The organism is Accumulibacter sp. (assembly GCF_023806565.1).
GTDB lineage: Bacteria > Pseudomonadota > Gammaproteobacteria > Burkholderiales > Rhodocyclaceae > Accumulibacter.
Genome location: NZ_JAMTDV010000017.1, coordinates 1 through 42,825 on the forward strand (window position 1 = coordinate 1; position 42,825 = coordinate 42,825).

A 42,825-nucleotide genomic window follows, 5' to 3' on the forward strand; every position below is an offset into this window, starting at 1 on the left:
GCATACCCTGCGGCCTTCGGGATAGGCAAGAACGCCGCGGAGTTACCGGTTACCATGCAGGCGAGTTACAGAAGATGGCACATCACATTTCGCTGCAGCGGGCGCGCTGACTGTTGGTGGTCTGCTCATCAGCGATGGCTGCGGCGTCCATCGCGCTTGGGAAAACCGCCTGCGCTGCTGGCCGCACCTGCTGCACCAACTGAGGAGGCTGGCCGCCATCTTCCGGCATCGCGGCGATCGGCCCGGTCTCGACGAAGACGCGTCCTGGGTGGACGAAGCGGGCGCCGCCGGGGATGGCCTGCGGCGTGACGGCGGATCAGCCGGGCGAGCTGGCGTTGCGCAGGGAGATCTGCTCGTTCATCGTCCAGAAGTCGTACAGGACGCCGACCAGGAAAAGCCCGCCGGTAAGCAGGTAGAGGATGCCGGTCGGCCATTTGCCTTGATACATCCGGTGTACGCCGAAGATGCCGAGGAAGGCCAGCAGCAGCCAGGCGATGTTGTAGTCGATGGCGCCGGAACGGAAGCGCAGGTCAGCGTCGCGGTCCATGCCCGGAATCAGGAAGAGGTCGATCAGCCAGCCAATGCCCAGCAGGCCAAGCGTGAAGAACCAGATTGTCCCGGTCACCGGCTTGCCGTAGTAGAAGCGGTGCGCGCCGAGAAAGCCGAAAAGCCAGAGCAGGTAGCCGATGACCTTGCTGTGATTGTCCTGTGGCTGCATGTGCGTTACTCCGTATCGTCAGTTTGCCTTGCCGGGTGGATCGCCCTCGGTCCGTCTGAATTCATCCGCTCATCGCGGGTGCCGGTGATCCGGCGGCGAGCAAGTATGGAAGGGATTGGCGATTTCTGCAAAGCCATGACTTGCCTTCCTGTCGTCTGTACAAGAATACAGTCTATCGTCCTCGCGGAAGACGCGATGAAACTCGCCCCAGGTCAGCAGGAAGTTCTCGACTTCATGTGGAACACCGTCGAGATGCTCGGCGCGCCGCCGACGCGGAGGCAGATCGCCGGCGCCTTCGGTCTTGCCTCGCCGAAGGCGGCGGAAGACCACCTCAAGGCGCTCGCCGGGAAGGTGCGCCATGGCGTCTCCGGGCTTGAGCAGGGCCAGATCGGGCTGCGGCAAGGCACCCGCTGCCTGATGATTCTCGGGCTTGCCGTGGCCTTCCGGGTCGCGGCCTAAGCCAGCCTTAAGGAAGGCGCTCTAGAGTTGCTTCCGTCGCCGCTTTCCTGCCGGGCACTTTCAGGCGGCAGCCAGGTGCGACTCTTTTTCCCACTCGTTTCGAAGGATCGATCGAATGAACAAATCTGCCCTCCTGACCGCGACTTTTCTCCTCGTTGCCAGTAGCCTGGCCAACCCCACTTTCGCTGCCACCGCAGGCACTGCTCCCGCGCAGGGGATCAGCAAGGAGCGAGCGGTCGAGATGGCCTTGCAGGCACACCCGGGAAAGGTGACCAAGGCCTACCAGGACACCAGGAAGGGCAAGAAGACCTGGGAAGTCCAGATCAACGGCAGCGATGGCAAGAAGTGGGAAGTGCATTACGAGATCAGCAGTGGCGCGCTGGTATCCGATGAAGCCCGCTAAACCGGCGCGCGTCGCCCCTTCCTTCCGCTCGATACCCAAGCCATGAAAACTACCGATTCGCAGGAAGTTCCCGTCTGGGATCCGCTGCTCCGCATGTTCCACTGGATGCTGCTGTTGGGCTTCTCGACCGCGTATCTTTCGCAGGGAGAGCTGTTCGAGGGTCTGCAGGAGCGGCTCGATGGCGAGTTGCTGCAACTCGTGCATGTCTGGGCAGGTTACATAATTGCCGGCCTGCTGCTGTTTCGACTGCTGTGGGGCTTCGTCGGGCCGATCCATGCCCGCTTCAGCGACTTCGTGCGTCGGCCCGGTGAAGTCCTGGTGTATTTGCGCGACGTGCTGACGCTGCGTGCTCGGCGTTACCTTGGGCACAATCCGGCCGGCGGCGCGATGATCGTCACCCTGCTGCTGAGTCTGACGGTGGCGATCGTCAGCGGCCTGGCGCTGTACGCCGCCGATCAGGGCCTCGGCCCCCTGGCCGCATTGCTTGCCGAGAGCAGCGATACGACCGTCCACAGGATCAAGGAAGCGCACGAACTGGCGGCCGACGGCACGCTGCTGCTCGTTTTCGGGCATCTGATCGGGGTCGTCTGGGAGAGCCTGCTGCACCGCGAAAATCTCGTCCGCGCCATGATCACCGGGCGCAAGCGCGCCTGAGGCGCGGATGCCGGGTGGCGCCGATTCTGTGCGCCGGCCCGGAGCGCGATCTGCGGGCTGGCTTCGGCCCCGGCGTGCGCTCCAGGCTTGGCGATCCCGGTGGCGGCGCGCAGGCGGCGTCTGCTGCCACCTTCTTGCCTCGCCCGGCGCAAGCTCGGTGGCAAGACTCTGCGGCCGACGATTGACTTCGCCGGCCGCTTGCGCGGATACTCCCCGAGGCATCGACGACCGCCGGGCGGTGGCCGCGGGTCGTCGGCGGAAGACTGGCTTTCTACTCACCCACGGAACGAAATCGGGATTCGAAGATGACGATACTCAAGGATTTTCAGGAACTGGTCGTGTCGCCGCGGCCCGGACAGGCGGCCACGGTGCACGCGATGCGTGTCGGCACCGTGCAGTGCCTCGGCGCGCACGGTCTGCACCGGATGGCGTACAGCGAATGGGGCGACCCGGCGAATCCGCGCGTCCTGATCTGCGTCCATGGCCTGACGCGCAACGGGCGCGACTTCGACGTACTGGCCAATGCGCTGGCCAGCGATTACCGCGTCGTCTGTCCCGATGTCGTCGGGCGGGGCTGCAGCGATCGCCTGCCGTTCCCCGACGACTATGCGCTGCCCACCTACGCCAACGACGTCATGACACTGATCGCCCGGCTGGGAGTCGAATCGGTGCATTGGCTGGGGACCTCGATGGGCGGTCTGATCGGCATGTTCCTCGCGAGCCTGCCGGGCTCGCCGATCAGTCGCCTGGTGCTCAACGACGTCGGCCCGACGATCGCCGTCGATGCCCTGCAGCGGATCGGCGAATACCTCGGCAAGGCGCCCGATTTCAGCGATCTCGCCGAGGCCGAAGCCTACGTCCGGGTGGTCTGCGCGCCGTTCGGTGCGCTCACCGACGCGCAGTGGCGCTACATGACCGTCGTCGGCACGCGCGCCAAGCCCGAGGGCGGCTACGAAATGAACTACGACCGCGCGATCGCCCAGCCCTACCAGAAAGCCTATCTCGACGCCAAGGAGATCATTCTCTGGCCGATGTACGACGCGATCCGCTGCCCGACGATGGTGTTGCGCGGCGCTCAGTCGGATGTCCTGGCACACGAAACCGCGCTCGAAATGAGCGCTCGCGGGCCCGGTGCAAAGCTCGTCGAAGTGCCGGGGGTAGGGCATGCCCCGATGCTCCTCGAAGAGTCGCAGGTGCGCATCGTCCAGGACTTCCTGCTCGCCGGCTGAGAGGGCGCCCGCAGCGTCGCCGCGCCTGTGCGATGAATCTTGCCCATCTGCTCGCGCGCACGGCCAGGGTCTTCCCGGAGCGGGCGGCCTTGGCGTCCGGCGATCGTGAACTGTGCTCGTACCGCGAACTGGCCGAACGTGCAGCAGCGATCGCGGGAGGTCTGCGGCAATTGCTGCAACTGCAGACCGGCGACCGGGTTGCGCTGTGGCTGGGCAATTGCCCGCAATACCTCGAACTGCTTTACGGCATCTGGCACGCCGGTCTGGTTGCGGTGCCGATCAACCACAAGCTGCATCCGCGCGAAGTCGCTTTCATCGTCGAGGACTCGGCGGCATCGGTCTTGTTCGTCGACGGCGATCGCACGGCCGGGCTCGCCGAGTCGGTCGAAGGCGCGCGAAGTGTGCGCGTCGTGCCGCTGGCGGGGGCCGACTATCCCCGGATCGTCGATCATTCCGCGCTCGATCTGGTGCCGCGGGCGCCGGACGATCTTGCCTGGCTGTTCTACACCTCGGGAACTACCGGGCGGCCGAAGGGGGTGATGCTGTCGCAGCGCAACCTGCTGGCGATGACGCTAGCGTACTTCCCCGACGTGGACCAGGCGGACGCCGCCGACAGCATTCTCTACGCGGCGCCGATGTCGCACGGTGCCGGCATGTACAATTTCGCGCATGTCCTGGTCGGCGCACGCCATGTCGTTCCCGCTTCGGGAGGCTTCGACGCACAGGAAATCCTTGTTCTGGCACAATGTTTCGGACGTATCTCGCTGTTCGCGGCACCGACGATGGTGCGCCGGCTGGTCGAATACGTCGCCGACAACGGCGCGGACTGCAGCGGAATCAGGACGATCGTCTACGGCGGTGGGCCGATGTATCGCGAAGACATCCGGCGCGCGCGGGAAGTGCTCGGCGATCGGCTGGTGCAGATCTACGGTCAGGGGGAGAGTCCGATGACGATCACTGCGCTGTCCCGCGGGCACCACGCGGATCGCAGCCATCCGCGCCATCGCGAGCGCCTCGCGTCGGTTGGTGTGGCGCACAGCGTGGTCGAAGTGATCGTTGCCGATGCCGACGGCCGGCCGCTGCCGGCGGGTGTCCCCGGCGAGGTGCTGGTACGCGGCGAGACAGTCATGCAGGGTTACTGGCGCAACCCGGAAGCGACGGCGGAGACCCTGCGCGACGGCTGGCTGCATACCGGCGACATCGGCAGCCTCGACGCCGATGGTTTTCTGACGCTGCGGGACCGCTCGAAGGACGTGATCATCAGCGGCGGCGCCAACATTTATCCACGCGAGGTCGAGGAGGTGCTGCTGCAGCATTCGGCGGTGGCCGAAGTGTCGGTGGTGGGGCGGCCGAATGCGGAGTGGGGCGAGGAGGTCGTCGCTTTCGTCGTCTGCCGCCCGGGGGAGCAACTGTCTCGCGAACACCTGGCAGCGCAACTCGACGCCCTGTGCCGTGCATCGATTGCGCGCTTCAAGCGACCCCGGGATTACCTGTTTCTCACCGCGTTGCCGAAGAACAACTACGGCAAGGTCCTGAAAACGGAGTTGCGGCGGCGGTGGCAATAGTCGGAAAGGAGGTGGCAATGGGTCGACGGGGCGGACGCCTGCAGGACAAGGTGGCGATCGTCACCGGCAGCGGTTCGGTCGGGCCGGGCTGGGGCAACGGCAAGGCGATGTCGGTGCTGTTCGCGCGCGAGGGGGCGCGGATCGTCGGTGTGGATATCGACGCCGATGCCGCCACGGCGACGCAGCAGATCATCGCCGACGAAGGCGGCAACGCCATCGTCGTGGTCGCCGACGTCACCCGCTCGGCCGACGTCGAGCGGCTGGTGGCGGCGGCACTCGAAGCCTACGGACGCATCGACATCCTGGTCAATAACGTCGGCATCGCGGTGGTCGGCGGTCCGGCCGAACTCGACGAGGCAGACTGGGATCGGGTGATGGCGACCAACATCCGCAGTGCCTACCTGACCTGCCATCACGTCCTGCCGGTGATGGTCCGCCAGCGATGCGGCGCGATCGTGAACAATGCATCGGTCGCGGTACTCGGCTGGGCCGGAGTGAACTACGGCGCCTACGCCGCCAGCAAGGGCGCGATGGTGGCGATGACGCGCACCATGGCCATCCGCCACGCCGCCGACGGTATTCGTGCCAACTGCGTCCTGCCTGGACTGATGAACACGCCGCTGGTGCACGCGGCGCTGACCCGCGTCTATGGCGAAGAGGGCGACATCGCGAATCTGATCCGCACCCGCGACGCGCAGTGTCCGCTGGGTCACATGGGCGACGCCTGGGATACCGCCTACGCGGCGCTCTACCTCGCTTCCGACGAAGCGAAGTACGTCACGGCCACGGAACTGTTGGTCGACGGCGGTCTTTCGGCCCGCTTTGCCTGACGGGTTCAGCCGTCAAGTACTCAAGTCCCGGGTGGCGACCGGCCTTGTGTGCAGCCACCGCGTGCACGTCGCGAAAAAGTCCCGCAGGGACATCGAGCAGGCACGGCAGCGTCGTTCCGTTCCGGACGCTGCCGTGGGTATTCCCGGTGGCGAAGGGGCAAGAAAGGCCGGGGAGCGCGAGGCTCCCCGGCCTTTCCCGAACCCGATCCCGACTGCGCTGGGTGGTGCTCGCCGACCGGCGCATTCCCTCGGCGCGAACTCCCGGTAGTTAGGCGGCGAAATTCTGTTCGGCGAAACGCCAGTTGACGAGGCTGTTGAGGAAGGTTTCGACGAACTTGGGCCGCAGGTTGCGGTAGTCGATGTAATAGGCGTGCTCCCAGACGTCGATGCACAGTAGCGCACGGTCACCGGTGGTCAGCGGGGTGCCGGCGGCGCCCATGTTGACGATGTCCACCGAAGCGTCGGCCTTCTTCACCAGCCAGGTCCAGCCCGAGCCAAAGTTGCCGACGGCGGAGGCCTGGAACGCCTTGGTGAATTCGGCGAAGGAACCCCACTTGGCATCGATCGCTGCCGCCAGGGCGCCGGCCGGTGCGCCGCCGCCGCTGGGGCTCAGGCAGTTCCAGAAGAAGGTGTGATTCCAGACCTGCGCAGAGTTGTTGTAGATGCCGCCGGCAGGGGCTTTCCTGACGATCGCCTCGAGGTCGAGAGCTTCGTATTCGGTTCCCTTGATCAGGTTGTTGAGATTGGTGACGTAGGCCTGATGATGCTTGCCATGGTGGTATTCGAGCGTTTCCTGCGACATGTGCGGCGCCAGTGCGTCGATGGCGAAGGGCAGTTGCGGCAACTTGTGTTCCATTAGTGTTCTCCGTAGGACTCGTGATGAGGCGAAATTGGGAGGAAGCGCGACGCTGCGTACGTATCGCGTGGCTGCGGGATTCTATTCGCGGCCTGTCGTGCTGGCAATGGCGTTGCCGGCAAGTGCGATGCCATGGTCGTCGGAAGCGGTGAGCACGTTCGCGTCGGCGCGCCCTCGCTCGAAGAAGACAGCGATTCTCTGCCCGGGTTCCAGCACCCTGCTGTCGCGAATGACCCGACTTCGCTGGTCGACGGCGATACTGTAGCCGCGCGACAGCACCGCCTGCGGGTTGAGGTGGGCAAGCGCCGCGGCCAAGCGGGCGAGTTCGGCGGTCCTCGCCTGCGCGGCGCCGCGCCAGGCACCGCGCAGCCGTGGCGCCAGCGCCTCGAGCTGGCGGGCGTGACGCGCCGGGTCCGGGCGGACCAGCAACAGGCGATAAGTGACGCTGTCCAGTTTCGCTCGTGCGTGGGCGCTGGCCCGCAGCAGACCGGCGGCGAGACGGCGTCGCAGTTGCTGCAGATTGTCCTGGTGGCGTGCGAAGTATTGCGCCGGCTGCTGCAGGCGGTGCGCCAGCCAGTCGAGTTGCTGGCCCCGCTGGTTCAGGTCGCGCTCGATCTGGCGGCGCAGGCTTTGCCCGGCGGCGCCAAGACGGGCAAGCAGAACGGCGCTTTCGGGTGCAGCCAGTTCGGCGGCTGCGGTCGGTGTCGGGGCCCGTCGATCCGCCGCGAAATCGGCAATCGTGAAGTCGGTCTCGTGACCAATGCCGCTGATGACCGGCAGTGGACAGGCGCGGATTGCACGCGCCACGGCTTCTTCGTTGAACGCCCAGAGGTCCTCGATGCTGCCGCCACCGCGACAGACGATCAGCAGCTCGCATTCGCCTCGTTCGCCAGCGCAGCGAATCGCTTCGGCGATGCGTGCGGCGGCGCCCTCCCCCTGCACGGGGGTCGGGTAGAGCACGATGGCGACGTGCGGCGCGCGGCGTCTCAGAGTGCTCAGCACGTCGCGCAGCGCGGCCGCCTGCAACGAGGTGACGATCCCGACGCAGCGCGGAAAGGCGGGCAGTGGGCGCTTGCCGGCCGCGTCGAACAATCCCTCGCTTTCCAGCCTTTCCTTGCGCCGCAGGAATTGCTCGTAGAGGTTGCCGACACCGGCCTGTCGCGCCGCTTCCACGTTCAACTGGAAATCGCCGCGTGCCTCGTAGAGCGTCACCAGCACGCGTGCTTCGATGTGCTGACCGTTTTCCAGTTTCCAGGCGAGCAACTGCGCACGGTTGCGGAACATCACGCAGCGTACCTGCGCGGAGCTGTCCTTGAGCGAGAAATAGACGTGTCCCGACGCGGCACGGCTCAGGTTGGACACTTCGCCGGCCACCCAGCACAGCGGAAACGCGGATTCGAGACAGTCGCGCGCCAGGCGATTGAGCAGGGAGACGGGGATTACGGGTACCGCCACGGGCAGGTCGGCGCTTTTCGGGGGAAGGTCTGACATGGCTGCATTCTACAAGGCTGCCTGGTGCTTGCGTCGCTGGTCGAGGCGGCGGCTGTCGGTGCTTCCTGGGCGACCATCGCCGGCTCCCCGCCCACTTTCCGGGCAGTGAAAAAATCTCTTGCGGAACCGCTAGTTGGTGATTTCGCCAACAGTTTGCCAGTTTGCTTATCCACAACTTCTGTGGAAACAGCGCCGTTTTCCCGTGCGGCCGATCCGGATGCCGGCACTTGCCGCAAACGCTGCTGCAGGCTAAAGTGCCCGTCTGTGCAAATCTCACGGAGGAAGGCGTGTTTTCCATCGTTCAGGCCGCTGGTTGGCCGATCTGGCCCTTGCTTCTGGCGTCGATCATCGCCGTTGCACTCATCATCGAACGCCTCGTCGCGCTGCGGCGCAGCAAGGTCGTTCCGCCCGGCCTGTTGCAGAGGGTGGTCAACGAGTACCGGCAAAACGGCGTGACGGTCGCCATGCTCGGCGATCTCGAAAGCCATTCGCCGCTCGGTCGGGTTCTCGGGGCCGGCTTGCGCAACGTCGGCAGTTCGCGCGAGATCATGAAGGAGGCGATCGAGGAAGCCGGCAGCGTGGTGTCGCACAATCTCGAACGCTACCTGACGACGCTCGGCACCATCGCTGCAATCAGTCCGCTGATGGGTCTGTTCGGCACGGTGGTGGGGATGATCGAGATTTTCGGGTCGCAGGCGCCGAGCGGCAGCAACCCGATCCAGCTTGCCCACGGTATTTCGGTGGCGCTGTACAACACCGGTTTCGGGCTGCTGATCGCCATACCGAGCATGATTTTCTGGCGACATTTCCGCGCCCTGGTCGATAGCTTCGTCATCGAAATGCAGCAGCAGGCGGTGCGTCTGGTCGAGGTCCTGCACGGTCAGCGCAAGTCCTGAGGGATGGGTGACTCATGAATTTTCGACGTGGGCGTTCCGGTGACGTGCCCGAGATCAACCTGATCCCGCTGATCGACGTCCTGCTGGTAATCATCATCTTCCTGATGCTGACCACCACCTATGCCAAATTCTCCGGCCTGGAGATCAATCTGCCGACCGCCGATGCCAACAAGCAGTCCGAGCCGCCGAACGAGATCAGCGTCGCGCTGACGGCGGCAGGTCAGGTACTGGTCAACAAGGTACCGCTCACGGTGGTCAATGTGCCGGCGATCGCCGAAGCCCTGCGGCGCGCGGCTGGCGACGGCAAGGAGCCGGTGATCGTGATCAACGCCGATGCCAAGGCGAACTACCAGAGTGTCGTCGACATCATGCAGGCGGCGCAGACGGCCGGATATCCGCGTATTTCCTTCGCCACCCAGTCGCCCCCCTGATGGCCCTTGCCGGCCTGGCGCAGCGGCTTGCCAGCCTTTGCTACGAGCGCCATCTGGCAGTTCCGCTGTGGCCGCTGTTGCCGCTGTCGTGGGCCTTCGGTGCGCTTGTCGCGCTGCGCCGCTGGCTGTATCGCCGCGGCGCGCTTCGCTCCTGTCAGCTGTCGGTGCCGGTGGTGGTGGTCGGCAACCTCACCGTCGGCGGCAGTGGCAAAACGCCGCTCGTGTTGTGGCTGGTGCGCTGCCTGCGCGAGCACGGCTGGCATCCGGGAATCATCAGTCGCGGCTACGGTGGCAGCGGACAGGTGTGTTCGGTCGAGGCGAACTCGCCGTCCTCGCTGGTCGGCGACGAGCCGCTGTTGCTGGCCAGGCGAGGTGGAGTTCCGGTGTTCGTCGGCCGCGACCGCCCTGCCGCAGGACGGGCTCTGCTCGCCGCTCACCCGGAATGCGATGTGATCGTCGCCGACGACGGTCTGCAGCACTATCGCCTGCAGCGCGCCTGCGAGCTGGTGGTTTTCGACGCGCGCGGCGCCGGCAACGGCCGGCTGCTGCCCGCCGGCCCCTTGCGCGAGTCGTTGCGGCGCCTGTCGCAGGCCGACGCGGTGGTGTGGAACGGGCTCCCGGAGCACGCGGTCGTGGCCGCGGCAGGGAAGCTGCCGCAAGGGGAAATGCGCCTCGTCGGCGAACGATTCGTCGCCGCCAGCGGCGCGCCCCGGAGCTGTGCGGCGAGTGATCTGCGGGGGCGCAATCTGCATGCGATTGCCGGGATCGGCGACCCGCAGCGTTTTTTTCGACAGTTGCGGGCGCTTGGTCTCGATTTCGCGGCGCATCCGTTTCCCGATCATCATCGCTACCAGGCTGCCGACCTCGCCTTTGCCCGCGATGGCGTGCTGCTGATGACCGAGAAGGATGCGGTAAAATGTGGGCCGCTGGTCGCCGGGGAAGCCTGGGTTCTGCCGGTCGATGCAGTGATCGGCTCGCCGCCCTGTCAGCCCGCACTGTTCGAGACCATTCTGGAGAAGCTCCATGGACGCACGCCTGCTTGACATCCTCGTCTGTCCGATCTGCAAGGCCGCGCTCGAGTACCGGAAGGCGCAGGCGGAACTGGTGTGCAAACCGTGTCGGCTGGCCTATCCGATCCGCGACGGGATTCCGATCATGCTCGAGGACGAGGCTCGTCCACTGCCTGCCGAAGATCGTTGATGACCGGCGAGGCCGATTCGCGAGAAGCGGGGGGGCGGCAGTTCAAGGTGGTCGTCCCCGCCCGCTACGCGTCGACCCGCCTGCCGGCCAAGCCGCTGCTCGACCTCGGCGGCAAGCCGATGGTCGTGCGTGTGGCCGAACGGGCGCTCCTCTCGGGAGCCGATGAGGTGGTGGTGGCGACCGACCACCGGGAAGTGCTGGCGGCGGCACAGGGGCATGGCCTGCGCGCCGTCCTGACCAGCGTCGAACACGCGAGCGGGACCGACCGTCTGGCCGAGGTGGTCGTCGCGCTGGGCTGGAGAGACGAGACGATCGTCGTCAATGTACAGGGCGACGAGCCGCTGATCGACCCCGCCCTGATCGGCCGCACGGCGGCGACCCTGGCCGCGAGCGGCGCAGAGATCGCGACGCTGGCGCATCCCTTGTCCGAGGCCGCCGACTTCTTCAACCCGAACATCGTCAAGGTGGTCATCGCGGCGAGCGGCGACGCGCTGTATTTTTCGCGCGCGCCGATTCCTTACGCGCGCGACCACTTCGCGCGCGAGGCCGGCGGCGAGACGTTGCCGGCGCAAATGGTCGCTTATCGGCACGTCGGCCTCTACGCCTATCGCGCGCATTTCCTGCGCACTTACTCCCGCCTGCAGCCTTCGCCGCTGGAAAATCTCGAAGCGCTGGAACAGTTGCGCGCTCTGTGGCACGGCTTTCGCATCAGTGTGGCGATCAGCGATCACCTGCCATCGTCCGGCGTGGACACCCCGGAGGATGCTCACCGTATGCAGGAATGGTTCAAAAACGTTTGACCGTTCGCGTATTTGCGGGTAAGTTTCGGCCTGTCGATCACGACAGCGTTCTGCCGCGATCCCGAAGCTATATCGCAAGTATTTGAAGTCGTGGATAAACTGTTTGAAGTGAATCTATCCGAAGGCGGGCGATGAGACTCATACTGTTAGGCGCACCGGGAGCTGGCAAAGGTACTCAAGCCCAGTTCATTCGCGAAAAGTTCGGTATTCCGCAAATCTCGACCGGCGACATGTTGCGCGCTGCAGTGAAAGCCGGCACGGCGCTCGGAATCGAAGCCAAGAAGGTCATGGACGCAGGCGGGCTGGTCTCGGACGAGATCATCGTCGGCCTCGTCAGCGAGCGGCTGCAGCAGCCCGACTGCGCGGCCGGCTATCTTTTCGATGGATTCCCGCGCACCTTGCCCCAGGCCGAAGCAATGAAGACCGCCGGGGTGGCGCTTGACTATGTCCTCGAGATTGACGTCGCCGACACGGAGATCATCGAACGCATGAGCGGGCGCCGCGTGCATCCCGGTTCCGGCCGTACTTACCACATCCGTTTCAATCCGCCGAAGCAGGACGGGAAGGACGATGTCACCGGCGACGACCTGATCCAGCGTGACGACGATCAGGAGGCGACAGTCCGCAAGCGTCTGGAGATCTATCACTCGCAGACCCGCCCGCTACTGGATTATTACCGCGCGTGGGCGGCCACTGGTGATCCCCGTGCACCGAAGTGCCGCACGATCGCCGGCGTCGGCAGCGTCGACGACATCAAGGTGGCAGCTTTCGCAGCATTGCAGTAGGAAGGCCGCCACAGCCAATGACCGCCACGGTTGCCCAGGGGGGTTTCGGCGCGCGCTGCAGCAGTGGCAACAAGGGGTTCCGCCCGTCCCGTTGGAGAAAGCCCCAGCAAGGGTGGCCGGCGCGGGCTTCTCCACGGTGGCGAACGTTCGAATCGTTGCGCGCTCGGCTGCATGGCATCGGGCCAGTGGCGCAACAACGGCTCTGGAAGGTTGTATGTTTCGTCGTCTAGCAGTCGGTAAATCCGCTTCCCCGGGGTGCTTGCCGGGGCGTGGGTCAATTTAGAGAGGGAGGTTGTATATGTCTTCAGGTCTGATGTTCGCGCTGGTTTGCGCGGTCATGGCGGTGCTCTACGGCGCCGCCATGACGAAGTGGATTCTCTCGTTGCCGGCCGGCAACCCGCGCATGCAGGAAATTGCCAAGGCCGTTCAGGAAGGCGCTTCTGCGTACCTGGCGAAGCAGTACACGACCATTGCCCTGGTCGGGGCGGTGCTTTTCGTGCTGATCTGGTTTGCCTTGGGCAAGCTGATGGCGATCGGCTTCCTGATCGGTGCGGTGCTTTCGGGTGCCACCGGTTTCATCGGGATGAACGTCTCGGTCCGCGCCAATGTGCGTACTGCCGAAGCCGCGCGCAGCGGCATTTCTGCGGCGCTCGGCGTGGCCTTCAAGGGCGGTGCGATCACCGGCATGCTGGTCGTCGGCCTCGGTCTTCTGGGCGTCGCCGGCTACTACGCCGTTCTCCGGGGATCCGGCGGCGATCTGCAGCACGCTGTGGAACCGCTGGTAGCACTGGCCTTTGGCGGATCGCTGATTTCCATCTTCGCCCGTCTTGGCGGCGGTATCTTCACCAAGGGTGCCGACGTGGGTGCCGACCTGGTGGGCAAGGTCGAGGCCGGCATTCCCGAGGATGATCCTCGCAACCCGGCAGTCATCGCCGACAACGTCGGCGACAACGTCGGCGACTGTGCGGGCATGGCAGCCGACCTCTTCGAGACCTACGCGGTGACAGTGGTCGCGACGATGGTGCTCAGCGCGATGATGCTGAAGGGGGTTGCCGGTGCCAACGATAGTCTGGTCATCTACCCGCTGGTCCTGGGCGGAATTTCGATCATTGCCTCGATCATCGGGTGCTTCTTCGTCAAAGCCAGCGATGGCGGCAAGATCATGAACGCGCTCTACCGTGGTCTGGCGGTGGCTGGCGTCCTGGCGCTGGTTGCTTTCTACCCGGTTACCACGATGCTGCTCGGTGCCGGCATCACGCTCGCCGACGGCAGCATGATCAGTTCGATGAACATCTTCGTGGCGGCGGCAGTCGGCCTCGTGCTTACCGGATTGCTGGTGTGGATCACCGAGTACTACACCGGAACCGATTTTTCGCCCGTCAAGCGGGTCGCCGAAGCCTCCACCACCGGTCACGGTACCAACATCATCGCCGGCCTTGCCGTATCGATGAAGGCATGCGCACTGCCGGTGATTTCCGTTTGCGCGGCGATCTTCATCACCTACGCACTCGCCGGCCTCTACGGAATCGCCATTGCCGCCACTTCGATGCTGTCGATGACCGGCATCATCGTCGCCCTCGACGCCTACGGCCCGATCACCGACAACGCCGGCGGCATTGCCGAGATGTCCGGCCTGCCGAAGTCGGTGCGTGACGTGACCGACCCGCTCGATGCGGTCGGCAATACCACCAAGGCGGTCACCAAGGGCTACGCCATCGGCTCGGCCGGTCTGGCAGCACTGGTGCTGTTCGCCGACTACACGCATGCGCTGGAAACCAATTTCGGCGGCAGCCTGCGCTTCGATCTCTCCGACCACATGGTGATCATCGGCCTCTTCCTTGGTGGCCTGATCCCCTACCTGTTCGCGGCGATGGCGATGGAAGCAGTCGGTCGCGCAGCCGGTGCGGTGGTCATCGAGGTACGCCGGCAGTTCAAGGAAATCAAGGGCATCATGGAAGGCAAGGCGAAGCCGGACTACTCCCGCGCTGTCGGCATGCTGACCGTGGCCGCGATCCGCGAAATGATCGTTCCCTCGCTCCTGCCGGTTCTGGTGCCGGTGCTGGTGGGTCTGCTGCTGGGTCCGAAGGCGCTGGGCGGCCTGCTGATGGGAACGATCATCACCGGTCTGTTCGTCGCCATCTCGATGACCACGGGTGGTGGCGCCTGGGACAACGCCAAGAAATACATCGAGGACGGCCACTTCGGCGGCAAGGGTTCGGATGCTCACAAGTCGGCGGTGACCGGCGATACCGTCGGCGACCCCTACAAGGATACCGCCGGTCCGGCCGTCAACCCGCTGATCAAGATCATCAACATCGTTGCGCTGATGATCGTACCCCTGATGGTCCCGGCCGCGGTGAGCAAGCCGGTCGCTGCCGCTCCTGCACCTGCAGCCGCAGTCGTCGTCGCAGTGCCTGTTGCCAAGATCTACTTCGCGGTCGGTGCGACGGAACTGCCGGCCGATGCCGGCAAGACGCTGGAGATGGTCGTTGCCTACGCCAAGAGCAATCCCGGCGCGAAGCTGGCGATCTCCGGCTTCCACGATCCAAGTGGAAGCCAGGCGGCCAACGAGGACATCGCCAAGAATCGGGCGGTCGCCGTGCGCGAAGCGCTGAAGAACGTCGGCATTGCCGAAGAGCGCGTCGAACTCAAGAAGCCGATGGTTACCACTGGCAGCGGTGGTCCCGAGGAAGCACGCCGAGTCGAGGTCAGCGTGCAGTAAGCATTGGATGCTGGACAGACTTACCACTGCTCACAACAAGAAAGGGGCCGTTCTACGGCCCTTTTTTTGTAATCTACCGGGAGAGGCCCGTCCGCCGCTATATTGCAATCACTGCCTGTTTGAAACTGGCGGTCAGGGGAAGGTGTTTCATGGCCATTCCCGGTGCTCCCAGGACAGATGCCATGGGGAGGTCTGCTAATGCTACCCCACGCGGACGATCAGCTTTCTCCAAACCGGCCAGTCGGCCAAGTCGGGGAGCTGCGAACTGGAATTCTTGGAAGAGGCCATTGGCAACCTCACCCAGCCGGCCAGGATGAGACACCGGTGCCATCCGAACGGCTGATAACTAGTCTAGAGCCGGCCTCTTGGGTCGCCCCTCCAGCTTGCAGTCCCTCTGCGAGCAGTCGTCCGAGCATCATCCCCAATCTCAGGTCATCCATGCGCTCGAATTCGTGCAGGCGCAGCTTGCCGGCGCGGTCGATGAGGACCAGCGTGGGCGTGCCCCGCATCCCGCAGCGATTCATCGTTTCTGGAACCGGGGTTCCCGCTACCGCGACATCCGCGCCCACCGGATGGGTCACACGGTATTCATGCAAGAACGCTTCGAGTGCTACCGGCGTCATCGCTGCGTGGTGCTCGAAAACAGTGTGCAAGCCAACGACCGACACACCGAGTTCAGCATATTCCCGATGCACCCGTTCCGCCTGCGGCACAGCGTGGCTTACGTAGCCCGGGCACAGCATCTGGAAGGCGTGCAGCAGAACCACCCGTCCCCGAAACTGGGACAGTTCCAGCGGCGCCGGGGTATTCAACCAGACATCAACCTGCCACTCGGGGGCCGTTGGCGCTTCCATCGACACCATGCCTCAATCCCGCACCCGACTGAACACGCAGTCGCGGCCCTTCTGCGGCTCGTGGCAAGCAAAACAGGCGCTGGCCGCATTGTCATGCACGACACGGTTGGTTTTGTCGCCGCCGCCGAAGCCCTCGAAGCCCCAGCAGCCTGTCGCGGCGAACTTCTTCGCATCCTTGTGCATATCGCCGACGACCTTGCGCGCGCCCTCGGTAACGGCATTGTCCACCGATTTCGCTTCCAAAAGGTCGAACACGATGATCGCGCCATCCGGGAACTTGCCAGACTTGTAACCCGCCACGGCTTTCGGGTTGGCGTACAGGTGATGTACTCCACCGAACGCCTCGTACAGTGGATGGCCTTTTCCGATGACCATGCTCTTGACGTGATACCAGTTGCGATAGTCCGCCGGGTATGGCACCTGGACGTCGGCCGCGATGGCCGGCAGGACAACGGCCATCGAAGCGAGCACAGGCAGGAAGAGTTTCAGCATCGAAATCTCCTATTTCAGATCGGCCGGCGCAGCGCCGAAGTCGATGTGGAACGGCTTGCCCTCGATGACCAGCGCGGGCACCGACTTCACGCCGTAGCGCTCGGCCTGGGCGATACGGTCCTTTGGCTCGCCCAGATGGACGACTTCTACCGCGTACCTCATCGGATCGAGCGCCTGGACGAATTGCTGCTCGACGGCTACGCACACGGGGCATCCGGCATGGAAAAACAAGGCTTCGCTCATGAGTGACTCCTCAAGATTGACGTTAGAATGCATCGACTCGATGCATTCAGGAGTTTGGGGTCGCTACATCATGCTTGTCAAGAGGTGCGTCGAGGCGATACATTCGAATCATGAGCCAAACTTCTCTCCTGCTCGAACGACTGGGGGCACTCATTCAACAGTCCGTTCGCGACGCTGCCGCGCGGCATGGGTTGCTGCCCATCCACATTCAGGTCCTGCATTACCTCATGCGGGCCAATCGATACAGCGACCTGCCCATCGCCATTGCGGAGTATTTCGGCATCACCCGCGGGACGGTCTCGCAGACGCTCGCTGTGCTGGAACGTAAGGGATTGTTGACCAAGGAACCGGATGCCCATCATGGCAAGCGCGTGCACCTGACACTTACCCCCGCAGGCGAGTCTGTGTTGAGCGATAGCTGGGCCGAGCACGTTGAGCAGGCACTCTGCGAGCGACCAGTTGACGCGGCTACACTCGAAAGTACGCTGCGCAACCTGCTCTCGGCCATGCAGCGCGTGAACGGGCAGCGTGCCTTCGGCATATGTCGGCAGTGCGCTCACTTTCTGACCGAGGAAAGCGGCGCACGCTGCGGACTAACTCACGAGCCGCTCGCCACCGAGCAAACGGTTCGCATCTGTCGTGAATGGTCAGCAGCAACAGCGTGGTGCGCTTGATTCATTCCGATCACAGATTGACCGCCACCTCGGAATCTCGAACGGCTGGGTTCTGATCACTTGGACGCCAATGGTGCTAAGAGTGTCATCTGTCGCTTTTTGGTCGCTACGCAACCGTCCTCTCGACTAATTCGTCGCCGGAAAGCGGTCGGTGTTTCGCTTCCCGTAAGTGGCCAATGATCAACGCGTGCTGACGACCCTCAGCGGTCTCATGACATATGGTAATCATGCGGCTGCTTCATGCTCCATTGCCGCCGTCCGGTCCAGACTTCTTTAGGCCATAAATGGATCTGTGCTCTACGGCGGTGTTTCGAGTGCCCGGCAGGACAGGGACGGAGGTACTGATCTCATCAAGTTGATTCGACCCACGCCCCTTCAATCCCTTGATCACCTTCGATCATGTCGGATTCAGGGTGATTTTCTCGAGCAGGTCCGCCAGCCCTTCCGCGTTGCCCGAGAAAAGGTCGTACCACTGGAACCGGGCGAGTTTGTCCGGTAGATCGAGCTCGTCTATGCGAACCGGCACGATGAAGCGGGATCGCGCGCCGCGTTTTTCTTGGATCTGGATCGCCGTGTCTACTTCGCGTCTAAACACGCCTTCCCAGGACAACTCGGCGATCGCGGCTGCCGACAGGAACACCAGGAAGCAGTCGGACTCCTGCAGCGCAGATTCGATCGAGGCTTTCCACAATTCACCCGGGGTGAGGCTGCGTTGGTCGATCCATGGCGCAAACTCGTGCCTTTCGAGGGCACGATAGATCTCAGTGACGCGCGCCGAATCCTCGCGCACGTAGCTCAGAAAAATCCGCCGGCTGGTCAGCAGGTTGACGACGACTCCGACAACATCGGCGTCCGGCCTCTGCGGCTGGATCATCGACACGTGATCGCCCGGCACTACGCGCTGGACCGATTCGGGAAACTGGTGAAATACGGAATCCCGGGTCACGGTCACGTCGTCGATCGCCGCGACCACTCGCAGCGCGAAGGGCGGCTCTTCCCACGCCGAGGCCAGTTCGTCCTGCAAGGCGTTCAGGAAAGAGCTACCGGTCGCCAGATCGCGATATTGTGGGCTCAGCATCCCAAATAGCCGGGCCGCCGGTACGCCACCGGTCGGCGTTCCGAGCAGCACGACGTGGCTCGTGCGTTTGCGTAGCCATTCGCTGTCCAGCAGGGCGCGCATCGCGACCAGCCCGCCTGCGCTGTGCGCCAGGATCGCGAAGCTGCTGTAGCGGTTGAGCGTGGATCTGCAATGAGTCACGAAAGCATCGGCGACTCTCCCCAAATCCGGACTTCGGGCCAGCCTGAAGCGCAGCCAGCGCGGCTTCCACTTCGCGACGTACTCGAAAGAGTGGATGTCCCATTCCTGCAGTTCGCGACGTACGGTCAGTTGCCGAGCAAGCGGCTGCCAAGCGGTCTCGCCGGCGATGCCGTGCACGAGAACCAGCGTGCGTTCGTGCCCCTCGTTCCGATATTCCATATCGTTCAGTGCCGGACCGGCGTGCGGAACGGACGAATGCTCCCGATCAGTTTTGATCCATCATACCAATTCCGAGAATCAAGACGGATGGGATCGAACCAGGAGGTCGGTAACTTTACCGTTCCGGCACATCAGCCTCAACGAGGTACTACGTTACCAGGGGGGCCCGCCAGGGTCTGGAGCGACTGTTACGCTCCTGCGCTCGACCCGCCTTTGAGCTGGAACGTCTGCGTGAAATCGACGCCGAACGCTTAGCCTATCAGCGTCAAGCGAGGCCCGGGCGGCAGCGTCGGCCTGACGCTCCCGTCGATCGAACTGCTCGATCGCCTGGCAGCGCGGATTCCGTCGCCTGACCGACATCGGCACCGTCACTGCGGACTACTGACGCTCGTGACACCCAGCGCGCCACTGCGGGGGCAGGTCCGGTTTCAGCGGAACAGCCGTCGGCAAGACTACGGAATTCTCGGTCACTTCACTGGCCGCTTCTGGCCGGCTGCAGACCGCCCTCTACCAGGATGCCACACCAGGTTCCAATCTGGATCCAGAGACACTCCTCCACCGCAGATGAATTCCAACAGTCGGTCGCCACTGCTCGTTCTTCCCCTCCCGTTGGCGCGCACCAGCCGCCATTTCTCGCCGCGCTTTGCCGCAGGAGGGCATTCCCGGACACTTCCCTGTTGCCTTGGCTTGCCGTCGGTCTGCCCGAACCCGCGTGTTTCACCGAGGCGGTTGGACTACGCTCCGAGTGTCGGATTGAGCGTGTAGATCCCGGTCAGGCTTGCCTCGGCAAGAACGTGTCCCTGGATCGCGGCACGCACTTGCTGGCCGGTCGGTCGACCCTCTACGTTCAGGACGGGAACGTCGAGTGCGAACAGCGTGAACACGTAGCGGTGCATGATTTCGTCGTTCCATGGCGGACACGGACCATCGTAACCGTAGTAGTCGCCGCGCATGTCGTTGTCGCCGGCGAACCAGCTGGTATAGTCGTTGATCCCCTGCCGCGCGCCGTGCGCGGCATGCGGGCCGGGTTTGCCGCGTGGCGTGACGTCGTCGCAAAACTCTCCCTCGCGAATCTCGCTGAGACTGGCGGGAAGATCGAACAGCAGCCAGTGAAAGAAATCGACGCGCGCCAACGATGCCGGTACCGTGCGCCCTTCCTGATTGACGTCGTCCCCGCGGCTGGGAACATCCGGGTCGTGGCAGATCAGGGCAAACGACCGCGTTTCGGCCGGAGCGCCGCTCCACGCGAGGTGCGGGTTGCGATTGCTGCCAAGACAGACATGGTGCGCGGGGTCGGGGATGCAGAACGCGAAGTCGCCGGGAATCCGCTGGCCATCCAGGAAACTGCTGCTGATCAATTTCATCGTGAATCCTCCTGATTGATTACTCGGCTGCGCTGCGCTTGAAGTCGCGCAGGCGAAAGCCTGCGATCCATAGTGTAGCGAAATAGGCGCCGACACCGAAGCAGACGAGGAAAGAAAGGCGCAGCAGCCGCTCACCGAGGTGCCAGCCGAGCCAGTCGGCCGCGTCGCCGCGCAGATACCAGAGGACGGCGCCCATGCTCAGCAGGGCAAATGCCAGCCTGAGGCAAAACCGCCACCAGCCGGGCTGCGGCGTGTAAATGCCGCGTGCGCGCAGACCATGGTAGAGGAGGCCAGCGTTGAGACTGGCCGCCAGCCCGATCGACAGCGCCAGACCGGCATGCTGCAGCCAGCCGATCAGCGCGAGGTTCAGTATCTGCGTGACGAACAGAGTCAGCAAGGCGATCTTGACCGGCGTGCGGATGTTCTGCCGAGCATAGAATCCCGGTGCCAGTACCTTGACCAGGATCAGGCCGAGCAGCCCGACACCGTAGGCAACCAGTGCGTCGCGTGTCTTGAACACGTCGATGGCAGAGAACGCGCCATGGTGGAAGAGCGTGGTGATCAGCGGTACGGCAAGGATGCAAAGTGCCAGCGCTGCCGGCGCGGCAAGCAGAAAAGTCAGGCGCAAGCCCCAGTCCAGTAGCCGCGAATATTCTTCGGGTCGGTCGCTGGCGTGGCATTTGGCCAGCGACGGAAGGAGAACGGTGCCGAGGGCGGCGCCGAGCATGCCTGCGGGAAACTCCATCAGGCGATCAGCATAATAGAGCCAGGACACGCTGCCGGTGTCGAGGAACGAGGCGAAGACGGTATTGAGCAGCAGGCTGAGCTGCGCCACGGAAACTCCCAGCACGGCCGGCGCCATCAGTCGGAAGATGCGGCGAACGCCCGGGTCACGCAGGTTGACGGAGAATCGAGGCAGCATGCCGATTCGTTTCAGGCTGGGAATCTGGAAGGCGAGCTGCAGCGCGCCGCCGAGAAAGACTGCCCAAGCGAGCGCCATGATCGGCGGGTCGAACCGCGGTGCGGCGAAAAGCGCCATGAAGATCAACGATACGTTGAGCAGGACGGGAGTGAACGCGGGTACGGCGAAGCGGCTCCAGGTGTTGAGAACGCCACCCGCCAGTGCGACCAGCGACATGAAGAGAATGTAGGGAAAGGTGATGCGTGTCAGTTGGACGGTCAGCGCGAATTTTTCCGGCTCGTCTACAAAGCCTGGTGCCGAGACGTACACGAGCAGCGGCGCGGCGACCATTCCCAGCACCGTCACCGCCAGCACGACGAGAAACAGAAGACTCACGACGTGGTCTACGAGCTGCCGGGTTTCCTCGGCCGGGCGCTGGTTCTTGTATTGCCCAAGCACCGGCACGAAGGCCTGCGAGAAAGCACCTTCGGCGAAAAGGCGGCGCAGCAGGTTGGGCAGCTTGAAAGCGACAAAGAACGCATCGGTCAGCACCCCGGCACCGAAGGCGCGGGCGATGACGAAGTCGCGGACGAAACCGAGGATGCGCGACAGCAGCGTCATGCTGCTGACGGTGGCGAGAGTTCTGAGCAGGTTCATTGCTGATCCGGGCGAGCGCCTGCGCGGCACAAAGTCCGACATCTTAGCCGCTGCAGGTCTGTTGGCAAAACGCCGCTCGCGCCTTCCCGGGATGAACGCGCCTTCCGCTTACGGAATCGGCTCCGACGAGAGGCCCGATCGCTCGTGCGCGTCAGCGCCTTTTCCGCGCCTCCTCGGCCTGTGCTTCGTAGCCGCTGAGCTCCATGAAGCCGACCCCGTCGTGCGAGCCGCTGACCTTGACCGCTCCCTCCCAGTAGACATTGAGTGTCGTCGTGCGGGCGTCGAACTGGCTCTCGCGGATCACGGGATCGACTTGCAGCTGCAATCCCTTGCCAGGCACCGAGATCGTCCAGTTGACGGGATAGGCGATCGCCGGCGCCGGACTCTTCCAGCTGCCGCGGGCGTTCATTGCAAAATCCGTCGCGCCGAGTGCCACGACCTCTCCGTTCTTGGCGTAGGTCCCCATGCGCAGGACGGAGCTTCCCCGACGATCGGAGAGATCGAAGATCATGAGGTCGGCGCCGTCCGCGAGCTGCAGTGCAAACCAGTTCCAGCGCAGCTTTGCCGCCTCGAAATCACCCCACTGATGGTCGAACCAGACCTCACCATGCACCGGCTTGGTGGTACCGCCGATGGTCAGGGAGCCGTTTGCCGTCATGCGCGGGCGCGAAGTGTAGTAGCTCATGCCGGCAGCACCAAAATCCAGCAGACCGGCGATCGGGGTATTCGGTACCTGGTGCAGGACCGGACTGTGGCTGTCGGCAAGCTGCAAATCGAGCGCAAAATCCTTGCCGCTCATCCTTGCCCGGTGTTGTGCGCCTTCGCCGCTCAGCTGCCAGCCGCCGAAGGTGAGATTGAAGCCGTCGCGACGCCCATCCGAAGGGTTGCCGGCAGTGCGTGCTTGCTCGGTGTAGAGCTTTTCGGTCTGATGGTCGAGGAGAGAACCCTGGAATACGGCATGGAGCAGCGTCCCACCACGCAGGAACGACGCGACGTGGAACGAGTAGCGCTCGCCGGAGTCGGTCTGCAGATGGCCGCTGTAGTACCACCATTCCGTGAGCTTGTCGTGCGCGGCATCGTCGGCGGGAAGGCGCACCGGCGGCATCGTCGCGCTCGACGGCATGTTCGGCAGCTCGCTCACACGTGTGGCGGCTGATGGCGTGGGCGCCTGGTCGGATCGGAGGAAGACCACCCAGCCGATCACCAATGTCAGCAGTAGCCACCCGGTGATTACCAGCCAGCGATAGCGTCTGAACCAGCGCGACGAGCCGGGTCGGGCCTTGCCGCGGCGGTGGTGCCGCCCTTGGTAGGTACCAGCGATGCCAGTGTTCATGCGAAGGATTCCTTTGCCTGGGATGGGCGACGATGGATCTGGCTGAATCCGGCGGCGACCGGGCGGTGCCCTTTCCAAGTCGTCGACGCGAAAAATGCGATGCGGTCCATGGTGCTCAGGCGGCCCGCTTGCCTTGTACGAAATCGATCAGGCTTGCCAGCGAAGCGAAGATCGATCCCCCGAATTCGTCGTCCTTGAAAATAAAGTCGAAGCGCTCCTCCAGCCCGGAGATCACGGCAATCACCGCCATCGAATCAAGCTCCGGGATTGCTCCGAGCAAGGGCGTGTCCAGGGCAAGAGTACTCGCGCGGCCTTTCAGATTCAGCACCTCGTCGAGAACTGCGATTACCTCGGCCTTGATATCCATGTCACTCCGATCGGTCAGCTTGCACCCTGTGCCGCGCGTCGGCGAGGCGCTGGTCAATGCATTTTTTTCATTATAACGGGCCGCTACGCCATCTTCCGTGCAATGGATCACGCCTTGGATGTCATTGTCGATGTCGGCGAATGGAGTGATGGCTCCGATCGGTACGCGGTACGGCAACTGTCGTTGCCACGCAGAGCGGCAGTGGTGCGCTGGCGAGCGGCGCGAGGACGAAGCACAGCCTGCGGCATTGCCGATTGACCATAGCTGGTGGCCTCCCGGAGAATAGGCAGGATGCCGTTCGAACGACCGTCCATTTGGCACGCATGCAGCCGGATGGACCGCTCGTGGAGGGAAAGCGCAAGCGAAATGTATTACGGCGAAAGGTTCAACGCCTGGACTCACCTGGTCGGGGCCATGCTCGCGCTCGCCGGTGCCATCGTTCTCGTGGTGCTCGCGACACAGGGGGGTGATCCGTGGAAGATCGTCAGCGTGTCGATCTACGGCGCGACGCTGGTGATGCTCTACAGTTTTTCAGCGCTGTACCATAGCGTCCGCGGACCGGCCAAGAACATCCTGCGCAAGCTGGACCACCAGAGCATCTACCTGCTGATTGCAGGAAGTTACACACCATTCTGTCTGGTCACTCTGCGCGGCGCCTGGGGCTGGTCCCTGTTTGCCGTGGTCTGGGGACTGGCGCTGGTCGGTGGCCTGCAGGAAATCCGGCCGCGCAGCGACGCGCGCGTCCTCTCGATGGTGATCTACCTCGTCATGGGCTGGGCCGTTCTGGCGGCTCTCGTCCCCTTGCTGAAGGCGCTGGGAACGGCGGGTTTCCTCTGGGTCGCCGCAGGTGGCGTGCTCTATACCGTCGGGATTGCGTTCTACGCGCTCGACACCCGGCTCAGGCACGCACACGGCGTCTGGCATCTGTTCGTGATGGCCGGGAGCATCGCACATTACTTCGCCATTCTGTATTACGTGCTATGAGCGAAACTTGCAGCCTGCGCGCGACCGGCCGACTCAGCGCGACTCCTTGATCATGCGCCCAAAGGTCGGCTGCAGCGGACGGGCGTTGTGACGGTACAGGCGGGCGAAAATGCCTACTTGTTCGGAAGAGAGCTGCTGTGGCTGCTTGAGCACCAGCCAGAGTACGCCCTCGGAGCAGGGTGGGGTGGTCAGCGACCCCATGTAGGTATAGTAGCCTCGCTCATCCGGCAGCAGGCGGGATGGATCGATGGCGAGATCCGGTGGCGTCACGTATTCGTTCTTCTCAAGCGGCAGATTGTTCCAGACGGTCTGGATCAACGGATTCTCGCTTCCCTTTTCGAGCAGGACGGCAACGACCGCAAGCTTGCCGTCGTCCGATTTGTGCACCAGGTGCGTCACCATGTCGAAGGACTTGCCGTTCACCCGCTCCTCGGAGGGGCGGTGAAAGTGGAACTGAATCAGATCGTAGGTCTTGCCGAGCAGGCGGATGCTGCTGCCGTCCAGTTCGACCTGTATGGTGTGGCCGTTGTCGATGACGCGAAACTGGGAGGGCCGATAGAAGAACTGGATCGGTTCGAGGTCGACGCGGAAACCGTCACGAATGTCGATCGGAGATTGCCTCTTGCCAATGCCGCAGATTGCGTACTCGGGTTTCAGCGTACCCCAGTTCTCCGGTCCGCCCTCGCCGTCGTAGGCCCAGTGGATCGCCACGTGTTCGGATGAACCGGCGTTATGCACTGCATGCCCTCGCACCGGGTGCGGGGGGGGCGCTGCTGCGCTCGGCGGAGAGCGGACTGGCTGGTGCGCCGCGGGTTTCGTTGGCGCTGCCGCTGCGACAGCCGGCTCGACCTTTTCGCTGCCTGGCGCTGCCAGGTTGGCTCGTTTGACGTCCCGCTGGATCAACGCTTCGTTGGCCTTGCGCAGTTCACCGGCCGCTTCGTTCACCTTGTCGGCAGTCCGGCTGGCGGCTGCCGCCGCTTCGGGACCCGGCTTCGGTCGGCAGACCTCGCGCAGCAGCTTGTCGTCGAGCATTCCCGAACGCACCGGTACTTCGATCTGCAGTTTGATCTCCTCCTCCCGGAGCAGTTCTCCCTCGTCCTTGAAGTAGCTGCGTTTCAGCGTGCTGTAGCTGCGCGACGCGCAGTCGTAGCGATTGACCGCCTGCACGATGCGGTAGGACATCGACGTTTTCGGATCGACGATCGGTTTTTCGAGAATGATTCGCCCTTGCGCCACGGTCTTGCCGTTCTCGTCCTTCCTGATGCTGGTGCGGTCGATCTCGACGCGTTTGCCTGGTTCCGCAGAGATGACCTGCCAACCCGCCGACGCCGTCGCCGGCATGACGATCACAAGACAGGTGGCGAGAAGCTTGTGCGCTGGGCGGTGCATGGACATTCCCGTCATTAGTTTGCTACATCTTTCGTTCACGGGAAGTCGTCGGCAAACTTTAACCGAGGAGTTGCGAAATCCGGAGGCAGGGAAGCGGCGCGAAATCCAGACCGGGCTCGTCGCGGGCGGCCGAAGGCCGCAACGGTGGTCATCGGCTGCGGGCAAAGGGCGAAAAAAAACCCTGGCGTGCAGCCAGGGTTTTTCCCGGAAAGGAAGGTCTCAGTGACGGGCGGCGCCTGCCGCGCCAAAACCGGTCTGGGCGCGCACATACTGGTCCTCGAAAGCCTCCTTCTCGGCTTTGGCGCGGGCGCCGGTGTCGCTCTTCGAGAATATGTAGGCCAGGAAGAAGGCAATTGGCATGGCAAACAGCGCTGGTTGCGTGTAGGGGAACAGCGCCGCCTTGTTGCCCAGTACATCCACCCATACGGATTTCGAGAAGAGGACAAACAGCACCGCCGAAATGACGCCGCCGTAACCTCCCCACATCGCACCGCGCGTGGTCAGTCCCTTCCAGTACATCGACAGGATGAGTACCGGGAAGTTGGCTGCGGCAGCAACGCCGAAAGCGAGGCCGACCATGAAGGCGATATTCATCTTTTCGAATGCAATGCCGAGAACGATCGCCAGCATGCCGAGGCCAATCGTGGCAAAACGGGAGATCCGGATTTCCTCCTTCTCGGTGGCTTGTCCCTTGCGGATCACGCGTGCATAGATGTCGTGCGAGATAGCCGACGCGCCAGCGAGCGCCAGACCGGAAACCACCGCCAGGATGGTGGCAAAGGCTACCGCCGCCAGGAAGCCGAGCAGCATGTTGCCGCCCACTGCCTTCGCGAGGTGCATGGCGACCATGTTGCCGCCACCGATCAGCTTCTTGCCAACTTCTCCACCTTCGAAGAAATCGGGGCTTTGGCCGACGATGATGATCGCGCACAGTCCCATCAGGAAGATCACGTTGAAGAAGAAGCCGACAAAGCCCGAAGCGTAGAGCACCGATTTGCGGGCTTCCTTGGCGTTGCCGACGGTGAAGAAGCGCATCAGGATGTGCGGCAGGCCGGCCGTGCCGAACATCAGGCCGAGACCGAGCGAGATCGCGGTGACCGGATCGGCCAGCAGGCTTCCCGGCGCCATCAGCTTCGGGCCGAGCTTATGCACGGCTTCCGCCTTTTGCAGCAGGTCGGTCAGTGAAAAGCCGAACTGAGCGTATGCCAGGAGCAGCGTCAGCGTGCCGCCGAACAGCAGCATGCATGCCTTGATGATCTGCACCCAGGTGGTCGCCACCATGCCGCCCAGCGTGACATAGACCATCATCAGGATGCCGACGACGAAGATCGCGACGTTGTAGTCAAGTCCGAAGAGCAACTTGATCAACTGACCCGCACCGACCATCTGGGCAATCAGATAGAAGACGACGACCACCAGTGACGAGATGGCAGCCATGGTGCGCACCTTGCCCTGGTCCAGCCGGTACGACGTGATGTCGGCAAAGGTGAAGCGTCCCAGATTGCGCAGGCGCTCGGCCATCAGGAAGAGGATGATCGGCCAGCCGGCGAAGAAAGCGAGCATGTAGATGTAGCCATCGTACCCCTGGGTGTAGGTCATCGCGGTCAGACCGAGCAGGGTGGCGGCCGACATGTAGTCGCCGGCGATGGCAAGGCCGTTTTGAAAGCCGGTGATGCCGCCCCCTGCGGTGTAGAAGTCGGCCGTGGTCTTGGTGCGACTCGCCGCCCAGTAAGTGATCCCCATGGTCATGGCCACGAAGATCAGGAACATGATGATCGCGTGCCAGTTGGTGGCCTGCTTGGCACCGCCTGCATCCATGGCGGGGCCGGCGACGGCCAGCGTGGCCAGGGCGAACAGGAGCACAGCCGGAGTCAGTTTCCGCATCATGGCGTCTCCTTCTGGGCTTCTTTGACCAACTCGGCAGTCAGGTCGTCGAACTCGCCGTTGGCCCGGCGCACGTAGACGAGGGTGAGCAACCAGAAGAACACGAAAAGTACCAGCTCCACGGTATAGCCGATGGGCCACATCGAACCTTCGGCAATCTTTTCCCCGAGCAGCCCCGGATTGAAGGCCACCAGCATGAAAAAGCCGTAGAAAAGGATCAGCACAATGGCCGACAGTGTCCACGCGAAGCGTCCCCGCTCGCTGACCAGTTTCTGGAATTTGGGATTCACCCGCATTCGCTCGTATATCACACTACTCACGTCTTCTCATCCTCCTGTATTGTTTTGTTGAAGCGGCTTTGCCGCTGATTGCACAGCGAATCGATCAGGTTTTTGTCATGACCTTCCCCTCGCCGCGGCAATACTAACCCAGATCATTGCGGCCTTCAATTCCGGTTTTCTGGCAATCGCATGCTCACGCGCGCCGTGCCGACGCCACGCGCTGCCTGGTGCATGGCCGCCGAGAGACGTCGTCCGATCTCTGCCCGTATCCTCGATCGCCTGCCTGTCCGATCCAGCGCAGGCAACCCCCGCGCCTGGCGTGCCACGCATTCACGGTGCTGGTGCGGCGCTGCACAATGACCATGCGCGAAAAGGCGCTAGAATCCGGGAAAACACAAAGGACTGAGGCTCGCCGTCGAGGTACCGACGGTCGCGGCACCGGAGGAGACGAAATGCCGGAAATGATTTCCTGGCAAGCGCCGGATACCTTTCCCCGCTTGCTCTTCCAGCACGCGCGGTTGCGTGGCGAACAGCCGGCGATGCGCGAGAAGGACCTGGGTATCTGGCAATGCTGGACCTGGTCCGAGGTCGCCGCCGAGGTGCGCGCAATGGCCTGCGGACTTGCGGAAATGGGCTTCCGGCGCGGCGAGAACCTAGCCATCATTGGCGAAAACCGGCCGCGCATGTACATGATGATGTCTGCGGTGCAGTGTCTCGGCGGCGTACCCTTGCCGCTCTATCAGGATGCGGTGGCTGACGAAATGCTTTTCGTCCTGCGCGACGCAGAAATCCGATTCGCCTTCGTCGAGGATCAGGAGCAGGTTGACAAGCTGCTCGAGATCCGCGATCAGTTGCCGCAATTCGAGCATCTGCTTTACGACGACCCGCGTGGCATGCGTCATTACACGCAACCCTTTCTCCACGACATCCGCGAGTTGATGGCGATGGGCCGCATTCACGACCGCAATCACCCCGATCTGTTGCAAACCGAGGTGGCGGCCGGTTCGACCGCTGACGTCAGCGTCATGCTCTACACTTCGGGGACCACCGGCAGGCCGAAAGGCGTGTGCCTGACGCACCATGCCTTCATCAGCGCCGCGCGTGGCGGCATCGAGTTTGACCGGCTGCGCGCCGACGAGGACATTCTCTCGTACCTGCCGATGGCCTGGGTCGGTGACCACCTTTTTTCCTTTGCCCAGGCGATGGTCAGCGGTTTCACGATCAATTGTCCGGAATCCGCGGAGACGGTGATGACCGACCTGCGCGAAATCGGGCCGACCTACTACTTCGCCCCGCCACGGGTGTTCGAGAACCTGTTGACGCAGGTAATGATCCGGATGGAGGACGCGAGCTTCCTCAAGCAGAAAATGTTTCACTTCTTCATGGCGGTCGCACGGCGCAGCGGTGCCGAGATTCTCGATGGCCAGGCCGTCCCGTTCGTCGACCGCCTGCTCTACGCGCTTGGCGACGTCCTGATCTTCGGACCGTTGCGGAACGTTCTGGGAATGAGCCGGATTCGCGTCGCCTATACGGCCGGCGCGGCGATCGGCCCGGATCTGTTCCGCTTCTACCGCTCGATTGGCATCAACCTGAAGCAACTCTACGGGCAGACGGAGACCTGTGCCTACGTCTGCCTGCAACCCGATGGCCAGATAAAGTTTGACAGTGTCGGCAAGCCTGCTCCCGGAGTCGAGGTGAAGATTGCCGACAACGGCGAGATCTTGGTCAAGGGTCCGATGCTGCTCAGGGAGTATTACAAGCGGCCCGATGCGACGGCCGAGGCGATCAACGCAGACGGCTATTTCATGACCGGCGACGCCGGGCTGTTCGATGACGACGGTCACCTCAAGATCATCGATCGTGCCAAGGACGTGGGCAAACTGGCCAATGGTGCGATGTACGCACCGAATTACATCGAAAACAAGCTCAAGTTCTTTCCCCACATCAAGGAAGCCGTGGTCTTTGGCGATTGCCGTGAAATGGTCTGCGCGTTCATCAACATCGACATTGGTGCGGTTGGCAACTGGGCGGAGCGGCGTGGCATCGCCTACTCGGGATATGCCGATCTGGCGGCCAAGCCGGAGGTCTATGGGCTGATTCGGGATTGTGTGGAACAGGTCAATGGCGGCCTGGTCGAGGAGGGTGTACTTGCAGACTCGCAGATACATCGCTTCCTGGTCCTGCACAAGGAACTCGATCCCGACGACGACGAGCTTACCCGTACGCGAAAGGTTCGCCGCAATTTTGTCGCGGAGAAGTATGGCGTGCTGATCGATGCGCTGTACGGAGGCCGCAGCAGGCAGTTCATCGAAACGACGGTCCGGTTCGAGGACGGGCGGCAGGGCAAGGTGGCTGCCGATCTCGTTATCGAGGATGTGCGCACCTTTCCAGTGGTCTGGAGGGCCGCGTGATGAGTCGGTCGGACGAGGAAACCATTCTCGACCTGAAAAACGTCTCGCTGTCGTTTGGCGGAGTGAAGGCGCTGACCGACATCTCTTTCGACGTTCGCGAGCACGAGATCCGCGCGATCATCGGTCCGAATGGCGCCGGCAAGAGCTCGATGCTGAATGTGATCAACGGTGTTTACCGGCCGCAGCAGGGAGAAATCATCCTGCGCGGTCGGCGTTTCACCAGGATGACGCCGTACAAGGCGGCGCAGGCCGGTATTGCGCGCACCTTTCAGAACCTCGCACTGTTCCGGGGAATGAACGTGATCGACAATCTCATGACGGGACGCAATCTCAAGATCCGTTGCAACCTGATGCAACAGGCGTTCTGGTGGGGGCCGGCGCGGCGCGAGGAACTGGCACATCGTGCCAAGGTGGAGGAAGTGATCGATTTCCTGGAAATCCAGCACATTCGCAAGACGCCGGTCGGCCGCCTGCCTTACGGTCTGCAAAAGCGCGTCGACCTGGGGCGTGCGCTGGCCATGGAACCCAGCATTCTGCTGCTCGACGAGCCGATGGCCGGAATGAATGTCGAAGAGAAGCAGGACATGTGTCGTTTCATCCTCGACGTCAATGATCAGTTCGGGACTACGATCGTTCTGATCGAGCACGACATGGCGGTGGTGATGGACATCTCCGACCGTGTCGTGGTGCTCGACTATGGCCGGAAGATTGGCGACGGCGATCCGGATGAGGTGCGAGCCAATCCGGAAGTCATCAACGCCTATCTTGGCGCCAGCCACTGAGGAGGGAAAGCCATGGGCTTCTTTCTCGAAACCCTGATTGGCGGCTTGATGGCCGGAATGCTGTATTCCCTGGTCGCACTCGGTTTTGTGTTGATTTTCAAGGCCTCGGGCGTGTTCAACTTTGCCCAGGGAGCGATGGTTCTGTTCGCAGCGCTGGCGATGGCACGTTTTGCCGCGTGGGTTCCCGAGTGGCTGGATGTCGACAGCCGCTGGTTGGCGAATGCAATTGCGTTCGTGCTGGCTGGAGCGATGATGTTCGTCGTCGCCTGGCTGGTCGAACGTCTGGTGTTGCGCCACCTCGTCAACCAGGAGGGCGCAACCTTGCTCATGGCGACGCTCGGAATCGCTTACATTCTCGAGGGCGTCGGCACGAGCATTTTCGGCAGCGATATCTACAAGATCGATGTCGGCATGCCCAAGGAGCCGGTGATGATTCTCGAAGACGTCTTCGCGGGTGGCTTGCTGATCAACCAGGAGGACTTCGTTGCGGCGCTGATCGCCGCCGTCTTGGTCGGCCTGCTCGCGCTGTTCTTCCAGAAGACGGCCACCGGGCGCGCCTTGCGCGCAGTGGCCGATGACCACCAGGCGGCGCAGTCGATCGGCATTCCGCTCCACCGAATCTGGGTGATCGTCTGGTGCATCGCCGGCGTGGTGGCACTGGTGGCAGGCGTGATCTGGGGTTCCAAGCTGGGAGTGCAGTTCTCGTTGGTGACGGTGGCGTTGCGCGGTCTGCCGGTGGTCATTCTCGGAGGGCTGACCTCGATTCCCGGGGCAATCGTCGGCGGGCTGATCATTGGCGTCGGGGAAAAGGTTTCGGAGGTGTACCTCGGGCCGATGATCGGCGGGGGGATCGAAATCTGGTTTGCTTACCAGCTGGCTTTGCTCTTTCTGCTTTTCAGGCCGCAGGGACTGTTTGGCGAAAAGATCATCGACCGCGTTTGATCCGGGAGCAGGCAGGTGATATACAGAGAAAACGGTCAGTTCAAGACTTCCTATGCTGCCGATCAGCAGATTTTTCCGATCGCGCAGGACCGCTGGGCGATTCTCGGTCTGCTGCTGATTGCTTTCGTCGGCGTTCCCTTGCTGGTCGACGAGTATCTCTTTCGCGCCATCCTGATCCCCTTCCTGATTCTTTCGCTGGCCGCACTCGGGGTCAACATCCTGGTGGGTTTCTGCGGGCAGATCACGCTCGGCGCCGGCGCGTTCATGGCGGTCGGGGCCTACGCGGCGTACAATTTTCACATTCGCATCGATGGCCTGCCGCTGCTCGCTTCCCTGTTGCTGGGTGGCCTCAGCTCCGCGCTCGTCGGCATCTTCTTCGGCATACCGAGCCTGCGCGTGCGTGGGCTCTATCTTGCGGTCGCCACGCTTGCGGCGCAGTTCCTTACCGACTGGGTTTTTCTGCGCGTTCCCTGGTTCACAAATAATGCTTCTTCCGGTTCCGTTTCCGTCTCCAACCTCCAGGTGATCGCCTGGCAAATCGACACACCGGTTGACAAGTATATGTTTTGTCTTGTTTTTCTGACGATTTTCGGACTTCTGGCAAAAAACATGACGCGCAGTGCGATCGGCCGGCAGTGGATGGCGATCCGGGACATGGACGTTGCCGCCGAGGTGATCGGCATCCGTCCGCTGTTTGCCAAGCTGTCGGCTTTCGCCGTCAGCTCCTTTTTCGTGGGGACCGCCGGCGCCTTGTGGGGTTTCATTCATCTCGCCTCGTGGGAACCGGCGGCCTTTTCGGTGGATCGTTCGTTCCAGTTGTTGTTCATGGTCATCATCGGTGGCCTGGGTTCGATCATGGGCAGTTTTTTCGGGGCGGCATTCATCGTCGTCCTGCCGATCTTCCTGAACCAGTTGTTGCCGGAAATCGGGGGTCTGATCGGGATCGGCATATCCACGGCCGGAATTGCGCATGCAGAGCTGATCACTTTCGGGGTGCTGATCATCTTCTTCCTGATCAAGGAGCCGCATGGCATCGCACGCCTGTGGTCTACCGGCAAGGAGAAACTTCGCCTCTGGCCATTTCCGCATTGAGCCACGGAGGATTCGGAGGAAGTGTTTGTGGATCGATCCATTTCATTGTCCAGGAGGAGGCACTGATGCATGCAATGAGGAAGCTGCGCGAGTTCGCGCCGACCGTCGCGGCGGGTGTGTTGGTTCTCTCGTCGTTGTTGGCAGCCCCGACCGCCCTGGGGCAGGCCAAGGAACAGTTTTTTCCCGTTCTCGTATACCGCACCGGCGCCTATGCCACGAACGGCAGTCAATGGGCCAATGGATACGTCGACTATCTGAAACTGGTCAACGCCAAAGGTGGCATCAACGGCGTCAAGATTGCTTTCGAAGAGTGCGAGACTGCCTATGCGACCGACCGCGGCGTCGAATGTTACGAACGCCTGAAGGGCAAGAATGGCGGCGGAACGGTTTTTCAGCCCTTATCGACCGGAATCACCTTCGCGCTGACTGAGAAAGCTCCCGTGGACAAGATCCCGCTGATCACGGCGGGGTACGGGCGCAGCGAATCGCAGAACGGTGCCGTATTCACCTGGAACTTTCCTCTGCTCGGAACCTACTGGGTCGGGACCGACGTCGCCATTCAGCACATCGCCAAGAAGGAAGGTGGCATGGCCAAGCTGAAGGGCAAGAAGATCGCGTTGGTCTATCACGACAGTCCGTATGGCAAGGAGCCGATTCCGCTCCTGCAGGAACTCGGCAAGACCTACGGTTTCGAGGTCCAGTTGCTGCCGGTGGCGCATCCCGGCGTCGAGCAGAAAGCGACCTGGCTGCAAATCCGGCAGCAGAAGCCCGACTACGTTCTGCTTTGGGGTTGGGGCGTGATGAACTCGACCGCGCTACGCGAAGCACAGGCAACGGGTTACCCGCGTGACCGGATGATCGGCAGTTGGTGGGCGGGAGCAGAGCCCGACGTCAAGGATGTCGCCGAGGGGGCGAAGGGCTACAGCGCTCTGACATTGCAGCATGGTGCGGAGCCAAATGCGAAGGTCGTCAAGGACATGCTGGAACTGGTGTATGCCAAGGGCAAGGGCACCGGACCGAAGGAGGAGATCGGGCAGGTACTGTATATGCGCGGTCTGATTTCGGCGATGCTCGGCGTGGAAGGGGTGCGCAAGGCGCAGGAGCGCTATGGCAAGGGCAAGGTGATGACCGGCGAGCAGGTCCGCTGGGGTCTGGAAAATCTCGATCTCGACCAGAAGACGCTGGACGGCATGGGCTTTGCTGGCGTCATGCGCCCGGTGCAGTCGTCGTGCCTCGACCATATGGGGTCTTCCTGGGTGCGCGTGCACAGCTGGAATGGCAGCAAATGGGAGTTCAGCTCGGACTGGTACCAGGCTGACGAGAAGGTCATTCGGCCCATGGTGATGCTGGCATCGGGCAAGTATGCGGACGAAAAGAAGCTCAAGCCGCGGACGCCGGACGAGTGCAAGAAATGATCTCTGGCGGTTCGCTGCGCCGAATCTGGACGCGCATCTGTCCTGCGGGAGCGTCGCGCTGCCTGACGAGCGAAGGGATGGCATGAGCACCGCCCGCGCCCTCCTCAGAGTGAACAACATCGAAGTGATCTATGACCACGTGATCCTCGTTCTCAAGGGGGTTTCGTTCAGCGTTCCCGAAGGGGGAATCGTCGCCCTGCTGGGGGGCAACGGTGCAGGCAAGACGACGACTCTGCGTGCCGTCAGCAATCTCTTGCGTGGCGAGCGCGGCGAAGTCACCAAGGGAAGCATCGACTTGCATGACGAGCGGATCGAGGCGCTGACTCCGGCGGAACTGGTCAGGCGTGGCGTGATCCAGGTAATGGAAGGACGCCACTGCTTCGCCCATCTCTCGATCGAGGAAAATCTGCTGACCGGCGCCTACACCCGCAGCGACGGCAAGGCGGCGGTCAGCGACACGCTGGACAAGGTCTATGCCTACTTTCCACGCCTCAAGACGCGTCGCAGCAGTCAGGCTGCCTATACCTCGGGTGGTGAGCAGCAGATGTGCGCGATCGGCCGCGCGCTGATGGCAAATCCACGCATGGTCTTGCTCGACGAGCCATCGATGGGTCTGGCGCCGCAGATCGTCGACGAGGTGTTCGCCATCGTCAGGGATCTGAACCGGAAGGAAGGCGTCACCTTTCTGCTCGCCGAGCAGAACACCAACATGGCGCTGCGCTACGCCGACTACGGTTACATTCTCGAGAACGGTCGGGTGGTGATGGAGGGGGCGGCCTGCGACCTGGCCGCCAACGAAGACGTAAAGGAATTCTATCTCGGCCTGTCGTCGGTCGGACGCAAGAGCTTCCGGGACGTCAAACACTATCGTCGTCGCAAACGCTGGTTGTCGTGATCCGCCGCGCGTCATCGCTCCCTGTCGTTGCGGGAACCGTCGCTTTGTTCCTGACGACGATGGCACTGGCCGACGTGGCGCCGGCAGCGGGCCCGCAGGTCGGCGACTGCGTCATGTTTCGCGAGGGTGGTGCCGGCTGGCTGTTGAAAGCGCCGACCTACTGGCTGAAGGGTTCGATTGCCGGCATTGCGCGCGAACGGCGGATGGCGGATGTCTGCCCGCGCCTGAACAAGCCGCTATCGGCCTACACGCGGGCCGATTGGGCGCTGCTGGCGGCTGCCACGCCTTGCGTCGACAGGGATTCGGACGTGCGCGAAGTCGCGGTATTGCGCATTCGGGTTTCTGTCGAAAACTGGGAAACACCCTGGTCGTACCAGCATGGCGCTGCAGGCTGGTTGTTCCGCGGACAGTTCCTCGATCAGACGCTGAAAAAAGGGGAGGTAATCGACATGGATGCAAGCTGGTTGGAGCCTTGCGAGGCGGGATCGTGAGCGGTGGTCCGCTGCGCGGAGTGCGCGTTCTCGATTTGACACGCCTGCTGCCCGGGCCAGTTGCCACTCTGCACCTCGCCGATCTCGGTGCCGACGTGATCAAGATCGAGGGTCCGGGTGCTGCCGACTACGCGCGCAGCATGGGCGACGGTGCGCAGGGGGTGAGCGTTTTTTACCGCAGCGTGAATCGCAACAAGCGCGGCTTGTACCTCGATCTCAAGCATCCGCAGGGGCGTGCCGTGTTTCTTCGCCTGGCGAGAGCGGCCGATATCGTGGTCGAGAGCTTCCGGCCGGGAGTCAGCGACAAGCTGGGTATCGGCTATGAGGCCTTGCGCGCGGTCAATCCGAAAATCGTTTACTGCGCGATCACCGGGTACGGGCAGACGGGGCCACTGGCGATGGCCGCTGGACACGATCTCAACTACATTGCGCTGGCCGGGGTGCTCGAGCAAATCGGCGTGGACCGCAGCCGGCCGGCAATTCCCAACTTGCAGATCGGTGACCTGCTGGGCGGTGCGATGACCGCCCTCATGGGGATTCTGGCAGCGCTGTTCGATGCGCAGCGGACGGGGCAGGGGCGTCTGGTCGATGTGGCGATGAGCGAAGCCGTCCTCGCGCACAACCTCTTCCCCTTCTTCGCGCTACAGACCGAGGGAGCGGTGCCGCAAAGAGGCGCCGACCTGCTCAGCGGAGGGGATGCGGGCTATGGCGTTTACGCGACGGCGGACGGACGTTACCTGGCGGTCGCCCCGCTGGAGAAGAAGTTCTGGGACATTTTCTGCGACGCGCTGCGCCGCCCCGACTGGAAAGCACGGCACGCTGCTCGCGGCGCGGCGGCCGACGAACTGCGTGGCGAGATGGAAGAACTCTTCGCCAGTCGCACGCGGGCCGAGTGGCAGAATTTCTTTGCCGCAGTCGACTGCTGTGTGACACCGGTGCTCAGCGTCGCCGAGGCGGTCGAACATCCGCAATTCGGCGCCCGCGGCATGACGGTGCAGGCGGATGGCGTGGCGCAATTTGCTCCGCCGCTAAAAATCTCCGGTTGGGATTTTGCGGTCGAGCGAGCCGCTCCTACGCCAGGAGAGCACGGTGACGAAGTGCTGCGCGAAGCTGGCTTCTCGGCGGACGAGATCGACGCCTTGCGGCAGGCTGCGGTCATCTGATCTGCTTTCCGGCCGTCGATGGGCGTATCCCTGGATCGGTGCCGGTGGTCGCCTGCCGCGTAAGGCCCCCTACGACTTGGGCGCTTCTTCGCGTCCTTGACTGGCCTGTACGGCAGTGGCAGCCGCCTTCTGCATCTGCTCCTGCATCTGCTGCAACAAGGTCAGTGGCCACAGGGTTGCCTGCCTGAGCGCTTCGTTGCCGCTGCCTGCAACCAGACTCGTGCCCGGACTGTCTTCGCTGGCGCCTGCGCCAGCGCCAGCGGTGTAACTGCCAGCCATCTGACCCATCGCGCGTACCGCGTTGAGCGTGACGCATTGCATTTCAAGCCCCTGGATGGTCATTTGCAGCATCGATAGATTCATCTTCAACCAGCTCTCGACGGCCTTGAGGTCCTTGATCTTCTTTTCGATTTCTTCCACGTCGAGGGTCGGAGTGACCATGTTCGGCAGCGAAAACCCCATGCTGCCCCACATTCTCCTGACAAAACTCAGAGGATCATTCGCTGCATCGCTATTGGACATATTCCTGCTCCGTTGGTGAAGCGTTCATCTTAGCAACTTTCTGCCACATCAGGGACTGTGTGCGAGACGCCCGGCTGGCACGCGGGCCTCCGACGTCGGTGTCGGCTGGGCACGAATCAGATACGGTAACAGTAGAGCAGCGTCCGTCGTTCATCACCAACTTCGATGACACTGCTTGGTTCGACATCGGGAACGGAGAAATTGTTGCTGACGAAAAGGCTTCCCGGGTGCATCTCCCGTCGAACCTTTTGCCACAACGCCGACATCGGAGCGGGAGACAGAAATGCGTAGACGACATTGTAGGAGTGCAGTTCATAACGCCAGATGTCTCCCCAGTGCCAGTCGCAATTGTTTAGACGAGCGGTTCGCAGACGGCCGGCCAGCCAGGTCGCCGGTGCGTTTTCGACGCCGGTGAAATGCGCGTCGGGCCGAGCCCGGGCGAGCGGAATCAGGACACTGCCGATGCCCGCGCCGAGATCGAGAAAGTGCAGGTCGTGGCAACCGGCAGTAAGGTCAAGCAGCGCGGCGGTGCTCGCTCGGCTGGAGAGATAGAGGGGAATCTGTCCGGTCAACGCACCACGATAAACGAGCAGCAGCAGGCAGAACGCGAGCAGGAACCAGCCCGGGTCGATCTCCAACGTGGAAACGCACCAGGCCAGCGGTGCAAACACGGCGTGGATAAGTCGCCACCACCACGGCTGCCGGGTCAGGCTGGCGAGAAGGATGGCGACTCCCGCGATGGCGAACGCTATCTGTGGCCAGGGCAGTTCCTCGTTTCGGATGCCATAGTACGGCCAGGCCAGCGACAGAACGACGAACACTGCCGCCAACTGCAGCGCGAGTTGGCGAATCGGCGGGCGAATCGGTGGTACGGCTTGAGGTTCTGTTGCGGGGGGATGCAATGGCTTTCTTCCTCTCGGCGACTGCAGAGCACGCAATGCGGGCAGCAGCTTCGTCAGTGTCGCCGCTCAGCCGCTGCAAGCGTTCGCTGCTCCCGCAAGTGCGCGCGCAGGGCGTCCTGTCGGGGGCGAGCCCGCGCTACCGATGCGGCCTTGACGTGGCCATAGCCGCGAATCTTCTCGGGAATGCTGGCGAGCTCGATGGCGCTGGTCAGGGTTTCCGGTCCAAGTCTGGAGAGTATCAGGTTTACATCGGCCTCGTAGTCGGCCAGCAATTGCCGTTCCATGCGCCTTTCCGCGGTTCTTCCGAAAGGATCGGCGAATGTGCCGCGCAAACCCTTGAGTTTGCTGAGCCAGCGGAAGACGCTCAGCATCCAGGGGCCATAACCGTGCTTGCGGATGCCGCCGGTTACCGGATTCGGTCTGGTGAGCAGCGGGGGTGCGAGATGAAAGCGCAATCGGAAGTCGCCTTCGAATTCGTCGGACAACTGCTGCAGAAACGCAGGGTCGGCATACAGTCTCGCCACTTCGTACTCGTCCTTGACCGCCAGCAGCTTGAAATAGGAGCGGGCCACCGCTTCGCTCAGAGCAGTCGACTGCAATCGGGACTCGGCATCACGCACCTGTTCGACCAGGCGACGGTAGCGTTCGGCGTAGCGTGCGTCCTGGTAGGCAGTCAGGGTCTCGACACGTCGGCAGATGGTTTCATCCAGGTTCTCTGAGAGTCGCCGCTGCGCTGGCTCGCTGGCTGGTTGGCAAAACTGCTGTACCGCCTGCGGATCATGGGCGGCGCGCCTTCCCCAGAGGAAGGCCTGGCGGTTCTCTTCGACGGCTGTAGCGTTGAGCTGAATGGCTTGGTCGATCGCGGTCTGCGACAGTGGTAGCAGCCCTCTCTGCCAGGCGACGCCGAGCAGGACGAGGTTGCCGTAGACAGCGTCACCCATCAGCCGGAGCGACAATTCTGCGGTGTCCAGGAAGAATGCATTGCCCGCGCCGCAGGCTTCAACGATCTGCTGTCGCATCCGCTCCTGTGGAAACTGCCAGTCCGGGTTGCGGGTAAACTCGGCTGTCGGCGTCTCGGCGCCGTTTACTACCGCCCGCGTCTTGCCGGCAAGCACTTTCGACAACGCTTCGCTGCCGGCGGTGACGACCAGGTCGCCGCCGATCAGGGCGTGCGCTTCGCCGGTGTCGATGCGTGCCGCATGAATATCGCCTGGCTGATCGGCAATGCGCAGATGGGAAAAGACGGCTCCGAACTTTTGTGCCAGACCGGTCATGTCGAGGACCGAAACTCCCTTGCCGTCCAGGTGTGCGGCCATTCCCAGAAGGGCACCGAGAGTGATCACGCCGGTTCCGCCAACGCCGGTGATGAGGACGTTGAAGGGGCGGCTGGTGTCGGGCAGCAGCGGCTCGGGGAGCGTGCCGAAGCGACTTGCATCGGCCGTCATCGCGCTGCCGCGGCGCAGGCGGCCGCCTTCGACAGTGACGAAGCTGGGGCAGAAGCCGTTGATGCACGAAAAATCCTTGTTGCACGAAGACTGATCGATCGCTCGTTTGCGGCCGAACTCGGTTTCCACCGGCACTACCGAAAGGCAGTTGGATTGTACGCCGCAATCGCCGCATCCTTCGCAGACGGTTTCGTTGATGAACGCCCGCCGCGCCGGATCGGGCAGCTTTCCACGCTTGCGCCGACGGCGCTTCTCGGTGGCGCAGGTCTGCTCATAAATCAGGACCGAGACGCCGGGATAATCGCGCAGTTGGCGTTGTACCGCATCGAGTTCGTCGCGGTGACGGATCGGCGTATGCGGCGCCAAGCCACGAACCTGCCTGTACTTCGCCGGATCGTCGCTGACGATGACGATCCGTTCGATGCCTTCCGCCTCCAGCTGACGCGTCAGTTGGGCGACACTCAGCTGACCGTCGACCGGCTGACCTCCGGTCATCGCTACCGCATCGTTGTACAGAATTTTGTACGTGATGGCGGCGCGGGCGGCGACCGACTGGCGTACCGCCAACAAGCCCGAATGAAAGTACGTGCCGTCGCCGAGGTTGGCGAAGATATGCCTTTCGCGGGTGAACGGTGCCTGTCCGACCCAGGTCACTCCTTCGCCGCCCATGTGGGTGAAGGTCGCGGTCTTGCGATCCATCCAGGTCACCATGTAGTGGCAGCCGATTCCGGCCACGGCCCGGGAACCCTCCGGCAAGCGCGTCGAGGTGTTGTGCGGACATCCGGAACAGAAATACGGCGTGCGCTGGATCGAGGTGCCGCCGCTGGCTGGCACGAGCGTTGGCGCCAGGCTTCTCTGCTTCGCTTCGAGAAGCGCCAATCGGGCCTCGATCGCCGACGAAGTGAAGAAGCGGCCAATGCGTGCCGCAAGCGCCCGCGCGACTTGCGCGACCGACAGTTCGCCGGCCGCCGGCAGTAGCCAGTCGCCATGCGTCAGGTGTCCGCTTCCGGTCGGCAGCAGGGCCCATTCGCCCTTCTCGTCGAACTTGCCAACGACGCGCGGACGGACGTCCTCACGCCAGTTGTAAAGCTCCTCCTTGAGCTGGTATTCGAGCAACTGCCGCTTTTCTTCCACCACCAGGATTTCTTCGAGACCTTCCGCAAAGCGTCGGACGCCATCGGCTTCGAGCGGCCAGACCATGCCTACCTTGTACAGGCGTATGCCGATCTGGGCCGCGAGTTCGTCGTCGATGCCGAGTTCGCCAAGCGCCTGGCGGACATCGAGGTAGGCCTTGCCAGCGGTGATGATTCCCAGTCGGGCTGGTGAGTTGGGGTCCGTGCTGTCGATGACCACACGGTTGAGGCGGTTGGCGCGACAGTAGGCAAGCGCCGCGTAGAGCTTGTGGTTGAGCAGGCGTGCCTCCTGCTGCAGCGGCGGGTCGGGCCAGCGGATGTTGAGGCCGTGCGGATCGTTCTCCGGCATCTGGAAGTCGTCGGGCACCCGGATGCTTGTCGACAGCGGATCGATCCATACCGACGCCGAAGTCTCGACGGTATCGGCCAGCGCCTTCATCACCACCCAACAGCCGGAGTAGCGGCTCATCGCCCAGCCATGCAGCCCGTAATCGAGATACTCCTGGACGTTCGCGGGGTACAGCACCGGCATCATCACTGCCTTGAAGACGTGTTCGGTCTGGTGCGGCAGCGTCGATGACTTCGCCGCGTGGTCGTCACCGGCAATGACCAGCACGCCGCCGAGCCTGGCTGTGCCGGCGGCGTTGGCGTGTCGAAAGACGTCTCCGCATCGGTCCACGCCAGGGCCCTTGCCGTACCACATGGCGAATACGCCGTCGTACTTGGCTCCGGGGAAGAGGTTGAGCTGTTGCGTTCCCCAGATGGCGGTCGCTGCCAGGTCCTCGTTGACCGCCGGCTGGAAGACGATGCGGTGGGCGTCGAGATGCGGGCGGGCTTTCCAGAGTGCCTGATCGAGCCCCCCCAGCGGGCTGCCACGATAACCGGAGACGAACCCCGCGGTGTTCAGGCCGGCTGCTTCATCGCGCATGCGCTGCAGCATCGGCAGTCGCACCAGGGCTTGTGTGCCGCTCAGAAAGACTCGCCCCGCAGTGACTGTGTACCGGCTATCGAGTGTGGTCGAGAAGTCTCCCATCGGTGTCTCCTGTCTGTGTGTGCCTTGCAAATCGGGTTCGGGAACATCCGCTCCGTCTCGCTGGCCAGGAAGGGCTGCCTGGATTCTACGCCGCCGATGATCGAAAAGTGGCGAAAGAAGTGGCAAGAGAGGTGAGCACTGCCGCCAGAAGGAGCTATAATTGCTGTCCGGCTCGGAAAACCGTTTGACAGTTCCTTGGTTGGGCGTCAGAATTATGGGTTGTTAGCTGGAGGGATACCCAAGTGGCCAACGGGATCAGACTGTAAATCTGACGGCTCCGCCTTCGAAGGTTCGAATCCTTCTCCCTCCACCAAGAATGCCGCCGTTGGTGCAGCTGTCCAATCGTTCTTCGGGTAATGGTTTTGCGGGTGTAGCTCAATGGTAGAGCTGAAGCCTTCCAAGCTTATGACGAGGGTTCGATTCCCTTCACCCGCTCCAGGCTGCGGCCGCAGAATTGCTTCAGGCCCCTCGGTCATCGATGCCCATGTAGCTCAGCGGTAGAGCACTCCCTTGGTAAGGGAGAGGTCGACAGTTCAATTCTGTCCATGGGCACCACCGTTGGGTGCTGTAGGTTATTAACTTCTAACGTCTTGAGGTACCGGTAAATGGCCAAGGGAAAATTTGAACGCACGAAGCCGCACGTGAATGTAGGCACGATTG

Annotated in this window: 40 protein-coding genes and 3 tRNA genes; 26 read left to right on the plus strand and 17 right to left on the minus strand. The window is 62.9% G+C overall.

From position 1 onward, the window contains the following. Nucleotides 1–316: 316 nt before the first annotated feature. Complete coding sequence (locus NFV80_RS01790) at nucleotides 317–718, minus strand: TM2 domain-containing protein (RefSeq protein WP_295327720.1); 402 nt, start codon at nucleotides 716–718, stop codon at nucleotides 317–319. Between the two features lie 195 nt (nucleotides 719–913). Between NFV80_RS01790 and NFV80_RS01795 the strand changes: the two genes are divergently transcribed. The 6 genes from NFV80_RS01795 to NFV80_RS01820 all read left to right on the plus strand — a co-directional run bounded on the left by NFV80_RS01795 (nucleotide 914) and on the right by NFV80_RS01820 (nucleotide 5,858). Continuing rightward, nucleotides 914–1,177: a hypothetical protein gene (locus NFV80_RS01795; protein ID WP_295327718.1), complete on the plus strand. Its 264-nt coding sequence runs from the start codon at nucleotides 914–916 to the stop codon at nucleotides 1,175–1,177. Nucleotides 1,178–1,292: 115 nt separating this feature from the next. After that, nucleotides 1,293–1,580: a PepSY domain-containing protein gene (locus tag NFV80_RS01800; protein WP_296757635.1), complete on the plus strand. Its 288-nt coding sequence runs from the start codon at nucleotides 1,293–1,295 to the stop codon at nucleotides 1,578–1,580. Between the two features lie 42 nt (nucleotides 1,581–1,622). Beyond that, a complete protein-coding gene (locus NFV80_RS01805; protein ID WP_296757638.1) occupies nucleotides 1,623–2,234 on the plus strand; it encodes a cytochrome b/b6 domain-containing protein in 612 nt (203 codons plus the stop codon). Nucleotides 2,235–2,611: 377 nt separating this feature from the next. Then, entirely contained in the window at nucleotides 2,612–3,463 is an 852-nt protein-coding gene (locus NFV80_RS01810; protein WP_295327724.1) for an alpha/beta hydrolase, read from the plus strand. 32 nt (nucleotides 3,464–3,495) lie between these two features. Continuing rightward, a complete protein-coding gene (locus NFV80_RS01815; protein WP_295327712.1) occupies nucleotides 3,496–5,028 on the plus strand; it encodes an AMP-binding protein in 1,533 nt (510 codons plus the stop codon). A 17-nt stretch (nucleotides 5,029–5,045) separates the two neighbouring features. Next, complete coding sequence (locus NFV80_RS01820) at nucleotides 5,046–5,858, plus strand: SDR family NAD(P)-dependent oxidoreductase (protein ID WP_295327710.1); 813 nt, start codon at nucleotides 5,046–5,048, stop codon at nucleotides 5,856–5,858. Between the two features lie 268 nt (nucleotides 5,859–6,126). Here the strand turns inward: NFV80_RS01820 and NFV80_RS01825 are convergent, their stop codons facing one another. Together NFV80_RS01825 and xseA are read right to left on the minus strand one after the other, a co-directional pair. Further along, the gene (locus tag NFV80_RS01825; RefSeq protein WP_295327708.1) at nucleotides 6,127–6,714 is read right to left on the minus strand and encodes a Fe-Mn family superoxide dismutase; all 588 of its coding nucleotides are present in this window, start codon (nucleotides 6,712–6,714) and stop codon (nucleotides 6,127–6,129) included. A gap of 81 nt (nucleotides 6,715–6,795) precedes the next feature. Next, nucleotides 6,796–8,205, minus strand: coding sequence for an exodeoxyribonuclease VII large subunit (gene xseA / locus NFV80_RS01830; RefSeq protein WP_295327706.1), 1,410 nt, complete (start codon nucleotides 8,203–8,205; stop codon nucleotides 6,796–6,798). A gap of 287 nt (nucleotides 8,206–8,492) precedes the next feature. Here xseA and NFV80_RS01835 point away from each other — a divergent pair, with 287 nt between their 5' ends. The 7 genes from NFV80_RS01835 (at nucleotide 8,493) to NFV80_RS01865 (ending at nucleotide 15,039) form a co-directional block, all read left to right on the plus strand. Then, on the plus strand, nucleotides 8,493–9,101 hold the full coding sequence (locus NFV80_RS01835) for a MotA/TolQ/ExbB proton channel family protein (protein ID WP_295327705.1): 609 nt from the start codon (nucleotides 8,493–8,495) through the stop codon (nucleotides 9,099–9,101). A 14-nt stretch (nucleotides 9,102–9,115) separates the two neighbouring features. Next, on the plus strand, nucleotides 9,116–9,532 hold the full coding sequence (locus NFV80_RS01840) for a biopolymer transporter ExbD (protein WP_295327703.1): 417 nt from the start codon (nucleotides 9,116–9,118) through the stop codon (nucleotides 9,530–9,532). Continuing rightward, entirely contained in the window at nucleotides 9,532–10,575 is a 1,044-nt protein-coding gene (gene lpxK, locus NFV80_RS01845; RefSeq protein ID WP_295327701.1) for a tetraacyldisaccharide 4'-kinase, read from the plus strand. Before NFV80_RS01840 ends, lpxK begins: the two co-directional genes overlap by 1 nt. Then, nucleotides 10,556–10,732 (plus strand): Trm112 family protein, encoded by a 177-nt coding sequence (locus NFV80_RS01850; RefSeq protein WP_295327699.1) that lies wholly within the window; start codon nucleotides 10,556–10,558, stop codon nucleotides 10,730–10,732. Before lpxK ends, NFV80_RS01850 begins: the two co-directional genes overlap by 20 nt. Continuing rightward, nucleotides 10,732–11,532: a 3-deoxy-manno-octulosonate cytidylyltransferase gene (gene kdsB, locus NFV80_RS01855; RefSeq protein WP_295327697.1), complete on the plus strand. Its 801-nt coding sequence runs from the start codon at nucleotides 10,732–10,734 to the stop codon at nucleotides 11,530–11,532. The genes NFV80_RS01850 and kdsB overlap by 1 nt, the downstream gene beginning before the upstream one ends. Before the next feature lie 131 nt (nucleotides 11,533–11,663). After that, nucleotides 11,664–12,317: an adenylate kinase gene (adk, locus tag NFV80_RS01860; RefSeq protein WP_295327695.1), complete on the plus strand. Its 654-nt coding sequence runs from the start codon at nucleotides 11,664–11,666 to the stop codon at nucleotides 12,315–12,317. Between the two features lie 298 nt (nucleotides 12,318–12,615). Further along, a complete protein-coding gene (locus tag NFV80_RS01865) occupies nucleotides 12,616–15,039 on the plus strand; it encodes a sodium-translocating pyrophosphatase (protein ID WP_295327694.1) in 2,424 nt (807 codons plus the stop codon). Nucleotides 15,040–15,335: 296 nt separating this feature from the next. On the opposite strand, the gene NFV80_RS01870 is transcribed toward NFV80_RS01865, so the two are convergent. Genes NFV80_RS01870 through NFV80_RS01880 form a run of 3 tightly spaced genes read right to left on the minus strand, consistent with a single transcriptional unit; the run spans nucleotide 15,336 to nucleotide 16,628 of the window. Beyond that, entirely contained in the window at nucleotides 15,336–15,902 is a 567-nt protein-coding gene (locus NFV80_RS01870; protein ID WP_295327692.1) for a redoxin family protein, read from the minus strand. Between the two features lie 3 nt (nucleotides 15,903–15,905). Beyond that, nucleotides 15,906–16,385 carry a cytochrome P460 family protein gene (locus tag NFV80_RS01875; RefSeq protein ID WP_295327690.1) on the minus strand — a complete coding sequence of 160 codons (480 nt, stop codon included), beginning with the start codon at nucleotides 16,383–16,385 and terminating at the stop codon, nucleotides 15,906–15,908. A 9-nt stretch (nucleotides 16,386–16,394) separates the two neighbouring features. Then, nucleotides 16,395–16,628, minus strand: coding sequence for a thioredoxin family protein (locus NFV80_RS01880; protein WP_295327688.1), 234 nt, complete (start codon nucleotides 16,626–16,628; stop codon nucleotides 16,395–16,397). Between the two features lie 110 nt (nucleotides 16,629–16,738). On the opposite strand from NFV80_RS01880, the gene NFV80_RS01885 reads away from it, so the two are divergent. Next, complete coding sequence (locus tag NFV80_RS01885) at nucleotides 16,739–17,302, plus strand: MarR family winged helix-turn-helix transcriptional regulator (RefSeq protein WP_295327686.1); 564 nt, start codon at nucleotides 16,739–16,741, stop codon at nucleotides 17,300–17,302. A 397-nt stretch (nucleotides 17,303–17,699) separates the two neighbouring features. Here NFV80_RS01885 and NFV80_RS01890 read toward each other — a convergent pair whose 3' ends face one another. From NFV80_RS01890 to NFV80_RS17415, 5 genes are all read right to left on the minus strand, one after another. Further along, nucleotides 17,700–18,779 (minus strand): TIR domain-containing protein, encoded by a 1,080-nt coding sequence (locus NFV80_RS01890; RefSeq protein WP_295327684.1) that lies wholly within the window; start codon nucleotides 18,777–18,779, stop codon nucleotides 17,700–17,702. 734 nt (nucleotides 18,780–19,513) lie between these two features. After that, nucleotides 19,514–20,143, minus strand: a complete 630-nt coding sequence (locus NFV80_RS01895) for a YbhB/YbcL family Raf kinase inhibitor-like protein (RefSeq protein WP_295327682.1) — start codon at nucleotides 20,141–20,143, stop codon at nucleotides 19,514–19,516. A gap of 19 nt (nucleotides 20,144–20,162) precedes the next feature. Then, complete coding sequence (gene murJ, locus NFV80_RS01900) at nucleotides 20,163–21,701, minus strand: murein biosynthesis integral membrane protein MurJ (protein WP_295327680.1); 1,539 nt, start codon at nucleotides 21,699–21,701, stop codon at nucleotides 20,163–20,165. Between the two features lie 151 nt (nucleotides 21,702–21,852). Further along, a complete protein-coding gene (locus tag NFV80_RS01905; RefSeq protein ID WP_295327678.1) occupies nucleotides 21,853–23,034 on the minus strand; it encodes a lipocalin family protein in 1,182 nt (393 codons plus the stop codon). Nucleotides 23,035–23,149: 115 nt separating this feature from the next. Continuing rightward, nucleotides 23,150–23,578: an acyl carrier protein gene (locus NFV80_RS17415; protein WP_366143390.1), complete on the minus strand. Its 429-nt coding sequence runs from the start codon at nucleotides 23,576–23,578 to the stop codon at nucleotides 23,150–23,152. Between the two features lie 189 nt (nucleotides 23,579–23,767). Between NFV80_RS17415 and NFV80_RS01915 the strand changes: the two genes are divergently transcribed. Beyond that, nucleotides 23,768–24,385 carry a hemolysin III family protein gene (locus NFV80_RS01915; RefSeq protein ID WP_295327676.1) on the plus strand — a complete coding sequence of 206 codons (618 nt, stop codon included), beginning with the start codon at nucleotides 23,768–23,770 and terminating at the stop codon, nucleotides 24,383–24,385. Between the two features lie 33 nt (nucleotides 24,386–24,418). Here the strand turns inward: NFV80_RS01915 and NFV80_RS01920 are convergent, their stop codons facing one another. From NFV80_RS01920 to NFV80_RS01930, 3 genes are all read right to left on the minus strand, one after another. Further along, a complete protein-coding gene (locus NFV80_RS01920) occupies nucleotides 24,419–25,774 on the minus strand; it encodes a carbonic anhydrase family protein (protein WP_296757648.1) in 1,356 nt (451 codons plus the stop codon). A gap of 219 nt (nucleotides 25,775–25,993) precedes the next feature. Beyond that, on the minus strand, nucleotides 25,994–27,661 hold the full coding sequence (locus NFV80_RS01925) for a cation acetate symporter (RefSeq protein ID WP_296757651.1): 1,668 nt from the start codon (nucleotides 27,659–27,661) through the stop codon (nucleotides 25,994–25,996). Then, entirely contained in the window at nucleotides 27,658–27,978 is a 321-nt protein-coding gene (locus NFV80_RS01930) for a DUF485 domain-containing protein (RefSeq protein ID WP_295329358.1), read from the minus strand. Before NFV80_RS01930 ends, NFV80_RS01925 begins: the two co-directional genes overlap by 4 nt. 413 nt (nucleotides 27,979–28,391) lie before the next feature. Between NFV80_RS01930 and NFV80_RS01935 the strand changes: the two genes are divergently transcribed. The 8 genes from NFV80_RS01935 (at nucleotide 28,392) to NFV80_RS01970 (ending at nucleotide 37,130) form a co-directional block, all read left to right on the plus strand. Then, nucleotides 28,392–30,350 carry an AMP-binding protein gene (locus NFV80_RS01935; RefSeq protein WP_295329356.1) on the plus strand — a complete coding sequence of 653 codons (1,959 nt, stop codon included), beginning with the start codon at nucleotides 28,392–28,394 and terminating at the stop codon, nucleotides 30,348–30,350. Further along, entirely contained in the window at nucleotides 30,350–31,132 is a 783-nt protein-coding gene (locus NFV80_RS01940) for an ABC transporter ATP-binding protein (protein WP_295329354.1), read from the plus strand. The genes NFV80_RS01935 and NFV80_RS01940 overlap by 1 nt, the downstream gene beginning before the upstream one ends. 12 nt (nucleotides 31,133–31,144) lie before the next feature. Further along, nucleotides 31,145–32,074: a branched-chain amino acid ABC transporter permease gene (locus tag NFV80_RS01945; protein WP_295329352.1), complete on the plus strand. Its 930-nt coding sequence runs from the start codon at nucleotides 31,145–31,147 to the stop codon at nucleotides 32,072–32,074. 15 nt (nucleotides 32,075–32,089) lie between these two features. Beyond that, on the plus strand, nucleotides 32,090–33,166 hold the full coding sequence (locus tag NFV80_RS01950) for a branched-chain amino acid ABC transporter permease (protein WP_295329349.1): 1,077 nt from the start codon (nucleotides 32,090–32,092) through the stop codon (nucleotides 33,164–33,166). A 74-nt stretch (nucleotides 33,167–33,240) separates the two neighbouring features. Then, nucleotides 33,241–34,581, plus strand: a complete 1,341-nt coding sequence (locus NFV80_RS01955) for an ABC transporter substrate-binding protein (protein ID WP_295329360.1) — start codon at nucleotides 33,241–33,243, stop codon at nucleotides 34,579–34,581. Between the two features lie 82 nt (nucleotides 34,582–34,663). After that, nucleotides 34,664–35,476, plus strand: coding sequence for an ABC transporter ATP-binding protein (locus tag NFV80_RS01960; protein ID WP_295329347.1), 813 nt, complete (start codon nucleotides 34,664–34,666; stop codon nucleotides 35,474–35,476). Nucleotides 35,477–35,520: 44 nt separating this feature from the next. After that, nucleotides 35,521–35,967: a hypothetical protein gene (locus NFV80_RS01965; protein ID WP_295329345.1), complete on the plus strand. Its 447-nt coding sequence runs from the start codon at nucleotides 35,521–35,523 to the stop codon at nucleotides 35,965–35,967. Beyond that, the gene (locus NFV80_RS01970; protein ID WP_295329343.1) at nucleotides 35,964–37,130 is read left to right on the plus strand and encodes a CaiB/BaiF CoA-transferase family protein; all 1,167 of its coding nucleotides are present in this window, start codon (nucleotides 35,964–35,966) and stop codon (nucleotides 37,128–37,130) included. Before NFV80_RS01965 ends, NFV80_RS01970 begins: the two co-directional genes overlap by 4 nt. Nucleotides 37,131–37,199: 69 nt before the next feature. Here NFV80_RS01970 and NFV80_RS01975 read toward each other — a convergent pair whose 3' ends face one another. The 3 genes from NFV80_RS01975 to NFV80_RS01985 all read right to left on the minus strand — a co-directional run bounded on the left by NFV80_RS01975 (nucleotide 37,200) and on the right by NFV80_RS01985 (nucleotide 42,165). After that, nucleotides 37,200–37,652 carry a PhaM family polyhydroxyalkanoate granule multifunctional regulatory protein gene (locus NFV80_RS01975; RefSeq protein WP_295329341.1) on the minus strand — a complete coding sequence of 151 codons (453 nt, stop codon included), beginning with the start codon at nucleotides 37,650–37,652 and terminating at the stop codon, nucleotides 37,200–37,202. Between the two features lie 116 nt (nucleotides 37,653–37,768). Next, on the minus strand, nucleotides 37,769–38,554 hold the full coding sequence (locus NFV80_RS01980) for a class I SAM-dependent methyltransferase (RefSeq protein ID WP_295329339.1): 786 nt from the start codon (nucleotides 38,552–38,554) through the stop codon (nucleotides 37,769–37,771). A 53-nt stretch (nucleotides 38,555–38,607) separates the two neighbouring features. Beyond that, nucleotides 38,608–42,165 (minus strand): indolepyruvate ferredoxin oxidoreductase family protein, encoded by a 3,558-nt coding sequence (locus tag NFV80_RS01985; RefSeq protein ID WP_295329337.1) that lies wholly within the window; start codon nucleotides 42,163–42,165, stop codon nucleotides 38,608–38,610. Between the two features lie 228 nt (nucleotides 42,166–42,393). Between NFV80_RS01985 and NFV80_RS01990 the strand changes: the two genes are divergently transcribed. The 3 genes from NFV80_RS01990 to NFV80_RS02000 all read left to right on the plus strand — a co-directional run bounded on the left by NFV80_RS01990 (nucleotide 42,394) and on the right by NFV80_RS02000 (nucleotide 42,720). Beyond that, nucleotides 42,394–42,478: transfer RNA gene (locus NFV80_RS01990), tRNA-Tyr, on the plus strand. Between the two features lie 51 nt (nucleotides 42,479–42,529). Then, a tRNA-Gly gene (locus NFV80_RS01995) sits at nucleotides 42,530–42,603 on the plus strand. 42 nt (nucleotides 42,604–42,645) lie between these two features. Beyond that, nucleotides 42,646–42,720 (plus strand) — tRNA-Thr (locus tag NFV80_RS02000). The last annotated feature ends 105 nt before the right edge of the window (nucleotides 42,721–42,825 follow it).

Coding starts and splice junctions, on each gene's coding strand:
- NFV80_RS01790 (WP_295327720.1), bottom strand. CDS start 718: ATGCAGCCACAGGACAATCACAGCAAGGTCATCGGCTACCTGCTCTGG.
- NFV80_RS01795 (WP_295327718.1), top strand. CDS start 914: ATGAAACTCGCCCCAGGTCAGCAGGAAGTTCTCGACTTCATGTGGAAC.
- NFV80_RS01800 (WP_296757635.1), top strand. CDS start 1,293: ATGAACAAATCTGCCCTCCTGACCGCGACTTTTCTCCTCGTTGCCAGT.
- NFV80_RS01805 (WP_296757638.1), top strand. CDS start 1,623: ATGAAAACTACCGATTCGCAGGAAGTTCCCGTCTGGGATCCGCTGCTC.
- NFV80_RS01810 (WP_295327724.1), top strand. CDS start 2,612: ATGCGTGTCGGCACCGTGCAGTGCCTCGGCGCGCACGGTCTGCACCGG.
- NFV80_RS01815 (WP_295327712.1), top strand. CDS start 3,496: ATGAATCTTGCCCATCTGCTCGCGCGCACGGCCAGGGTCTTCCCGGAG.
- NFV80_RS01820 (WP_295327710.1), top strand. CDS start 5,046: ATGGGTCGACGGGGCGGACGCCTGCAGGACAAGGTGGCGATCGTCACC.
- NFV80_RS01825 (WP_295327708.1), bottom strand. CDS start 6,714: ATGGAACACAAGTTGCCGCAACTGCCCTTCGCCATCGACGCACTGGCG.
- xseA (WP_295327706.1), bottom strand. CDS start 8,205: ATGTCAGACCTTCCCCCGAAAAGCGCCGACCTGCCCGTGGCGGTACCC.
- NFV80_RS01840 (WP_295327703.1), top strand. CDS start 9,116: ATGAATTTTCGACGTGGGCGTTCCGGTGACGTGCCCGAGATCAACCTG.
- lpxK (WP_295327701.1), top strand. CDS start 9,532: ATGGCCCTTGCCGGCCTGGCGCAGCGGCTTGCCAGCCTTTGCTACGAG.
- NFV80_RS01850 (WP_295327699.1), top strand. CDS start 10,556: ATGGACGCACGCCTGCTTGACATCCTCGTCTGTCCGATCTGCAAGGCC.
- kdsB (WP_295327697.1), top strand. CDS start 10,732: ATGACCGGCGAGGCCGATTCGCGAGAAGCGGGGGGGCGGCAGTTCAAG.
- adk (WP_295327695.1), top strand. CDS start 11,664: ATGAGACTCATACTGTTAGGCGCACCGGGAGCTGGCAAAGGTACTCAA.
- NFV80_RS01865 (WP_295327694.1), top strand. CDS start 12,616: ATGTCTTCAGGTCTGATGTTCGCGCTGGTTTGCGCGGTCATGGCGGTG.
- NFV80_RS01870 (WP_295327692.1), bottom strand. CDS start 15,902: ATGGTGTCGATGGAAGCGCCAACGGCCCCCGAGTGGCAGGTTGATGTC.
- NFV80_RS01875 (WP_295327690.1), bottom strand. CDS start 16,385: ATGCTGAAACTCTTCCTGCCTGTGCTCGCTTCGATGGCCGTTGTCCTG.
- NFV80_RS01880 (WP_295327688.1), bottom strand. CDS start 16,628: ATGAGCGAAGCCTTGTTTTTCCATGCCGGATGCCCCGTGTGCGTAGCC.
- NFV80_RS01885 (WP_295327686.1), top strand. CDS start 16,739: ATGAGCCAAACTTCTCTCCTGCTCGAACGACTGGGGGCACTCATTCAA.
- NFV80_RS01890 (WP_295327684.1), bottom strand. CDS start 18,779: ATGGAATATCGGAACGAGGGGCACGAACGCACGCTGGTTCTCGTGCAC.
- NFV80_RS01895 (WP_295327682.1), bottom strand. CDS start 20,143: ATGAAATTGATCAGCAGCAGTTTCCTGGATGGCCAGCGGATTCCCGGC.
- murJ (WP_295327680.1), bottom strand. CDS start 21,701: ATGAACCTGCTCAGAACTCTCGCCACCGTCAGCAGCATGACGCTGCTG.
- NFV80_RS01905 (WP_295327678.1), bottom strand. CDS start 23,034: ATGAACACTGGCATCGCTGGTACCTACCAAGGGCGGCACCACCGCCGC.
- NFV80_RS01915 (WP_295327676.1), top strand. CDS start 23,768: ATGTATTACGGCGAAAGGTTCAACGCCTGGACTCACCTGGTCGGGGCC.
- NFV80_RS01920 (WP_296757648.1), bottom strand. CDS start 25,774: ATGCACCGCCCAGCGCACAAGCTTCTCGCCACCTGTCTTGTGATCGTC.
- NFV80_RS01925 (WP_296757651.1), bottom strand. CDS start 27,661: ATGATGCGGAAACTGACTCCGGCTGTGCTCCTGTTCGCCCTGGCCACG.
- NFV80_RS01935 (WP_295329356.1), top strand. CDS start 28,392: ATGCCGGAAATGATTTCCTGGCAAGCGCCGGATACCTTTCCCCGCTTG.
- NFV80_RS01940 (WP_295329354.1), top strand. CDS start 30,350: ATGAGTCGGTCGGACGAGGAAACCATTCTCGACCTGAAAAACGTCTCG.
- NFV80_RS01945 (WP_295329352.1), top strand. CDS start 31,145: ATGGGCTTCTTTCTCGAAACCCTGATTGGCGGCTTGATGGCCGGAATG.
- NFV80_RS01955 (WP_295329360.1), top strand. CDS start 33,241: ATGAGGAAGCTGCGCGAGTTCGCGCCGACCGTCGCGGCGGGTGTGTTG.
- NFV80_RS01960 (WP_295329347.1), top strand. CDS start 34,664: ATGAGCACCGCCCGCGCCCTCCTCAGAGTGAACAACATCGAAGTGATC.
- NFV80_RS01975 (WP_295329341.1), bottom strand. CDS start 37,652: ATGTCCAATAGCGATGCAGCGAATGATCCTCTGAGTTTTGTCAGGAGA.
- NFV80_RS01985 (WP_295329337.1), bottom strand. CDS start 42,165: ATGGGAGACTTCTCGACCACACTCGATAGCCGGTACACAGTCACTGCG.